Annotated in this window: 41 protein-coding genes (2 of these 41 running past the window's edge); 17 read left to right on the forward strand and 24 right to left on the reverse strand. The window is 72.7% G+C overall.

Going from position 1 to position 57,671, the window contains the following annotated elements:
* From AOM46_RS19375 to AOM46_RS19400, 6 genes are all read left to right on the forward strand, one after another.
* A protein-coding gene (locus AOM46_RS19375) for a type I polyketide synthase (RefSeq protein WP_062213604.1) crosses the window boundary here: on the forward strand, positions 1 to 6,589 show its 3' portion. It extends 515 nt beyond the left edge of the window; only the last 6,589 of its 7,104 coding nucleotides appear in the window; its start codon lies beyond the left edge, outside the window; the stop codon is at positions 6,587 to 6,589.
* A 5-nt stretch (positions 6,590 to 6,594) separates the two neighbouring features.
* Positions 6,595 to 11,088 (forward strand): type I polyketide synthase, encoded by a 4,494-nt coding sequence (locus tag AOM46_RS19380; protein ID WP_107080121.1) that lies wholly within the window; start codon positions 6,595 to 6,597, stop codon positions 11,086 to 11,088.
* On the forward strand, positions 11,085 to 11,438 hold the full coding sequence (locus AOM46_RS19385) for an acyl carrier protein (protein WP_234313860.1): 354 nt from the start codon (positions 11,085 to 11,087) through the stop codon (positions 11,436 to 11,438). Before AOM46_RS19380 ends, AOM46_RS19385 begins: the two co-directional genes overlap by 4 nt.
* Before the next feature lie 3 nt (positions 11,439 to 11,441).
* Complete coding sequence (locus AOM46_RS19390) at positions 11,442 to 12,251, forward strand: alpha/beta fold hydrolase (RefSeq protein ID WP_062213606.1); 810 nt, start codon at positions 11,442 to 11,444, stop codon at positions 12,249 to 12,251.
* On the forward strand, positions 12,248 to 13,432 hold the full coding sequence (locus tag AOM46_RS19395; RefSeq protein ID WP_062213608.1) for a glycosyltransferase: 1,185 nt from the start codon (positions 12,248 to 12,250) through the stop codon (positions 13,430 to 13,432). Before AOM46_RS19390 ends, AOM46_RS19395 begins: the two co-directional genes overlap by 4 nt.
* 91 nt (positions 13,433 to 13,523) lie before the next feature.
* Entirely contained in the window at positions 13,524 to 15,416 is a 1,893-nt protein-coding gene (locus tag AOM46_RS19400; RefSeq protein ID WP_078856977.1) for an ABC transporter ATP-binding protein, read from the forward strand.
* Positions 15,417 to 15,480: 64 nt separating this feature from the next.
* On the opposite strand, the gene AOM46_RS19405 is transcribed toward AOM46_RS19400, so the two are convergent.
* From AOM46_RS19405 to AOM46_RS19460, 12 genes are all read right to left on the reverse strand, one after another.
* Positions 15,481 to 16,281 (reverse strand): SGNH/GDSL hydrolase family protein, encoded by an 801-nt coding sequence (locus tag AOM46_RS19405; RefSeq protein ID WP_067226363.1) that lies wholly within the window; start codon positions 16,279 to 16,281, stop codon positions 15,481 to 15,483.
* Between the two features lie 198 nt (positions 16,282 to 16,479).
* Entirely contained in the window at positions 16,480 to 17,259 is a 780-nt protein-coding gene (locus AOM46_RS19410) for a maleylpyruvate isomerase family mycothiol-dependent enzyme (RefSeq protein ID WP_062213610.1), read from the reverse strand.
* A complete protein-coding gene (locus AOM46_RS19415; RefSeq protein WP_062213612.1) occupies positions 17,256 to 18,119 on the reverse strand; it encodes a fumarylacetoacetate hydrolase family protein in 864 nt (287 codons plus the stop codon). The genes AOM46_RS19410 and AOM46_RS19415 overlap by 4 nt, the downstream gene beginning before the upstream one ends.
* Complete coding sequence (locus tag AOM46_RS19420) at positions 18,116 to 19,183, reverse strand: cupin domain-containing protein (RefSeq protein WP_234313870.1); 1,068 nt, start codon at positions 19,181 to 19,183, stop codon at positions 18,116 to 18,118. Before AOM46_RS19420 ends, AOM46_RS19415 begins: the two co-directional genes overlap by 4 nt.
* A gap of 44 nt (positions 19,184 to 19,227) precedes the next feature.
* Positions 19,228 to 20,079, reverse strand: coding sequence for an ABC transporter ATP-binding protein (locus AOM46_RS19425; RefSeq protein WP_062213616.1), 852 nt, complete (start codon positions 20,077 to 20,079; stop codon positions 19,228 to 19,230).
* Positions 20,076 to 20,948: an ABC transporter permease gene (locus AOM46_RS19430; protein WP_078856978.1), complete on the reverse strand. Its 873-nt coding sequence runs from the start codon at positions 20,946 to 20,948 to the stop codon at positions 20,076 to 20,078. Before AOM46_RS19430 ends, AOM46_RS19425 begins: the two co-directional genes overlap by 4 nt.
* Positions 20,945 to 21,787, reverse strand: a complete 843-nt coding sequence (locus AOM46_RS19435) for an ABC transporter permease (protein ID WP_062213620.1) — start codon at positions 21,785 to 21,787, stop codon at positions 20,945 to 20,947. The genes AOM46_RS19430 and AOM46_RS19435 overlap by 4 nt, the downstream gene beginning before the upstream one ends.
* Positions 21,788 to 21,863: 76 nt before the next feature.
* Positions 21,864 to 22,607 (reverse strand): cysteine hydrolase family protein, encoded by a 744-nt coding sequence (locus AOM46_RS19440; protein WP_062213623.1) that lies wholly within the window; start codon positions 22,605 to 22,607, stop codon positions 21,864 to 21,866.
* 18 nt (positions 22,608 to 22,625) lie between these two features.
* Positions 22,626 to 23,600, reverse strand: a complete 975-nt coding sequence (locus tag AOM46_RS19445; protein ID WP_062213624.1) for an ABC transporter substrate-binding protein — start codon at positions 23,598 to 23,600, stop codon at positions 22,626 to 22,628.
* 72 nt (positions 23,601 to 23,672) lie between these two features.
* On the reverse strand, positions 23,673 to 24,653 hold the full coding sequence (locus tag AOM46_RS19450) for an ABC transporter substrate-binding protein (RefSeq protein ID WP_062213626.1): 981 nt from the start codon (positions 24,651 to 24,653) through the stop codon (positions 23,673 to 23,675).
* A 100-nt stretch (positions 24,654 to 24,753) separates the two neighbouring features.
* Positions 24,754 to 26,130, reverse strand: a complete 1,377-nt coding sequence (locus tag AOM46_RS19455; RefSeq protein ID WP_062213628.1) for an aldehyde dehydrogenase — start codon at positions 26,128 to 26,130, stop codon at positions 24,754 to 24,756.
* A gap of 63 nt (positions 26,131 to 26,193) precedes the next feature.
* A complete protein-coding gene (locus AOM46_RS19460) occupies positions 26,194 to 26,985 on the reverse strand; it encodes an SDR family NAD(P)-dependent oxidoreductase (protein ID WP_234313861.1) in 792 nt (263 codons plus the stop codon).
* 403 nt (positions 26,986 to 27,388) lie between these two features.
* Between AOM46_RS19460 and AOM46_RS19465 the strand changes: the two genes are divergently transcribed.
* Entirely contained in the window at positions 27,389 to 28,627 is a 1,239-nt protein-coding gene (locus AOM46_RS19465) for a flavin-dependent oxidoreductase (RefSeq protein ID WP_062213630.1), read from the forward strand.
* 1 nt (position 28,628) lies between these two features.
* Complete coding sequence (locus tag AOM46_RS19470) at positions 28,629 to 29,468, forward strand: IclR family transcriptional regulator (protein WP_062213632.1); 840 nt, start codon at positions 28,629 to 28,631, stop codon at positions 29,466 to 29,468.
* Here AOM46_RS19470 and AOM46_RS19475 read toward each other — a convergent pair.
* Positions 29,455 to 30,792, reverse strand: a complete 1,338-nt coding sequence (locus AOM46_RS19475; protein WP_062213634.1) for a D-arabinono-1,4-lactone oxidase — start codon at positions 30,790 to 30,792, stop codon at positions 29,455 to 29,457. The genes AOM46_RS19470 and AOM46_RS19475 overlap by 14 nt on opposite strands.
* A gap of 138 nt (positions 30,793 to 30,930) precedes the next feature.
* On the opposite strand from AOM46_RS19475, the gene AOM46_RS19480 reads away from it, so the two are divergent.
* Positions 30,931 to 32,151 (forward strand): amino acid deaminase/aldolase, encoded by a 1,221-nt coding sequence (locus AOM46_RS19480; protein WP_062213636.1) that lies wholly within the window; start codon positions 30,931 to 30,933, stop codon positions 32,149 to 32,151.
* Positions 32,152 to 32,185: 34 nt separating this feature from the next.
* Here AOM46_RS19480 and AOM46_RS19485 read toward each other — a convergent pair whose 3' ends face one another.
* Positions 32,186 to 32,953 (reverse strand): DNA-binding transcriptional regulator, encoded by a 768-nt coding sequence (locus AOM46_RS19485; RefSeq protein WP_062213638.1) that lies wholly within the window; start codon positions 32,951 to 32,953, stop codon positions 32,186 to 32,188.
* Between the two features lie 192 nt (positions 32,954 to 33,145).
* Between AOM46_RS19485 and AOM46_RS34075 the strand changes: the two genes are divergently transcribed.
* The 5 genes from AOM46_RS34075 to AOM46_RS19505 are packed head-to-tail and all read left to right on the forward strand — an operon-like array spanning position 33,146 to position 34,738.
* Positions 33,146 to 33,313 carry a hypothetical protein gene (locus AOM46_RS34075; protein WP_158920489.1) on the forward strand — a complete coding sequence of 56 codons (168 nt, stop codon included), beginning with the start codon at positions 33,146 to 33,148 and terminating at the stop codon, positions 33,311 to 33,313.
* 59 nt (positions 33,314 to 33,372) lie between these two features.
* Complete coding sequence (locus AOM46_RS19490; protein WP_158920491.1) at positions 33,373 to 33,519, forward strand: hypothetical protein; 147 nt, start codon at positions 33,373 to 33,375, stop codon at positions 33,517 to 33,519.
* Entirely contained in the window at positions 33,516 to 33,887 is a 372-nt protein-coding gene (locus tag AOM46_RS19495; protein ID WP_062213642.1) for a hypothetical protein, read from the forward strand. The genes AOM46_RS19490 and AOM46_RS19495 overlap by 4 nt, the downstream gene beginning before the upstream one ends.
* Before the next feature lie 21 nt (positions 33,888 to 33,908).
* Positions 33,909 to 34,346, forward strand: a complete 438-nt coding sequence (locus tag AOM46_RS19500) for a hypothetical protein (RefSeq protein ID WP_158920493.1) — start codon at positions 33,909 to 33,911, stop codon at positions 34,344 to 34,346.
* Between the two features lie 17 nt (positions 34,347 to 34,363).
* On the forward strand, positions 34,364 to 34,738 hold the full coding sequence (locus AOM46_RS19505; RefSeq protein WP_062213646.1) for a hypothetical protein: 375 nt from the start codon (positions 34,364 to 34,366) through the stop codon (positions 34,736 to 34,738).
* 10 nt (positions 34,739 to 34,748) lie between these two features.
* Here the strand turns inward: AOM46_RS19505 and AOM46_RS19510 are convergent, their stop codons facing one another.
* From AOM46_RS19510 to AOM46_RS19550, 10 genes are all read right to left on the reverse strand, one after another.
* On the reverse strand, positions 34,749 to 41,969 hold the full coding sequence (locus tag AOM46_RS19510; protein WP_062213647.1) for a non-ribosomal peptide synthetase: 7,221 nt from the start codon (positions 41,967 to 41,969) through the stop codon (positions 34,749 to 34,751).
* Between the two features lie 8 nt (positions 41,970 to 41,977).
* Positions 41,978 to 45,271 carry a type I polyketide synthase gene (locus tag AOM46_RS19515; RefSeq protein WP_062213649.1) on the reverse strand — a complete coding sequence of 1,098 codons (3,294 nt, stop codon included), beginning with the start codon at positions 45,269 to 45,271 and terminating at the stop codon, positions 41,978 to 41,980.
* Positions 45,271 to 46,521: an MFS transporter gene (locus AOM46_RS19520; protein ID WP_062213651.1), complete on the reverse strand. Its 1,251-nt coding sequence runs from the start codon at positions 46,519 to 46,521 to the stop codon at positions 45,271 to 45,273. Before AOM46_RS19520 ends, AOM46_RS19515 begins: the two co-directional genes overlap by 1 nt.
* 145 nt (positions 46,522 to 46,666) lie before the next feature.
* A complete protein-coding gene (locus AOM46_RS34080) occupies positions 46,667 to 46,813 on the reverse strand; it encodes a hypothetical protein (RefSeq protein ID WP_158920495.1) in 147 nt (48 codons plus the stop codon).
* Positions 46,814 to 46,903: 90 nt separating this feature from the next.
* Positions 46,904 to 48,202: a hypothetical protein gene (locus AOM46_RS19525; protein ID WP_158920497.1), complete on the reverse strand. Its 1,299-nt coding sequence runs from the start codon at positions 48,200 to 48,202 to the stop codon at positions 46,904 to 46,906.
* 131 nt (positions 48,203 to 48,333) lie between these two features.
* Positions 48,334 to 49,707: an adenylosuccinate lyase family protein gene (locus AOM46_RS19530; protein WP_062213655.1), complete on the reverse strand. Its 1,374-nt coding sequence runs from the start codon at positions 49,705 to 49,707 to the stop codon at positions 48,334 to 48,336.
* 55 nt (positions 49,708 to 49,762) lie between these two features.
* A complete protein-coding gene (locus AOM46_RS19535) occupies positions 49,763 to 51,556 on the reverse strand; it encodes an iron ABC transporter permease (RefSeq protein WP_078856980.1) in 1,794 nt (597 codons plus the stop codon).
* Positions 51,553 to 52,614 (reverse strand): ABC transporter ATP-binding protein, encoded by a 1,062-nt coding sequence (locus AOM46_RS19540; RefSeq protein ID WP_062213657.1) that lies wholly within the window; start codon positions 52,612 to 52,614, stop codon positions 51,553 to 51,555. Before AOM46_RS19540 ends, AOM46_RS19535 begins: the two co-directional genes overlap by 4 nt.
* A 154-nt stretch (positions 52,615 to 52,768) precedes the next feature.
* Positions 52,769 to 53,806 carry an extracellular solute-binding protein gene (locus AOM46_RS19545; RefSeq protein WP_067226365.1) on the reverse strand — a complete coding sequence of 346 codons (1,038 nt, stop codon included), beginning with the start codon at positions 53,804 to 53,806 and terminating at the stop codon, positions 52,769 to 52,771.
* A 132-nt stretch (positions 53,807 to 53,938) separates the two neighbouring features.
* Positions 53,939 to 54,952 carry a LacI family DNA-binding transcriptional regulator gene (locus AOM46_RS19550; protein ID WP_158920499.1) on the reverse strand — a complete coding sequence of 338 codons (1,014 nt, stop codon included), beginning with the start codon at positions 54,950 to 54,952 and terminating at the stop codon, positions 53,939 to 53,941.
* Positions 54,953 to 55,154: 202 nt separating this feature from the next.
* Here AOM46_RS19550 and AOM46_RS19555 point away from each other — a divergent pair, with 202 nt between their 5' ends.
* From AOM46_RS19555 to AOM46_RS19565, 3 genes are all read left to right on the forward strand, one after another.
* On the forward strand, positions 55,155 to 55,679 hold the full coding sequence (locus tag AOM46_RS19555; RefSeq protein WP_062213661.1) for a hypothetical protein: 525 nt from the start codon (positions 55,155 to 55,157) through the stop codon (positions 55,677 to 55,679).
* A 314-nt stretch (positions 55,680 to 55,993) separates the two neighbouring features.
* Positions 55,994 to 57,229: a glycine betaine/L-proline ABC transporter ATP-binding protein gene (locus AOM46_RS19560; protein ID WP_062213663.1), complete on the forward strand. Its 1,236-nt coding sequence runs from the start codon at positions 55,994 to 55,996 to the stop codon at positions 57,227 to 57,229.
* Positions 57,229 to 57,671, forward strand: partial view of a proline/glycine betaine ABC transporter permease gene (locus AOM46_RS19565; protein ID WP_062213666.1) — the 5' end (the start) only. The gene runs 484 nt beyond the window's last position; only the first 443 of its 927 coding nucleotides appear in the window; it begins with the start codon at positions 57,229 to 57,231; its stop codon lies off the right edge, out of view. The genes AOM46_RS19560 and AOM46_RS19565 overlap by 1 nt, the downstream gene beginning before the upstream one ends.

Raw genomic sequence — 57,671 nt, forward strand, 5'->3', positions numbered from 1 at the left:
CGCGGCCGCCGCCCTGGTCGGCGGCGCCGCCGGCGTCGTGCTGGACACCCAACTCGCCCTGCTGGCCGAGGCGGAGGTGCCCGCCGACGCCGTCGAGGCGCTGGGCGCCAGCGACGGCACGGAGTCGGTCGCCTGGTTCGGCCAGCGGGTGCTCTCCACCCGGCGCGGCCGCCAGGGCCCCGAGCCCGCCGACGAGGCGGAGCTGGCCGCCCGGCTCGCACCCGGCGGCGATCTGCTGCCGGCCGGTCAGGACGCCTTCCTGGCGGCCGAGTTCGCCCGCCGCTGGCCCACCCTGAGGGCCGTGGTGCGCGGCGTCAGGGCCGCCGTCGCCGACGCCGTGCGCGACGACGCCGCGGCCGACGCGCTGCGCCCCGGCGCGCCGGGCGCCCGTTCCCTGGGCACCGAACTGCCCCTCGTCCAGGGGCCGATGACCCGGGTCAGCGACCGCGCCGAGTTCGCCGCCGAGGTCGCCGACGGCGGCGGCCTGCCGTTCCTCGCGCTGGCCCTGTCCAGCCCCGAGCACACCCGCGAACTGCTGACCAGGACCCGCGACGCCCTGGGCGGGCGGCCCTGGGGCGTGGGCATCCTCGGCTTCGCCGACGAGGCCACCCGCACCGGACAGCTCGCCGTGGTACGGGAGTTGGCGCCCTCCCACGCGATCATCGCCGGCGGCCGCCCGTCCCAGGCCGCGGCGCTGGAAGAGGCCGGCATCGCCGCGTTCCTCCACGTTCCCTCGCCCGGGTTGCTGCGGCAGTTCCTGGCCGCCGGGGCGCGCAGGTTCGTCTTCGAGGGCGCCGAGTGCGGCGGCCATATCGGCCCTCGCCACAGCTTCGCGCTGTGGGAGGCACAGCTCGCCGTCCTGCTGGAACACCTCGCGTCCGCGCCGGGCGACGAGCTGACCGTCCTGCTGGCCGGCGGCATCCACGACGAGCGCTCCGCCGCGATGGCGGCCGCCCTGGCGGCGCCGCTCACCAGGGCCGGCGTCTCCGTCGGCCTGCTGATGGGCACCGCCTACCTGTTCACCGAGGAGGCGGTGACGGCCGGCGCCGTGCAGCCGCTCTTCCAACGGCAGGTCGTCGAGGCCACCGGTACCGACCTGCTGCGCACCGCCCCCGGGCACGCCACCCGCTGCGCCCGCAGCGCGTTCGCCGACGAGTTCGGCCGGCTGCGCGAGCGGCTGCGCGCGGACGGGGTCGAGGAGCGCGAGGTATGGGAGCGGCTGGAGCAGTTCAACGTCGGCCGGCTGCGGCTGGCCAGCAAGGGCGTGGAGCGGGTCGGCCACGAACTGCGCGCGGTGGACGAGGAACGGCAGCTGGCCGAGGGCATGTTCATGGCCGGCGACGTCCTCACGCTGCGACGGGAGGTCACCTCGGTGGCCCGGCTGCACCACGCGGTGAGCGAGGGCGCGGCGCGGCTGGCCGGCCGTCAGGCGGGTCGGCTGCGCGGGAACGAGGAGCTGTTCCCCGCCGCCGCCATCCCGGAGCCACCGGCGCCGCTGCGGGTCGCGGTGGTCGGCATGGCGGGGATGTTCCCCGGCGCGGAGGACCTGACCGCCTTCTGGTCCAACGTCCTGGCAGGCCGCGACAGCGTCACCGAGGTCCCCGTGGAGCGCTGGGACCCGGAGCGCTACTACGCGCCGGACGGCGCCGGCGAGCGCACCCCGTCCAAATGGGGCGGTTTCCTGCCGGACATCCCCTTCGACCCGCTGCGGTACGGCATCCCGCCGGCCTCCCTGGCCAGCGTCGAACCCGTGCAGCTGCTCGCCCTGGAAGCCGCCAGACGGGCCCTGGACGACGCCGGGTACGAGGGGCGCGACCACGACCACGCCCGCACCTCGGTGGTCTTCGGCGCCGAGGCCGGCAGCGACCTGTCCAACGCCGGAGTGCTGCGCGCGGTGCTGCCCGCCTACACCGGCACCGTCCCGCCCGGGCTCGACGAGCAACTGCCCCGGCTGACCGAGGACTCCTTCCCCGGGGTGCTGGCCAATGTCATCGCCGGACGGATAGCCAACCGGTTCGACCTGGGCGGCGCCAACTACACGGTGGACGCTGCCTGCGCCTCCTCGCTGGCCGCCGTCGACGTGGCCTGCAAGGAACTGCGCGCCGGCACCAGCGACCTGGTCCTGTGCGGCGGCGCCGACCTGCACAACGGCATCAACGACTACCTGCTCTTCTCCTCGGTGCACGCGCTCTCCCCCTCAGGACGCTCCGCCACGTTCGACAGCGGAGCCGACGGCATCGCGCTCGGCGAGGGCGTGGCCTGCGTGGTGCTCAAGCGCCTTGAGGACGCCGAGCGGGACGGCGACCGGGTCTACGCCGTCATCGACGGCGTGGGCAGCGCCAGCGACGGCCGTGCCCTGGGCCTGACCGCGCCGCGCCCGGAGGGCCAGCGGGCGGCGCTCACCCGGGCCTACCGCAACGCGCGGGTGTCACCCGCCGAGGTGGGGCTGGTCGAGGCGCATGGCACCGGCACCGAGGTTGGAGACCGCACCGAACTGGCCACCCTCACCTCGCTCTTCGAGGAGGCGGGCGCGCGTCCCGGCGGCTGCGTCGTCGGCTCGGTCAAGTCGCAGATCGGGCACACCAAATGCGCCGCCGGCCTCGCCGGTCTGGTCAAGACGGCCCTCTCGCTCCACCACGGGGTGCGCCCGCCGACGCTGCACGTCAACCGGCCCAACGAGGCATGGGACGCCGAGCGCAGCCCGTTCGCCTTCCACACCCGCCCCCAGCCGTGGGCGGCCGAGCCGGCGCGCCGGGTCGCCGGGGTCAGCGCCTTCGGCTTCGGCGGCACCAACTTCCATGTGGTGCTGCGCGGTTACGACCAGCCGCCCACCGCCCACGGCTTCGACGTGTGGCCGGACGAGCTGTTCGTCTTCCGGGGCGCGACGCCCCGGGCGGCGGTGCGCGCGGTCACCGCGCTCGGCCAGCTCGCCGGGCGTGGCGAGGGCTGGCGGCTGCGCGACCTCGCGCGCCACGCGGGGCGTCGGGCGGACGCGGCGGCCTCGCGTGGCGAGCCCGTCCGGATCGCCCTGGTCGCGGGCGACCTCGACCGGCTCACCGAACTGCTGCGCCGCGCCGCCGAGGGGGAGCACGCCCCGGCCGACGGCCTCTACCAGGCCGGTGAACATGCCGGCGATCAGGTCGGCGAGGCGCGGGATCAGGAGGCGGCCGGCAGCGGCGAGTTGGCGTTCCTCTTCCCCGGGCAGGGCTCCCAGCGCCACGGGATGCTCGCCGAACTGCTGGTCGCCTTCCCCGAGTTCCAGCGCTCCCTGCAACTGGGCTCCCGGTGGGCGGACGCCCTCTACCCGCCGGCCGCCTTCGACGAGGCGACCAGAGAACGTCAACTGGCCGCGATCACCGATACCTCCGTCGCCCAACCAGCCCTGGGCATCGTGGAGTTGGCCGCCGCCGAACTGCTCGACTCACTGGGGGTGACCCCGCGCGCGGCGGCCGGCCACAGCTATGGCGAGCTGGTGGCGCTCGGCGTCGCCGGGGTGTTGAGCCCCGAGGACATGCTGACCGCCAGCGCCGCGCGGGCCGACGCCGTCCTGGGGCAGGTCCAGGACGGCGACCCCGGCACCATGGCGGCCGTCAAGGCGGGCGCCGCCGAGGTCCAGGCGGTGCTGGCGGGGCTCGAAGGGGCCGAAGGCCACGGCGTGACCGTCGCCAACCACAATGGGCCCCGGCAGACGGTGATCTCGGGCCCGACGGACGCCGTGCACCGGGCGGTGGCCGCGCTCCGCGAGGCCGGGCTCAGCTCCAGGTCGCTGACGGTGGCCTGCGCCTTCCACAGCCCGCTGGTCGGTGGGGCCGGCGAGGTGTTCGCCCGCCATCTGTCGCGGGTCCCGGTGGGCCGGGCACGGTTCCCCGTCTGGTCCAACGAGACCGGCCGCCCCTACCCGGAGGACGCCGCCGCCGTGCGCGCCGCGCTCGCCGGCCAACTCGGCGCCCCCGTCCGCTTCGTCGACCAGATCGAGGACATGTACGCCGCCGGCGTGCGGGTCTTCCTCGAAGTCGGCCCCGGCCGGGTGCTCGGCCGGCTGGTGGACGAGATCCTCGGCGACCGCCCGCACCGGACCGTCACCCTCGACGGCGGGCGGCGCGCCGGACTGTCGGGCCTCCTCCACGCGCTGGCCCAACTCGCCGTCGCCGGCGTGGACCTGCGCACCGAACGACTCTTCCGCGGCCGGGACGCCCTCGACCCCGCGACCGCGCCGCGCCCGGTGACGCCCCGCTGGACGGTGAACGGCTGGCTGGTCCGGCACGCCGACGGCAGCCCGCTGCCCGGCGCCCTGCAACCCCCTCGTGCCCTTACGGAGCCTCTTGTGTCCCAGCCCTCACCCCTCGGAGCAGGAGCCGGACCCACCGGCTCGGACGCCCTGATCGCCGAATTCCTGCGCGGCAGCCGGGAGATGGTCAGCGCCCAGCGGGACGTGCTGCTCAGCTACCTCCAGGCCCAGGGCGCCCCCGTGCACGTCGCCCCCCTCGCCGTGGCGCCGGCCGCACCGCAGGTGCCCGTCGCCCTGGCCCCCGCCCCGAGCCCGGTGGTTCGGCCCGCGCCCGCCACCGCGTCCGGAGCGCCTGCCCGGGAGTCGGTGTTGGACGCGGTGTTGGCGGTGGTGTCGGAGCGGACCGGTTATCCGTTGGAGATGATCGAGCCGGGGTTGGATCTGGAGGCGGATCTGTCGATCGATTCGATCAAGCGGGTGGAGATCGCGGGGGAGTTGGCGACTCGGCTGGGTCTGCCGGCGGATGGCGGCGCGGATGTGGACCGGTTGGGTACGGCGCGTACCGCCGCCGCTCTGGCCGAGCTGCTGGCCGGCGCGGTCGCCACCCCGGCCGTCCCGGCCGCCCCCGTGGCTGCGCACTCCCGGGAGTCGGTGTTGGACGCCGTGCTGTCGGTGGTCGCCGAACGCACGGGCTACCCACCGGAGATGATCGAGCCGGGGTTGGATCTGGAGGCGGATCTGTCGATCGATTCGATCAAGCGGGTGGAGATCGCGGGGGAGTTGGCGACTCGGCTGGGTCTGCCGGCGGACGGTGGCGCGGATGTGGACCGGTTGGGTACGGCGCGTACCGCCGCCGCTCTGGCCGAGCTGCTGGCCGGCGCGGTCGCCACCCCGGCCGTCCCGGCCGCCCCCGTCGCGTCCGCCGTGCCCGCCGGGGTGGCGCCCCAGCGGCTGGAGTTCGTCGAACGCGAGCTGTCCACCGAAGGCACCGACGCCCCGCCCGCCGGCGCCCGCGTCCTGCTGGTCGGCGAGGGCCCGTTGGCCGCCGTGCTCACCGACCGGCTCGCCGCCCTCGGCGTCACCGTCGTCAACGATCCGGCGCCGGCCGGCGACACCCCGGTCACCGTTGTCCACCTCGGCCCCTGGGCGGACGCGGAGTTCTCGCTGCCCGACGCCTTCCCCGGCATCAAGGAACTCCTCGCCGCCGGCCCGGCGCGGCTGCTCGCCGTCGAACGGCGGGGCGCCGCCAGCGGCCTGCGCGGGTTCTTCCGCTCGCTGGACCGCGAGTACCCGTCGCTGGGCGCCACCCTGCTCCAGGTGCCGGGCGATGCCCCGGCCGGGCGGGTCGCCGAGCTGGTGACGGCCGAACTCGGCGCCGTCGAACGGGCCCCCGTGGTGCTGGCCGAGCCCGGCGCGCGCCGGGCCCCCGAGCTGGCGCCCGCCGAACTCGGCGCCGTCGCGGCCAGGGGCGCCGGCCCCGCCGGCGACGGCACCGCCGAGGCCGCCGCGCTCGACCTGGACCGCTCCTCGGTGCTGCTGCTGGTCGGCGGGGCGCGCGGCATCACCGCCACCTTCACCCGGGCCGTCGCTGCGGCCGCCGGCTGCCAGCTGGAGATCGTCGGGCGCACCCCGGCGCCCGAGGGCGAGGAGAGCCCCGCCACCGCGGGCGCCGCGACCAGGGCCGAACTGCGGTCCGCGTTCCTCGCCCAGGGGCTGAGGAGCCCGGCCGAGATCGAACGGGCCGTCGGCGCGCTGCTCGCCGAGCGGGAGGTGCGCGCCACCCTCGCCGAGGCCGAGCGGCTGGGCGCCACCGCGCGCTACCGCTCGCTTGACGTCCTGGACGAGGAGGCCGTCCGCGCCGTCGTCAAGGACGTCCAGGCCGAACACGGCCGGCTCGACGGAGTGGTGTACGCGGCGGGCGTCATCGAGGACCGGCTCGTCGCGGAGAAGACGCCCGAGTCGTTCCGCCGGGTGTTCGCCACCAAGGTGGACGGCGCCAGGACCCTGCTCGCCGCGCTGGAGACGCTGCCCGGGCAGCCGCGTTTCCTGGTCCTCTTCGGCAGCATCGCCGGCGCCCTCGGCAACCGGGGCCAGAGCGACTACGCGGCGGCCAACGACGCCCTCCAGGAGCTGGGCCGCGCCTGGTCGGGCGAGGGCCGGCGCGGGCTGACCGTGCACTGGGGCCCCTGGGCGGCCGACGACCTCGGCGGCGGCATGGTGACCCCCGAGCTGGCCCGCTCCTACGCCGAGCGCGGCATCAGCCTGATCGACCCGGAGGAAGGGCCGCTGAGCCTGCTGCGGGAGCTGGCCTGGGGCTCACCCACCCAGCACGCGGTGGTCTACACGGCCTCGGGGTGGTGAGCGCCGTGCCGCACCGCACGCCGGTCGCGATCGTGGGCATGTCCGTGCTGTTCCCCGGCGCCCCCGATCTGGACACCTACTGGCACAACATCAGCAACGGCGTCGACTCCGTCACCGAGATCCCCCCGGGGCGCTGGGACCCGGAGTTCTACGCGCCGGACGCCGCCGGTCGCGCCGACCGGGTCTACTGCCGGCGCGGCGGGTTCGTGGACGACGGGGCGGTCGTCGACGCCGCCGCCCTGGGCGTGATGCCGAACTCGGTGCCGGCCACCGAGCCCGACCAGCTGATCGCGCTCCAGGTGGCGCACCGGTCGATCGAGGATGCCGGCGGCCCCGACACGCTGCCGGGCGACCGCTCCCGGGTGGGCGTGGTCCTGGGCCGGGGCGGCTATCTGACGCCGGGGCTGGCCCGCCTCGACCAGCGGGTCCGAACGGCCGGTCAACTCATCCGCACGCTCAGCGAGTTGATCCCTGAGCTGTCAGGGGAACGGCTGGCCGGGATCCGGGAGGCGTTCGTCGAACGGCTGGGCCCCGAGCGGCCCGAGTCCGCGATCGGCCTGGTGCCCAACCTGGCGGCCTCCCGGGTCGCCAACCGACTCGATCTGCGCGGCCCCGCCTACACCGTGGACGCGGCCTGCGCCTCGTCGCTGATCGCCGTGGACCACGCGGTGCGCGAACTCGACGCCGGCGCCTGCGATCTGATGCTGGCCGGCGGCGTCCACCACTGCCACGACATCACCCTGTGGAGCGTCTTCAGCCAGCTGGGCGCGCTCTCCCGAAGCCAGCGCATCCGCCCCTTCGACCGGGCCGCCGACGGCGTGCTCATCGGCGAGGGCACCGGGGTGGTCGTGCTCAAGCGCCTCGCCGACGCCGAGCGCGACGGCGACCGGGTCTACGCCGTGATCCGTGGCACCGGGGTGGCCAGCGACGGCCGCTCGGCCAGCCTGCTCAACCCCGACCCGGGCGGGCAGGCCCGCGCGGTGCGGCTGGCCTGGCAGGCCGCGGGACTCGACCCCCGGACCCCCGACGCCCTCGGCCTGCTGGAGGCGCACGGCACCGCCACCCCGGCCGGCGACTCCGCCGAACTGGCCACCCTGGCCGAGGTGTTCGGCACCGGCGACGGCCGGGGCGCCAGGGCGGCGATCGGCTCGGTCAAGTCGATGATCGGCCACACCATGCCGGCCGCCGGGATCGCCGGCCTGGTCAAGGCCGCGCTCGCCCTCCACCACCGGACCCTGCCCCCCACCCTGCACTGCGAGGAACCCCACCCCGCGCTGGCCGCAACCCGGTTCCGGCCGCTGGCCGAGGCCGCGCCCTGGGACGAGACGACCACCGGGGCGCCACGCCGCGCCGGGGTGAACGCCTTCGGCTTCGGCGGCATCAACGCGCACGCCGTGCTGGAACAGGCCGCGTCCCGCCCGGCCGTCGCCGGCCCGGCGGGCCCCCGCGCCCGGGTGGTCGCCGAGCCGGAACGGACGCTGTGGCTGGCCGCCGACGGGCCCGAGGCGCTCGGCGACCTGCTGGCCGCCGACGACGCGACCGTGCTCGGCGCGGGGCTCGACCAGCCGGCGGCGGGCGCCGGCCCTGCCCGGGTGGGGATCGTGGCCCCCGACGCGCGCCGGCTGCTGCTGGCCAGAAAGGCCGTCGCCAAGGGCGGCCCCTGGCGCGGACGGGGCGACGTCTGGTTCGCGCCGCGCCCGCTGCTCGGCGCGGCCGGAGGCCGTACGGCCTTTGTCTTCCCCGGGCTCGAAGCCGAGTTCCAGGCCAGGTCCGAGGAGCTGACCGACTGGTTCGGGCTGCCGGCCACCCCCACCGACGTCGAGGTCGGCGACGTCGGCCGGCACGGCGCCGCCGTCTTCCAACTCGGCCGCACCCTCGACACGGTGCTGCGCCGGCTGCGGGTGGTGCCCGACGCCGTGGCCGGGCACAGCCTCGGCGAGTGGACGGCGATGGCCTGCGGCGGCATCCACACCCCGGAGGAGGTCGACGCCTTCCTCGCCTCCTTCGACCCGGACTCGCTCCGCGTCCCGGGACTGGTCTTCGCCGCGCTCGGCCTGTCCGCCGACCGGGTCCAGGAGGAGCTGGCGGGACGCGACGACATCGTCCTCTCCCACGACAACGCGCGCCAGCAGTCCATGGTCTGCGGCCCCGAGCCCGCCGTCACCGAGCTGGTCGAACGGCTGCGCAAACAGGGCGTCATCGGCCGGCTGCTGCCGTTCCGCTCCGGCTTCCACACCCCGATGCTCGCCCCCTACCTGGGCCCGATCCGCCGCGCCGCCGAGCGGTACACCCTGCGACGGCCTTCCGTGCCGGTGTGGTCGGCGACCACCGCCGCCCCCTTCCCCGAGGAGCCGGCGGCGGTCCGCGAGCTGTTCGTGCGGCATCTGCTGGAGCCGGTCAGGTTCCGGAAGTTGGCCACCGAGCTGCACCGTTCGGGCGTGCGGGCCTTCGTCCAGGTCGGCCCCGGACAGCTGGGCTCGCTGATCGACGACACCCTGGCGGACGAGGAACGCGTCGTGGTCTCCGCCCACAACGCCGCCCGCGACTGCCTGGCCCAGGCCCGGCACGTGGCCACCGCGCTCTGGGTCAACGGCGGCCGGCCCGACGTGACCCCGCTGACCGACCGCGCCACCGCCCGAGGAGCGGCCGGAGCGTCCGGCGCGCCCCGTACCACCCGCCCGGCCCCCGTGCGGCTCGAACTCGGCGGCGCCCTGGTCACCCTGGACCAGCGGGCCCGCGGCGCCCTGGCCGACCTCGTCGGACCGTCGGGCGACGGCGCCCTCGGACGGCTGGGCGCGCTGCGCGCCGCACACCCGATCGCCGCCGAACTGAGCGCGCTGCTGACCGAGACGGCCGACAGCGCCGCCGCCCTCATCGGCGCCCGCGCCACGGCCGCCGCCGTCGCGCCGCCCCGTCCCGCGCCGGCGCCACCACCCCCACGACCGCCGTCCACCCCGCCGACGCTGCGGGTCGGGCTGCGCGAGATGCCCTACCTGGCCGACCACACCTTCTTCCGGCAGCGCCCGGGATGGCCCGATATCGGCGACCGTTGGCCCGTCGTCCCGGCCACCACGGTGCTCCACCACATCGGGCTGATCGCCGAAGGCCTGGCGCCCGGCCGCCGGCTGACCGCGCTCTCCCAGGCGCGGATGACCCGCTGGATCGAGGCCGAACCGGCGCGGGAGATCCCCGTCGAGACCGTACGGCTGGCCGACGACCGGTTCGAGGTGCGGCTCACCGGCCACGCCCGGGCGCAGGCACTCGTCGGATCCGCCTACCCGGCGCCGCCGTCCGTGTGGCGCTTCGACCCGGCCGGCGAACGCACGCCCGAGCTGACGGCCGAACAGCTCTACACCGAACGCTGGATGTTCCACGGCCCGCGCTTCCAGGGCGTCACCGCGCTGACCGCCATCGGCGCACGCCATGTGCGCGGCATCATCACCACCCCCGAGGCACCCGGCGCGCTGCTCGACAACGCCGGCCAGATCCTCGGCTACTGGATCATGGCCACCCAGACCGAACGGACCACCGTCCTGCCCGTCGGCATGGCGGAGGTCTCCTTCCACGGCCCCCACCCGGAGGCCGGCGAGCCGGTGGAATGCCTGGTGCGGATCACCGACCTCGACGACACCACCCTCGTCGCCGACGTCCAACTCGTCCGCGCCGGACGGGTCTGGGCCCAGGTCACCGGCTGGGCGGACCGCAGGTTCGACACCGACCCCGGCATCCGCGCGATGGACCGCTGGCCCGGATCCCACACCCTGTCCACCGCCCGACCCGAGGGCTGGACCCTGGTCCACGAGCGGTGGCGCGACCCGGCGACCAGGGAACTGCTGATGCGCAACGTGCTCGGCGGCGCCGAACGGGAGACCTACCGGACGCTTCCGCCGGCCCGCACCCGCCAGTGGCTCCTGGGACGCATCGCGGCCAAGGACGCGGTGCGCGGCCTGCTGTGGGCCGAGGGCGCGGGGGAGATCTACCCGGCCGAGATCGCGCTGGACAACGACCCCGCCGGCCGGCCCGTCGTCCACGGTGTTCACGGCCGCGCCCCGGGGGAGTTGACCGTCTCCCTCGCCCACCGTGCCGAGGCCGGCGTCGCCATCGCCCGACGCGGCCCCTGCGGCATCGACATCGAGGAGATCGCGCCCCGCCCCCGGAGCACCGTGGAGACGGCCTGCGACCCCGAGGAGCTGGCCCTGCTGGACGAGCTGGTCGAGCGGCACCCGGGGGAGGCGGACGAGTGGTTCACCCGCTTCTGGGCCGCCAAGGAAGCCGTCGCCAAGGCGCGCGGCACCGGACTGCGCGGCCGACCGGCCGACTTCCGGGTCGTCGCGGCGGAGCCCGAACTGCTGCGCCTCACCCATCGCGCCACGCCCTACGCGGTACGGGTACGGCGCGTCAGCAACCCGCCGGGACTCCCCGAGCGGCACTACGTCGTGGCCTGGACCGTCGGCGCCGACGAGCCGGCACCCATCGAGATCAGGAGCGCGCCCCAATGACCCTCACCCCGGCCACCCCGGCCACCGAACAGAGCGACGGCCCCGCCACCTCCCCCGAGGGCGTGCTGGCCGAGATCAGCCGGCTGCTGCGCGAACTCCTCGCCGAGTACGCGCTGGAGGACGCCGAGATCACCCGCGACACCAGCTTCCACGACGACCTGGAGCTGGAGAGCGTCGACCTCGTCACCCTCTCCGGCGCGCTGCGCGACACCTACGGCGACCGCGTCAACTTCGCCGAGTTCATCGCCGATCTGGAACTGGACGAGATCATCGCCCTGACCGTCGGCCAACTGGTGGACCACGTGGTCACCTCACTGAACACCGTCCCGGCCGAGACCACGGGGAGCTGAACCATGACCAGGATTCCCACCGGTGAGATCACCACCCACGTCCAGCGGCTGCCCGCCAGCCGCCCCGAGGGCGCGCACGGCGAGTCGCCGCTGGTCGTCTTCGTCCACGGTCTGCTGACCGACTCCCTCGCCAGCTACTACTTCACGCTCGGCCCCGCCTTCGCCAGGGCCGGGATCGACGTCATCATGTACGACCTGCGCGGCCACGGCCGCAGCGAACGCCCCCGCACCGGCTACCGGTTGGAGGACTTCGTCGGCGATCTGGCCGGCCTGCTCGACGCCCTGGGCGAGCGGCGCCCGGCCCATGTGGTCGGCAACTCCTTCGGCGGCACCATCGCCACCGCCTTCGCCGCCTGGCACCCCGAGCGGGTGGCCAGCGCGACCATGATCGAGGCGGAGCCGCCCGTTTCCGAGTGGACCCGGCACATGGCCGAAGGGCTCGCCGACGCCCGCCGCCGGCTCGCCCAGGAGGAGGTCATCGGCTGGATCGCCGCCAACCACGGCGCCCACACCGCCCGGCTCTCCCGGGTGGCCTCCCGCATCCTCGCCACCACCACCCTCGCCGACGACGTGCCCCGCAGCCGGGTCGTCGACGACAGCCTGACCGCCATCGGCTGCCCGCTGCTGGCGATCTTCGGCGACGAATCCGGCCTGGCCGCCCAGGTGCCCACCCTCTCCGCCGCGCTGCCCGGCTGCCGCACCGTGGTCCTCCCCGACCAGGGCCACTCGGTGCTGGTGGAGCGGACCGACGAGACCCGCGCCCTGGTGCTGGACTGGGTCCTGGAACACGCGCTGGCGGGGGTGGGGGCGTGAGCCGTCTCCTGCTGGTGGTCCCGCCACTGGTCGGACACATCAACCCGCTCGTCGGCGTTGCCGCCGAACTGCGCCGGCGCGGCCACCAGGTGGCCTGGGCCGGGCACGCCGAACAGATCCGGGCGCTCAGCGGCTCGGACGACCCGGTGTACGCATGCCCGATGCCCGACGTCTCCCGCCCGCCCGAGCTCACCGGGCCGGCCGCCTTCCGGCTGCTGTGGCGCGACCTGTTCGTGCCGTTGGCCCGCACCATGGCGCCCGGCGTGCGGGCCGCACTGGACGGGTTCCGGCCCGATCTGGTCGTCTCCGACCAGCACGCCCTGGCCGGCGCGCTGGTCGCCGAGGCCGCCGGCGTCCCCTGGGTGACCACCGTCAGCACCTCGGCCGAACTGGTCGACCCGCTGGCCGGGATGCCCAAGGTGGCCGCCTGGCTCCGGGATCTGCTCGGCCGACTGCGGGCCGAGATCGGCGACCCCGGCGCGACCGGTGACCCCCGGTTCTCGCCGCACGGCTCCCTCGCGTTCACCAGCGGCGTGCTGGTCGGCGACCGGCCGCTGCCTGGCCCCGGGATCGAACTGGTCGGGCCGGTCGTGGCCGACCGGCCCGAGGGGGACGACTTCCCCTGGGACCGGCTGGCCACCGACCTGCCCCTGGTCCTGGTGAGCCTCGGCACCGCCAACACCGACGTGGGCGAGCGCTTCCTCCGGGAGGCGCTGACGGCGCTGGGCGCGGCCCGGGGCCGGCTGGCCGGCGTGCTGGCCGACCCCGGCGGCCTGCTGGCCGGAACCGAGCTGCCACCGAACGTGCTGGTCCGCCCCCGGGTGCCGCAACTCGCCCTGCTGAAGAGGGTGTCGGCGGTGGTGAGCCACGGCGGGCACAACACCGTCTGCGAGTCGCTGTGGCACGGCGTCCCGCTGGTGGTGGCGCCGATCAGGGACGACCAGCCGATCGTGGCCGGGCAGGTGGTCGAAGCGGGCGTCGGCGTGCGGGTCCGCTTCGGCCGGGTCACCGCGAGCGGCCTCGGCGCCGCCCTGGAGACCGTGCTCGACCCGGCGGCCGGCCACCGGGCGGCGGCCCGCGAAGCGGCCCGCGCCCTGCGGGCCGCCGGCGGCGCCGCCTCGGCGGCCGACCACCTGGAGCGCGTCGCCGCCGTCCACGCCCCCGCGCCGGCCACGCGCTGACCGCCCCGCACCCCCGCCGACCGGAACCCCCGCCGACCGGACCCCGCCGACCCGAAACACCCCCACCCTCCGAGCAGTCAGGGAACCCCTCATGGCCACGGCCTCCCCGACCGTCGATCCCTCACCCCCGACGCCGCCCCCGGGCACCGACCCGTCGGCCGCCGCGGAGAACACCGCCGACAGCGCCGACACCGCCCCCGACCCGCCCTCCGCCCCGCTGCGGACCCTGCTCGCCTACGCGGCCCCCCACCGGCTGGTGCTCCTGGCCAGCCTGCTGCTGGTGCTGGCGGCCGGTGCCGCCGGACTGGCCCAACCCCTCCTCGCCCGCGCCGTGCTGGAGTCCCTCGGCGGTGACGGCGGCGTGCTGGCGCCGGTCCTGGCCCTCGCCGTCCTGGTGGTCGCCGGCGCCACCCTGACGGGCCTTCAGTCCTGGTGGCAACAGCGCACCGCCCAGCGCGTGGTGCGACAGGTGAGGACCGACCTGGTGCACCGGCTGATCCGGCTCCGCGTCCCCGAACTGGACCGCCACGCCCCCGGCGACCTGGTCGCCCGCGTCACCTCGGACAGCACCCTGGTGCAGAGCGCCGCCACCGACGGCCTGGTCAACGTCGCCAACGGAACGCTGACCGTGGCCGGCGCCCTGGTGCTGATGGGCGTGGTGCACCCGGGCCTGCTGGCCGTCACGGTCGGCGTCCTGGCCACCGTCGCCGTCCTGTTGACGCTGGTGCTGCCCCGCATCCGGCAGGCGGTGGCCCGCGCCCAGGGCGCGGTCGGCGCGGTCGGCGCCGCGCTCGACCGGGTCCTGGGCGCCGCCCGCACGGTGAAGGCCAACGGCGCCGAGGCCCGCGAGACCGCCACCGCCGAGGCCGCCATCGACGAGGCGTACCGCGCCGGGCTCTCCGGCGCCAGGTACGCGGCCTGGGCCAGCGTGTTGACCGGAGTGGCGATCCAGGGCGCGTTCCTGGCGGTGCTGGGCGTCGGCGGCGCCCTGGTCGCCTCGGGCGATCTGGACACCCCCTCGCTGATCGCCTTTCTGCTCTATGTCTTCTACCTGGCCAGCCCGTTGGGCGCGCTGGTGGCCGGGCTCGGCACCCTCCAGCAGGGGCTGGGCGCGGTGGGCCGGATCGAGCAGGTCGCCGCGCTCCCGATCGAGGAGGACGTCGACGACACCGCCGTGGACGCCGCCGCGCCCTCGCCTCCGCCGGCCGCCGCCCTGGCCGTCGAGCTGCGGGAGATCGCCTTCGGCTACCCGGGGCGCGGCACCGGCCTGAACGGGGTGAGCTGGAGCGCGCCGGCCGGCGGCCAAACGGCGCTGGTCGGCCTGTCGGGGGCGGGCAAGACCACCACCTTCGCGCTGCTCCAGCGGTTCTACGAGCCGGACGCCGGCACGATCCTGATCGGCGGCCGGGACATCTCCACCCTCGGCCGCGCCGAACTGCGCCGCCGCATCGCCTATGTGGAGCAGGACTCCCCGGTGCTGGCCGGGACCCTGGAGGCCAACCTGCGGTACGCGGCCCCCGACGCGACCGGGAACGAGGTGGCCGAAGTGCTGCGGGTCACCCGGCTCGACACCCTGCTGGCGCGCCTGCCCGACGGCCTGGCCACCGAGGTCGGCACCCGGGGCGTGGCGCTCTCCGGCGGCGAACGGCAACGGCTGGCGATTGCCAGGGCCCTGCTGCGCCGCCCCCAGGTGCTGCTGCTCGACGAGGCGACCGCGCAGCTGGACGCCAGGAACGAACAGGCGCTGCGCGAGGCGGTCGAGGCGGTCTCCCGCACCTGCACGGTGATCGTCATCGCGCACCGGCTCTCCACGGTCACCGGGGCCGACCGCATCGTGGTGATGGAGCTGGGCCGGGTCAGGGCCGTCGGCACCCATGCCGAACTGGTCGCCGGCGACGGGCTCTACCGCGAGTTGGCCGCCTCCCAGCTGCTCACCGGCCAGACGCCCGAGGACGCGTCCCGGGCCCTGCCCGGCCCCCGTTGACCCGGGCACGGAACGGCGTCCGGCACGCGGGGTGCCGGACGCCGTCGCGCGGTGCTCGGTGGGGTCAGCCGGTGATGGCGGTCAGCGCGGCGGCGTAGCCGTCCCGGTGGCCGGTCGCGTTCGGGTGGTAGGACTCCCGGATGTTGGACCACACCAGGCTGGTGAGCCACTCGGGCCCGTCCGAGCAGATGGTGTGCGGGTCGAACACCGGCCTGGCGTCGAGGAAGGTGAAGCCGGCCTCGGCCGCCCGGCCCGACATGATCTCGGCCAACGTGTCGGCCGCGTTGTTGAGGGCGGTGCGTTCACGGTCGCTCAGCCCGAAGATGCCGCAGCTGCCCTGGATCGTGTAGAGCCGGGGGTAGCCGACGACGATCACCTGGGCCGAGGGCGCCGCCGCCCGCACGGCCGCGTAGGCGTCGGCGAGCGCGGGGGAGAGGTAGGCGTGGGCCGCCTGCTCGGCCAGCGCGGCGCCGTCGATGCAGTCCTGGTCGTCGATGGTGAGGATGCAGTTGGTGAGGACATCGACGAACCCGACGTCGTTGCCGCCGATCTGGAGGGTCACCAGCGTGGTGTCCGGGGTGAGGAGGGGGACCTGGTTGGCGACCAGTTCGGCGGTGGTGTCGCCGGAGCAGGCCGCTTCCACGAACTCGAACTCCGGGTGGGCGGCGGCCCATACCCGGGTGTAGGAGAGCGGGCCTCGACGGCACTCGTGGTCCGGGTCGTCATAGGTCTCGGTGCCGACGGCGACGGTGTAGGAGTCGCCGAGCGCGACATACTTCCCGTCGGCCGCCTGGGCCGACGGGGCGAATGTCAGCGCGGTGATCGCGGCCAGGACCAGGGTGAGCAGAAGTCGTAAGGGACGCACGCGAACCTCTCTATGTCGTGTGCATGACAGTCTGGGGCACTGTCATCGTTACCCACCGGCCGGTCCCGCACTGTGACGGGCGGGTAAACAATTCGGGCGTCTACGCGCGGCCACCTCGTGTGGAGCGGACGCCCGGCCGGGCCGGCCCGGCCCACCGCCGGCACCCACCGCGCCGGCGGCGGACCCGCGGCTCCCCGGCTACAGCCAGCGGGGCAACTCCGGCAGCGGGCCGTCCGTTTCGAGCCGGTGGGCGCCCCGGCCGGTCAGCCAGCGGACCAGATCGCTCATCCGGCCGCTGACCGCGGGCCCCGCCCCCGCGCCGACCTCGGGACGGGTGTCCCGGTCGGTCGGCAGCAGGGTCGGCGGCGGCGCCTCGCCCCGGCGCCGCCAGGCGGCCAGCACATCGTCCGCCAGCCGGTCCAGCAGCGCCGGCGGCAGCTCGGCGAACCGGGCGCCGACGCCCAGGTCGACGGCGTGCACCCACACCTCACGGGTCCGCATCCACGCCGTCTCCCGCGCCGGCACGGTACGGCCCTGCGCCGTCACCACCGGCGCGTCCCAGGCCGCCTCGGGCAGATCCCGCCACTCCACGTCGAGATGCACCCCCGAGTGGGCGAACAGGGAGCGCAGCGCCCGGGCCGGAAGCGAGGCGCCCAGCGCGATCTCCCCGGCCCGCTGGTCGGCCGAGGCGTACATCGGCCGCTCGACGCCCGTCCTGCTCCACTCGCAGAGCCGCGTCAGGGCGCGCGCGTTGTAGCCGACATGGGCCACCAGCGCGGCGCGGCTCCAGCCGGGCAGCAGGCTGGGGCCCGCCAACTCCCGGTCGGGCAGCGCGCCGAGGGCGCGGGCGAAGAACGCCGTGCCGGCCCTGGCCCAGGCCAGCTCGGCATGCGGCGCGTTCGGCGCGTCGTATCTGGCGCCCGAGCCCTGGCGGTCCCGCAGCGCGGCCCGCGCCCCCGCCAGATCGCCGCCCGTCATGTCCGGGACACCTCGGGTTCGGCCGGGGTGTCCAGGGGCAGGGCCTCGGCCACCACCCGGTTGGCGAGGGTGCCGATCCCCTCCACGGTGGTGGTGAGCATCTGGCCGGGCGTCAGATAGCGGGCCGGCTGCCGGGCGTGGCCGACGCCGCCGGGGGTGCCGGTGGCGATCACGTCGCCGGGGCGCAGCGTCATCACGGTGGAGAGATAGGAGATCAACTCGGCCGGGTCGAAGACCAGATCGTCCGTGGTGGTGCGCTGCACCTCCACCCCGTCCACGGCCGTGACCAGCGCCCCGCCGAGGGTGAACTCGTCGGGGGTGACCAGCACCGGGCCGAACGGGGTGGTCGACTCGAAGGACTTGCCCGGCAGCCACTGCAGGGTGCGGTACTGCCAGTCCCGCATGGTCACGTCGTTGAGCACCGAGTACCCGGCGATGGCCGCCTCGGCCGCCGCCCGGTCGGCGCGCCGCACCGTGGTGCCGACCACCACCGCCAACTCGCCCTCCCAGTCGACCTGCTGGGACTCCGGCGGGATGACGACCGGGTCGCGCGGGCCGACCAGCGCCTCCGGGTACTTGCTGAAGACGGTGGGCGCCGACGGCAGTTCGCGGCCCATCTCCAGTATGTGGGTGCGGTAGTTGAGCCCGACGCACAGGATCTTCCCCGGCCGGGGCACCACCGGCGCCAACGGGACATCGGCCAGCGCGTGGACCGGCCCCTCGGCGGTGCGGGCGTCCGCGAGGCCGTCGGCGGTCAGCAGGGCGCCGACGTCCGCGTACCCCAGTTCCGTCGCGGTGTCCCCGGTCACACGGGCGGCGGCGGTGCCGCCCTGCGGCAGTCGGATGGTGGCCAGCCTCATCGGGCGTCTCCCTCGATATGGGTGCGGGCGAAGTGCAGACGCTCCATGATCGGAGCGTCGGAGAAACGGAACAGGTCGAAGCCGGTCTCGGCCTCGATGGAGAACGGCACCCAGGACGGCACCACGAACAGGTCGCCGGTGCCCAGCTCGTGCGGGGTGCCGTCGAGCAGCACCCGGCCCCGGCCGTCGAACGCCTGGAAGACGCTGGAGCCGACCTCCCGGCGGGTCGCGGTCGCGACGCCGGGGCGCAGCCGGTGGAACTCGGCCCTGATGGTGGGCATCACATCGCCGCCCGTGGTCGGGTTCACATAGCGGATCGCGGCGTGCCCCTGCTCGACGGTGGCCGGCTGCCCCTCCTCCTCCAGCAGCAGCTGCTCGGTCAGGGCGCGGTCGGTGTGCTCCCAGCGGTAGGCGCCGATGGGGGACGAGACGGTGTCGGCGAGCCCGGAGAGCGGCCGCAACCCCGGGTGGCACCAGAGCCGTTCGCCGCGCGAGTAGGTGGGCGTGGCGTAGTCGGTGACCCGGTCGGAGCCGAACTCGAAGAAGCCGACGTCGGTGTAGTGCGAGAACGGGATGTCCAGGCCGTCCAGCCAGGCCATCGGCCGGTCGGTCTCGTTGTGGTGGCCGTGGAAGTGCCAGCCGGGGGTGAGCAGGAAGTCGCCTCGGCTCATCCGCACCGGGTCCCCGTTGACGACCGTCCACACGCCCTCGCCCTCCACCACGAAGCGGAACGCGTTCTGCGCGTGCCGGTGTTCGGGCGCGGTCTCGCGCGGGCCGAGGTACTGGATGGCGGCCCAGAGGGTGGGTGTCGCGTAGGCGTTGCCGGCGAGCCCCGGGTTGGCCAGCGCGATGGCGCGGCGTTCCCCGCCCCGGCCGACCGGCACCAGATCGCCGGCCCGCCGGGCCAGCGGGTACAGGGCGTTCCAGCGCCACACATGGGGCCTGGCAGCCGGCGCCGGATGCATCGGCATCAGATCGCCGAGCTGGGTCCACAGCGGAACCAGGTTCTCCGCCGCGAAGTCCCGGTAGAGCTGGTCGAGTTCGGGACTGTCGCCCGCCGTCATGGCGTTGGCGACCGAACCGTGTCCCGGGGGCTGTTCGTCGACGGTCATCGGGACGCTCCCTTCGTCAGGTCGTTCGGCTCGTCGGGGCGGTGGCCCCGCTTGGCCTTCTGCACCAGTTCATGGACGTGGGTGCGCAGTTCGGCGAACCGCGGCAGATTGCGGGTGCCCAACTGCTCGCGCTCGTCCGGCAGATCGACGGCGACGTCCTCCATGATCACGGTGGGCCGTCCGGAGAGGACCAGCACCCGCTGGCCCAGATAGATGGCCTCGTCGATGTCATGGGTGACGAACAGCAGCGTGATCCCCAGCCGGTGCCACAGCTGCCGGACCAGATCCTCCAGATCGGCCCTGGTCTGGGCGTCGACGGCGGCGAACGGCTCGTCCATCAGCAGGATGTCCGGCTCGTAGGCCACCGCGCGGGCGATGGCGACGCGCTGCTGCATGCCGCCGGACAGCTGCCACGGGTAGGAGCCCGGCACATCGGCCAGGCCGACGGCCTCCAACGACTCGTCGACCAGCCGGCGCCGCTCCGCCTTGCCCAACCCCTTCTCCCGCAGCGGCAGATCGACGTTCTGCGCCACCGTCAGCCAGGGGAAGAGGCTGCGGGCGTAGTCCTGGAAGACGACGGCCATGCCCTCCGGGGGCCCTGAGATCGCCTTGTCCTCCAGCACGACCTCGCCCCCCGTCGGGGGCAGCAGGCCCGCGATACAGCGCAGCAGGGTGGTCTTGCCCGCCCCCGAGGGGCCGACGATGCACACCATCTCCCCGTCCGCGACGGAGAAGGTGAGATCGCGGATCGCCTCGGTCGAGCCGGTGGAGGACTCGTACACCTTGTGCAGCCCGGTCACCCGCAGCAGGTCGGTGCGGACGGTGGGACGGTCGGTGGTGGTGGTCATCGGGAACCTCCTCGTTGCGACTGGCGCTGTCCCCGGTACCAGGCCAGCACGACGTGTTCGACGGAGCGGAAGAGCAGGGACAGCAGGACGCCGACCAGTCCGAGCAGCAGGATCCCGGTCCACATCTGCGGCAGGGCGAAGCTGCGCTGGAACTGGATGATGGTGAAGCCGAGCCCGTTGTTGGCGGCGAACATCTCGGAGATCACCATCAGGATCAGCGCGATGGACAGCGCCTGACGGGCCCCGGTGAAGATCTGCGGGCTGGCGCCGCGCAGGATCACGGTGCGCAGCCGGGTCAGCGGACGCAGCCGGTAGGTGCGCGCGGTGTCCCGCAGCAGCGGGTCGATGCCGCGCACGCCCTCCACCGTGTTGAGCAGGATCGGCCACAGCGCCCCGGTGGCGATCACCACGATCTTCATCGAGGTGCCGATGCCGAAGAACAGCATCAGGACCGGCACCAGCACCGGCGGCGGAATGGCGCGGAAGAACTCCAACACCGGTTCGACAAACGCCCGGAGCCGGGCCGAGGAGCCGATCGGGACGCCGATGGCGATGCCGAGCAGCACGGCCAGCGCGTAGCCGGCGGACAGCCGGCCGAGCGAGGGCAGCAGCTCGCTGGTGATCCGGCCCTCGAACCAGGTGGGGCGGAACACCTCCAGGATCTCGCGCAGTGGCGGGAAGTAGAAGCTGTTGAAGTCCTCGGACACCACCCACCAGACGGCGACCAGCACCGCCGGCAGCCCGAGCGCCACCAGCAGCGAACGGCCCACGGCCAGCACCCCCCGGCCCCGGCGCGCGGCCGGGGACGTACCGGAGGAACCAGGAGAACGGGGGGAACGGGGGGAACGGGAGGAAAAGGCGGCGGTCATGAGGCGGACTCCTGTCGCACGGAGGGGTGCCAGCGCAGCAGACGGCGTTCCACCAGCCGCGCCAGGAGGTTCACGGCGACGCCCAACAGGCCGGTGACGATGATCAGGGCGTACATGGAGGCCACCGCGCCCGAGGTCTGGGCCACGGCGATCAGCCGGCCGATGCCGTCCGTGCCGATGATCAACTCGCCGGTCACGGTGAGGATCAGCGCCACGCTGGCGGCCAGCCGGAAGCCGACCACCGCGTACGGCAGCGTGGTGGGCCAGGCCAGCCGCGTGGCCGTGGTGAGCCGCCGGAACCGGTACGACCTGGCGGTGTCCCTGGCGACCGGGTCGATGTCCCGCACGCCGGCCAGCACCTGCAGCAGCACCTGCCAGAAGCTGGCGTAGATCACCAGCAGCAGCGTCGCCTCACGGCCCGTGCCGTACAGCAGCACGGCCAGCGGGATCAGCGCGACCGAGGGGATCGGCCGCAGGAACTCGATCAGTGAGGCGGTGGCCTCCCGCAGCCAGCCGACCGAGCCGATGACCATGCCGAGCAGGGTGCCCGCCAGCACGGCGATCGCAAGACCGATGCCCCAGGTGGTCACGGTGTCCCCGAGGGCCCGCCAGAAGTCGCCGGTGCGCACCCGGTCGGACAGCGCGGACATCATCTCGGAGAACGGCGGCATGAACCGGGAGTCGACCAGGCCCAGGCGTGGCAGCAGTTCGACGACGGCGGCCAGGGTGGCCACCCCGCCGAGGCCCAGCAGCCCTCGGTGCGGTGGACGCGCCGGGCGCCCGCGCCGGACGGCACCCCTCGGGCGGGCCGGCGCCGGATCAGCGACGGTGGTGGTCATGGGCGGCGCTCGCTTGTCTCGACGTGGTTCGGATGGTGGGTGGTAAAGGGCCCGTGGGTGGTACAGGGCTCAGCCATCACGTTTCACCCCTTCTCTCCTTGTCCCTTGTCTTCGGCGCCCGGCCGTGGTCCACGGGTGTCCGCCACCGGCCGACCAACGCGTCGGTGGTGAAGGACCGTCCGAAGCTCCGTCCGATGACCGCGACGGCGGCGTCGTGTTCCGCCTCGGTGTAGGCGGCGCACGCGTCCTCGACGACCGTCGCCAGATAGTCGTGGTCGACCGCCGAGCGCAGCGAACTCTCCACACAGACATCGGTGGTGACGCCGCAGAACAGCAGCGACCGCCGCCCGTACCCGGCCAACCGCTCGGCGAAGCCGGGACCGGTGAACGCGCTGTAGCGGTGTTTGACCGCGACCCATTCGCCGGGTCGTGGCGTCACCCGGTAGAACCCGGCACCCCAGCCGCCGCGCCGGCAGTTCGGCGCGGCCGGCTCGGACCCGGGGCCGATCCCCGGGGCGAGCCGGTGCCGCCAGGCGGCCGAGTCCAGCTCGGGCCCGTGCTCGGTGCGGACGAAGACCACCGGGACGCCGGCCGTGCGGGCGGCGTCGACCAGCACCTCGATCCGGTCGACGGCCCGGTGCACGGCGGTCAGTTCGCGGCCCGCGGCGGCCATGGTGCCGGCCGGGTGGCAGAAGTCGTTCTGCACGTCGACCACCACCAGCAGCGCGTCCCCGGGCGCCTCGCGCACCACGGCCGTCTCAGCCGGCACAGCCGTCTCGGTCAGCGCGGTCATCTGGGTCAGCGCGGTCATCTGGGTCATGACGAAGCCCGTGCCGGTTCAGCGGCCGAGGAGGGCGTCGAGGTCGATCTCGCCGTCGACGAAACCGCTGCGCACCATCCGGTCCGCCAGGAACTCCAGGGACGCCTCGTCGACCTCGCTGTGGAACCCGGGCAGCACCATGGTGTCGGCGATGGCCGGATCCAGCTCCTCGATCTCGGGCAGCGCCCGCCGGAACGCGTCCGGGTCCTCGGTGACCAGCCGCGCCGTGTCGGCGATCGCCGCCTGGAAGGCCGCCACCGCCTCCGGATCGCGCTCGGCGAACTCCTGGGTGGTGAGGTAGGAGCCGATCTGCAGGCCCTCCTTGGACTCCACATAGGGCCACAGCACCGGGGTGAGTCCGTCGTCGAGGCCCATCGTCAGGAACGGCTCGATGACCCAGGCCGCGTCGATCTGCCCGTTGGCCAGCGCCGGCAGCATGTCGGGGAAGCCGAGTTCGACGAACTCGACGCCCGAGGTGTCGACGCCGCGTTCCTCCAGCGCCGCCTCGATGGTGATGTCGCCGATGTTCTCCAGCGTGTTCACCGCGATCGAGGCGCCGGCCAGATCCTCGGCCGACTCGATGCCGGAGCCCTCGGCGGCCAGTACCGCCGAGAAGTCGGACGTGGGGTCGTCGGTGGCGAAGGTGCCGGGCGCGATCATCCGCAGCGGCAGGCCCCGCTCGGCGGCCAGCAGGCCGCTGACCACGTTGGAGCCGGCGATGTCCAGATTGCCGCCGACCAGCGCGGGTATCGCGGCAGCGCCGCCCGCCGAGGCGTCGATCTCCAGCTCGATGCCGTGCTCCTCGAAGACGCCCTGCTGGACGCCGAACCGGAGGAACGCCGACGGCACCCCGTCCGTCTCACCGATCCGGATGACGCCGTCCGAGCCCTCGCCGTCGCCTCCCGAGGCCTCCGGCCCCGTCGAGGCTCCGCAGGCGCTGACGCAGAGCAGAACGCCGGCGGCCACCGCCGTCCTCAGAATGTGCTGTCTCATTGTTCTCTCCTTCCTTCCGGGCCGTCCCGAGCCCTGGCGCGGCGGTGTCCGTGGACGGGGCCGCGCGGCGCCTCATGGCAGGAGCGTGTCCAGGTCGATTCCGTCTTGGTCGAACAGGCCCCACTTGTCGCCGAGTTCGGCGAGGTACTCCACCGACGCCCGGTTGATCTCGGTGGGGAAGGCCGGCAGCGTCAGCTCGTCGTAGAGCGCCGGGTCGATCTCGGTGTACTCGGACAGCACCGCGCGGGTCGCGTCCGGGTTCTCGGTGGCGTGGGCGAACGATTCGGCCGCCGCCGCGGCGAACGCCTCGACCAGCTCCGGATCGTTCTCCACCACGCTTGCCGAGGCGAAGTACGTCGCCACGGTCAGGTCGTCGGTGGCCTCCGCGTACAGCGACCAGAGGTCGACCGCGCCGCCCTGACGGGCGATGGTGAGGAACGGCTCGACCTCCCAGGCCACGTCGACCTGCCCGGTCTCCAGGGCGGCCACCATGTCGGAGTGCGCCAGCTCGACGAACTCGATCCGCGAGGAGTCGCCGCCGGCCTGGTCCACCGCCTCGCGGATCAGCGTGTCGTTGATGTTGTTGAGCGTGTTGATGGCCACCGTCCGGCCCGGCAGGTCGGCGACGGAGGTGATGTCGCTGCCCTCCGGCACCACGATCGAGCCGAAGTCGTCGGCGGGGTCGCCGGTCGACGACGCTCCGGCGCTCACCACCCGCAGGTCGAGGCCCTGCTCCTGGGCCAGCATCAGGGAGGTGACATTGGAGTAGCCGAAGTCGTACTCGCCGCTGACCACGCCGGGCACGATCGCGGCGCCGCCCTGAGCGGACTTGAAGTCGAGGGTCAGCCCGTGCTCGGCGAAGACTCCCTCCGCCTCGCCCAGGTACAGCGGGGCCACGTCGAGGATCGGGATCACTCCCACGGTGACCTCGCGCAGCCCGTCACCGTTGGTGTCGCCCCCGGAACCAGCGGAGCCCGAGGAGCCCGACGAGCCGCACGCGGTCAGTCCAACGGCGAGGCCGGTGGCGAGCACAAGAAGAGGAACACGTCGCATGAGAACTCCATCGTTGAGTGCGGCGTCCGGTTGGGAAGACGGTTGCGGGGGTGTCGCCTCGGCTGTGGCGGGGAGGGCGGCGCCCGGGCGCCGCCGGTGGTCAGTCGATGCCCCAGTTGACGTGCTTGAGCTCGGTGAACTCGTGGACACCCTCGAAGCCCCGGGTGCGGCCCATCCCCGAGTGCTTGGCGCCGCCGGACGGCACCTCGGCGAACGTCCGGTTGTAGCGGTTGACCCAGACCGTGCCGAACTCCAGCTCCCGCGCCGCCCGCCAGGCCCGGTCGTGGCGCCCGGTCCACACGGCGGCGGCCAGCCCGTACTCCGTCTCGTTGGCCAGTGCCACGCCGTCCTCGTCCCGGTCGAACGCCTCGACGGTCACCACCGGGCCGAAGATCTCCTCCCGCCGGAGCCGGGGGTGCACCCGCTCGCCCGCGATCACCGCCGGCCTGAGGAACGCGCCGGCCAGCCCGTCGCAGCGCACCCGACCGCCGCCCAGCCGCAGGCTGCCGTCGGATGCGGCCAGTTCGAGATAGCCCGACACCCGCTCGGCCTGCTCGGCCGAGATCAGCGCGCCCAGATCGGTGCCCGGCGCGTCGGGATGGCCCACCCGCAGCGCCTCGACCCGCTCGCACACCGCGTCCAACACCCGCTGGTACAGGGGGCGTTGCACCAGGATCCGGGAGTTGGCCATACACATCTGGCCGGCGGTGACAAACGCGTTCGCCACACAGGCGGAGACCGCGGCCGGCACATCGGCGTCGTCCAGGACGACGCTGGCGCCCTTGCCGCCCAGCTCCAGCACCGGCTTGGCGAACCGGGCGACCGCGCTGGTGGCGACCTGGCGGCCGACCGCCGTCGAACCGGTGAACGCGACCACCCTGATCCGGGGGTCCTCGCTCAGCGCCCGCCCCACCTCGGCGCCGCCCACCACCATCCGCACCACGTCCTCCGGCGCCTCGGCGGGGAGCAGTTCCAGCGCCCGCGCGGTGGCCAGCGGGGTCAGCGGCGCCGGCTTCAGCACGGCGGTGACCCCGGCGGCCAGCGCCGGCGCCAGATCGCGGAACAGCAGGAACAGCGGCCAGTTCCACGGCACGACAAACGCCGCGGGTCCGGCCGGCTCGCGGATCAGATGGCCGGCGGAGCCGTCGGACAGCTCATGGCTCGACCCGCTCACCAGGCGCGCCATCCCGGCGTTGAACCGGAGCGCGTCCACCGTGAAGTCCAGCTCGCGCTCGCATTCGGCGCGGACCTTGCCCGTCTCCCGCAGCAGCAGTCCGACCAGCTCGTCGGTGTGCCGGGCCAGGGCGTCAGCCCAGGCCGCCAGCACCGACTGCCGCAGCCGGGCGTCCCGCCGCCAGGGTCCCCGGCGGAAGGCCTCCGCCACGGCGCCGACGGCGTCGGCCGTGGTCGTCGGATCGTCCTCCCGGACGGAGCCAAGCTCCTCGTGGGTGCTCTTGTCGAAGACGGTCAGTGTCATGGCTCGCGCTCCTCACCTGCGTGTGCCGGCGCTCCGGTCGGTGGTGTGGTGGTCGGGCGGTGGTCAGCTGAAGACCACGCCACCGTCGACGACGAGCGTCTGACCGGTGATGAAGTCGGATCCCCCGGAGGCCAGGAAGAGCACGGTCCCCACCAGGTCGTCCGGGTTCATGTCGCGGGGGATGGCGCGTCGGGCGGCCGCCGCCGGCACGTACTCGGCGCCGCTCAGCTCCAGCGAGGACTCGTTCGCCACCAGCCCGGGGGCGATGGCGTTCACGGTGATGCCGTCCCGCCCGACCTCGTTGGCCAGGCTCCTGGTCAGGGCGATGACCGCGCCCTTGGACGCCACATAGTGCGCGAAGCCCGGCACCCCCATGTGCACCGTGGAGGAGGCGATGTTGATCACCCGGCCGCCGCCGCTCTCACGCAGCAGCGTCACCAGGCCCCGGGTCACCAGCCACACGCCGGTGACGTTCACCCGCAGCACCCGCTCCCATTCGGCGGGAGTGATCTCGGTGAACGGGCGCTTGGCGCCAAGGCCCCGGTAGATGCTCGCGTTGTTGACCAGCACGTCCAGCCGGCCGAACCGGTCCCGGCACAGCGCGGCCAGTGCCTCGACGGAGGACTCGTCGGCCACGTCCGTCGGGTGGAACACCACCTCGTGTCCGGCGGCGGTCAGCTCCTTCGCCAGCAGCTGCCCCTCGTCGGCCACATCGGCTATCACCACCCGGGTGGACTGCTCGGCGAGGGCGCGCACCAGGGTGCTGCCGATCCCTCGGCCGCCTCCGGTCACCACCGCGACCCGCCGCCGGGCGGAATCCGGGCCGGTACGGGCCACGACCGCTGTGTCGTTCACCGTTGAGCACCTCCATCGTCACGCACCGCAATGGATTGGTGCGAGGTGCAAGCAACATAAGTGAGCCACGACATGCTGGGCGTTTCTGCCATCAGGATTCTTCTATGACGAATCTGGCTTTCCGCTAGCCGGACGCCGGGGTTCGGGGCCGTACTGTCAGAAGCCGATCTACTGCTGCAACAGCTGAGATCCCGGGCCGGACGGGGCCAACCCGCCCGTTCCGCAAGGCAGAATCAGGATCAGCAGACCAGCCTGGCAGGCCACTTCCCGCCGCGAGCGGGCGGGTGGCGACGCCAACCGGCCACGCACCCCCACCCGGGGACAAGGCCACCACCCGGTGGCCCCCGACAGCGCGCGGCACGGAGGACCGTCACCGTGGTCGCGACCAAGAAAGGCACCACCCATGAACGTTCTCGTGGTCGGCGCGGGCATCGGGGGACTCACCCTCGCCCTCGAACTCCACCAGGCCGGCATCCCCTGCCGCGTCCTGGAAGCGGTACCGCGCATCCAGCCGATCGGCGCCGGGATCAACCTGCTGCCGCACGCGGTGCGCGGCCTCGCCCGGCTCGACGTCGCCGACGGCCTGGAGGCCGCCGGCGTCGAGACCCGCGAATCGGTCTTCTTCAACCGCTTCGGCCAACTCGTCTACCGCGAACCGGTCGGCCGCCACGCCGGCTACACCCAGCCCCAGATATCCATCCACCGGGGCGACGCCCAACTCGGCCTGCTGGCCGCCGTCCGCGAACGCCTCGGCGATGGCGCCGTCGAACTGGGCCGCCGCGTCACCGCCGTCGCCGACCGCGAGGACCATGTCCAGGTCACCGTGACGGACGCCGCAACCGGCGCCACCAGCACCGAACGCGCCGATGTCGTCGTCGCCTGCGACGGCATCCACTCGGCCGTCCGCGCGCAGTTCTACCCCGACGAGGGCGAACCCCGTTACTCCGGCATCACCATGTGGCGGGGCGTCACCCCCTGGCCCTCGTTCCTCACCGGCGCCAGCATGGTGCGCGCCGGCTGGCTCGCCTCCGGGAAGATGGTCGTCTACCCGGTCCGCGACGCCGACGAGTCGGGCAACCAACTGGTCAACTGGGTCGCCGAGGTGGAACGCCCGCAGCGGGTCAGCCGCGACTGGACCCGCTCCGGACGCCTCGACGACTTCATCGACGTCTTCGCCGACTGGCGCTTCGACTGGCTCGACGTCCCGGGCCTGATCCAGGGCGCCGACACCATCCTGGAATACCCGATGGTCGACCAGGACCCCCTGCCCCGCTGGACGTTCGGCGCCGTCACCCTCCTCGGCGACGCCGCCCACCCCATGGTGCCCCGCGGCTCCAACGGCGCCGGGCAGGCCGTACTCGACGCCCACGCCCTCCGCCGGGCCCTCACGAACAACCCCGGCGACCCGCGCGCCGCGCTGCGCCACTACGAGGCCGAACGCCTCCCGGCCACCACCTCGGTGGTCACCACCAACCGGGTCAGGCCGCCGGATACGATCCTCAAGGAGGTGTACGAGCGCACCGGCGACCGTCCCTTCGACCGCATCGAGGACGTCATCAGCACCGAGGAGATGGCGGCGATCTCGGACGGCTACAAGAAGGTCGCCGCCTATGACAAGGACCTCGTCAACCGACAGGAGTGACGTGTCAGCGACGCCTGGCCGCCAGCCCTCCGCCAAGGGGCCGCCCCCCTCGCCCGACGCGGGGGACGGCACCGCCGCGGAGCCCCCACCGCCCTACAGCCTCACCTCCGTGGACAACGCCCTGCGGCTGATCCACGCCCTGGGGGAGCAGGGCGAACTCCGCGTCTACGAGGCCGCCGAGCTGCTGGGCGTCGCCCGATCGACCGCCCACCGGCTGCTGTCCACGCTCACCTTCCGTGGCTTCGCCATCCGCGCCGGCGGCCATGTCTACCGCCCGGGGCCCGCGCTGGCCGACGCCGGACTGCGCGCCCTGGGCCGCCTCGACCTGCGGCAGGTCGCCAAACCCCACCTCAGGGCACTCTCCGAGGACACCGGGGAGACCGTCCACCTGGTGGTGCTCGAAGGAAACGGCGCCCGGTTCGTCGACGGCGTCGAGAGCGCCCAGCCGCTGCGGGTCGGGCTCCGGATCGGCATGGTCCTGCCGGCGCACTCCACCTCCGCCGGCAAGGCGATCCTCGCCGCCCTGCCGCCGGAACAGGTCCGCTCCCTCTATCCACGCGGGGTGCAGACCCTCACCGGCCGCACCCTGGCCAGCCTGGAGGACATCGAACGCCATCTCGCCACCGTCGCCCGCGTCGGCTACGCCACCAACCACGGCGAGAGCGCCGAGGACGTGTCGGCCGTCGGCGTGGTGATCCGCGACCACGCCCGCACCCCGATCGCCGCCATCGCCGTCGCCGCCCCCTCCGAGCGGCTGCTGCAACCCCGTATCCCGCTGATCGCCATCCGGATGCACCGCGCCGGCCTCGCCATCAGCGGCGACTACGTCAGCCCCCGCTGACGCCCCGCGTCCCGACCGGTCCCAGAACCCGGTCGAGATAGGGGTTGGCGAAGACACCGGCCGGGTCGACCCGGTCGCGAACGGCACGGAAGTCGTCAAAACGCGGATAGCGGCCGCGCAGGGCCTCGGCGTCCAGCCAGTGCAGCTTGCCCCAGTGCGGCCGGCCGCCCACCGCGTCGGCGATCGCCGCGACCGCGCGGAAGTACCGCTCGTACGGCAGCCGGTGGTACTGGTGCACCGCCACATAGGCGGTGTCCCGCCGGTGGGCCGTCGAGAGCCAGATATCGTCGGCCGGCGCGAAGCGCACCTCCACCGGGAAGACGATCCGCTCCCCGCTGTCCGCCACCCAGTCGTGGATCGCCCGCACCACCTCCGTCACCGCCTCCCTGGGCACCGCGTACTCCATCTCGCGGAACACGACGCGGCGCGGCGAGACAAACACCCGGTGCGACTCCTGGCTGTAGGAGCGGGCGGACAGCGCCCGGCCGCTGAGCGCATTGAGCCGGGGTATCACCGCCGGCACCGCCGAGCCCAGCCGACAGACCGCCTCGAACAGCGTGTTGGACAGCAACTCGTCGTCGAACCAGGCCCTGGCCCGGCCCAGCGGCCGGGGCCGCTCGCCCGCCGGCAGCCGGTTGTTGCGCTTGGTGAGCGCGAGATCGGTGTGCGGAAACCAGTAGAACTCGAAGTGCTCGTTGTCCGCCAGGAGTTCGTCCAGACCGCCCAGCACGTCCGGCAGCCGCATCGGCCCCTCGGCGGCGTGCAGGACAAACGCCGGCTCGCACTGGAGAGTGACGCTCGCGATGACCCCCAGCGCGCCGAGCCCGACCCGGGCGGCGGCGAACAGCTCCGGCCGCTCCTCCGCCGAGCACCGCACCACCGAACCGTCGGCCAGCACCAGTTCCAGCGCCCGCACCTGCGCCGCCAGCGCGCCCGAACGCGCCCCCGTGCCATGAGTGCCGGTGGAGATCGCCCCCGACACCGTCTGCCGGTCGATATCGCCCAGGTTCGTCATGGCCAGACCGTGCGCGGCCAGCACGGAGTTCAGCCGGTGCAGCGGCATCCCCGCCTCGACGGTGACCAGCCCCGATCGTCCGTCGATCCGCACCGGCGCGTCCAGCGCGTCCATCCGCAGCAGCACCCCGTCGGTCACCGCCACCCCCGTGAACGAGTGCCCGCTGCCCGCCGCCTTGACCCGCAGCCCCGCACCGACGGCCCGCCGCACCGCGTCGGACAACTCCTCGACCGAGCCGGGACGTTCCACCCGCGCCGGGCGCGCGCTCACCGTCCCCGACCAGTTCCGCCACGCGATCGCAGCCGCCATCTCCCGCTCCCTCTCGAATGTCCCGCGCCGCACCGGGGGTTCCACCCGGCCCCGACACCGTTACGGTGGTCGGCACCCGGCCGGACCGCTGTCGATGGCCGGAGACGATCGGAGGCCCAGGTGAGCGCACCCGTCAATATGCCGCAGGGGACCGTCGCTGACGAGACCCGGGAACGGCTGGAACGCGCCACGGCCGCCCTCGAACCGCCGTTCGCCGTCGTCGATCTGGCCGCCTACGACGCCAACGCCGCCGACCTCGCCCACCGCGCGCTCGGCAAACCGATCCGGCTGGCCAGCAAATCGCTGCGCTGCCGCGCCCTGACCGAACGCGTCCTGAACCGACGCGGCTTCCGGGGTGTCCTCGCCTTCACCCTGCCCGAGGCCAACTGGCTCGCCGCCGACCCCGAGACCGGCATCGACGACGTGGTCGTCGGCTACCCCACGGCCGACCGCGCCGCCCTGCGTCGCCTCGCCGACGACGAACTGCTGGCCCGCCGGATCACGCTGATGGTCGACTCCGTCGAACACCTGGCCTTCCTCCGCGAGGCCGCCCACCCCTCCGCCACCCGTCCGCTGCGGCTCTGCCTCGAACTCGACGCCGCACTGCGCCTGTTCGGCGACCGCGTCCATATCGGCGCCCGCCGTTCCCCCGTCCGCACCCCCGCCGCCGCCCTCTCCCTGGCCCGCGCGATCGCCGACACCCCCGAGTTCCGGCTCGTCGGCCTGATGGCCTACGAATCCCAGACGGCCGGCGTCGGCAACGCCCCACCCGGCGCCCCCCTGCGCGGCCTCGCCGTCCGCGCGATGCAGCACGCCTCGGGGGCGGAACTCCGCGAACGCCGAGCCGAAGTGGTCGCCGCCGTCCGCGCGGTCGCCGACCTCGAATTCGTCAACGGCGGCGGCACCGGCAGCGTCGAACGAACGGCCGCCGAGCCGGCCGTGACGGAGATCGCCGCCGGCTCCGGCCTCTACGGCCCCGCCCTCTTCGACGCCTACCGCGCGTTCCGGCCGCGCCCCGCCGCCTACTTCGCACTGCCCGTGGTGCGCCGCCCCGCGCCCGAGGTCGCCACCGTCCTCGGCGGCGGCTGGACCGCGTCGGGCCCTCCCGGCCCCGACCGCCTCCCCCTCCCCGTCTTCCCCGCCGGCCTCCGCTTCCGCGCCACGGAGGGCGCCGGCGAGGTCCAAACCCCCCTGCTCGGCGACGCCGCCCGCCGACTGCGCATCGGCGACCGCGTCTGGTTCCGCCACGCCAAGGCGGGCGAACTGGCCGACCACGTCCGGACCTTCCACCTGGTGGACGGCGACCACGTCGTCGCCGAGGCCCCCACCTACCGGGGCGAGGGCCACGCCTTCCTCTGACCCCCGCCCGATGCTCCGAAATGGGGCAATGTTCTTACTGGTCCGAAGACGGCTCGGGTGGCGGCTGGTTGAAGGACCGCATGGTGGCGCGCGATGTGGAGGCATCCTGGAAAATCAGATCCCAGGGGCCGGTGTTCACATCGAATTCCTTACCGAATCCGATCCACTTTCCGGACATCCTGCGCCCCGTCGGATCGACCAGAAGCTGTATGGCGCCGTGGTATCGGGCGCCGGAGTAGTAGCTTTCCGTGGACGTCTGTTCCGACCAGGTGCCGGTGACCACCCCGCCGTCCACCTTGAGGTCGATCGACAACGTGGAGTCCGAAGAGTCCGGAAGGCTCCGGACCGTCAACGCGTCGCCATGCTGGAGCACGACAACGTAGTGCTGCCCGACGTACCGCCTGTCGCGGCCCGAGCTGAAGTACTCGTAACGGGACAGCCAGATCCCGGAGAAGTTCCCGCGCACCTGTGCCGTGGAGGACTGAGGAGCCGACCTCGGCAGGATGGCCTGGGGCTGCGCCTCGGGACTCTCCACATCGTGACCGCCTCGCCCGTCGTCGCTGATCCGCGCGAGCGGCACGGGTGTTGCGAACCCCAGGGCCTCGATGGGCGCGCCCGTTACCTTCTCCAGCGCCCGGGCGTGCAGCGGGCGGGGTGTCCGAATGTCGCCCGCCTCCCAGCGCTGAACCAGCCGCTTGGAAGCCCCCGGCGCCCCCGCGTCCCGCAGAGCCCGCGCCAGGTCGTCCTGACTCATCAGAAGGCCCATCCGGACCGCCTTCAGCGCTGCGTTCGGTGTGCTCATACGAGAACGATAGCCACAACGGGCGTCCAATGACACCTAAATGACGTCTTTGATGACGTCGAAATGACGTCCTACAAGACGCCGCGGGGACCGCATCCGCGCAGCCACTCTGTGTAGTGCCTCGCCATCGGTGGAGGCGACCAACCAGCCAGCAGACCGATCAGCACAGAGAAACGAGTTGGTGAGACGCGCATGACGCTCCCTCAAGAAGCCGATCCGCCACCCGGTGACCAGCCGGATGTTGACGACGAGCAGTTGGAGTCGGTGGCTGATCCGCATGCCGTGCTGTTGGCTCGGCTGCGGGCGCGGAACGCGGCCAGTGAGGTCAACTACAGGGTGAAGAGTGGTGAGTTGCCGTGATGGTTGGGGAGCTCGCCGTGGATGTGGACGCGGGCGCTTCGTTTGTTATGGAGTGTTCCGTGTGTGGGGGGTTCGGGCCGAGGGGGGAGGACGCGGAGGACGGTGCGGAGTGGGCCGTCTCGCACCTCGGCCTGCACCCCGGGCACCGGGTCTATCGGGAGCATGTCACGCGGGTCTACCGGTTCGAGGCCGGTGAGGCGGCGTGAGCGGCGACGCGATCATCCGGAGTGCCGACTGGGTGCTCACCGACGAGCACGGGGCCGGCGCGCCCGAGGGGATCTTCGGCGTGGAGTGCCTGACCTGCGAGGCCCGCTCCCCGCTCTTCGACAACGATCAACAGCCCGTTGCCGTGTGGGCGATCCACCATGTCCAGGAACAGCCCGAGCACGACCTGTTCCTCGCCCGGGCGGAGAAGCACTGGCGGGCGGTGCGACGGCGGCATGAGGACGAGGACCCGCCGCACCCGCCCGCCGGGACGGCCGCCGGCTTTCTGGACCGCGCGTTCGGGCCCACCTTCGTCGGGCTGATGTGCCTGATCACGGCACTCTCCGGCTACCTCATGGCCCCCAACTAGACCGCTGGGACAGGTCACTTCATGAGCACAACTCTGCCCATTTCCTTCAGCGTGCTGTCGACCACCCTGGACGGGCACCTCCTGATGGTGCAGGGCCGGGACGGCTGGGTCCTACCCTCCGGCACGGTGCCGCCGGGGCGCTGCATCGTCCTCACCGCACGCGAGACCTTCCGTGAGGCCACCGGCTACGACCGCCCCGTCAGCGAGGCGTATGCCGTCACCGTCGTCACCGACCACACCGGCACCCCCACCTCCCTCGCCTACGTCCTGGACGGCGGCCAACTGCCCAACCTGCCACGCGACGCCAACAAATACCTCCCACCCGGCGCCGGTTGGCTCCCCCTCGCCGAACTCCACGAACCCACCCCCGTCATCCACCACGCCCTGGTCGCCGCCACCCGACGACACAGACTCCCCATCCTCATCAACGGCTCCCGACCCGACGCCGCCTACATCTGACAAAGAGAGACAACCCCATGACGAACACCCAGGTCCTCGTGCTGGCCACCACCCGCAACGGCTACGTCCTCCTCGCCGACGACCGACTCCCCGGCGCCCCCGTCCCCCACCACGGCGACCTCGCCCTCACCGGACGACTGGCCCTGGCCGGCCAGACCGGACTCCTCGCCGACATCACCCACGCCTGGACCGTGCGTCCCACCGGCACCGACAACACCGGCGAACTGTGGATCCTCGACGGCGGAACCTACAACACCGTCCCCGACACCACCGAGGACACCAACCCCAACGCCCGCTGGGCCCCCCTCACCACCTTCGCCCAGGACCCGGCCATCCGGGAGGCGCTGGACGCCAGGGACGCGGGGACCAGCATTCGGGTCCCCGCGTCCTGATCGGCGGCTGTCAGTGGGGGGCGTCCTCGGCGAGTGCTGCTTCGAGTTCGGCTCGGAGCAGTGCCACGTACTCGGCGGCCCAGGACTCGATCGTCTCGCGGTTCCAGAGGTCGGCCGAGTACTCCACGGCTCCCTTCAGGATGTCGTCGATCGGGCTCAGGATCAGGATGAACTCCGCCCGGGAGGCGGCCGGGGCGATGTCGTCCACGGTCGTGGTCACCCCTGGCAGGTCGATCCCGGTGTCGAGTGAACTCTCGTAGGCGAGGCCGATCGGCAGGGTCTCCGGCATGGTCACGCCCCGGCGTTCCCGCAGGGCGGGGGCCACTCGGCGGGGTTGCATGGCGTGTTCCATGCTCAGGATGGCGGCGCGGCCGACGCGGTCGGTCAACGCGGTGAACGAGCCCTCTCGGGCGTCGCGCACCCGCAGGGCGAAGGCGCTGGCTGTGCAGCCCACCAGTGATTCGAACGTGTGGTTGACCCGGCCGGCGTAGGAGACGTTCAGCAGCACGTCCGACTGCTTGGCCTTCTCGGTCAGCAGTCGGCCGAGCGCGGCCGCCGTCACCACGAAGGGGGTGGTGGCCCGCCGGGCGGCCAGCCGTTCCACCTGCGCGCGGACCTCGGCGGGGACTATGAACTCGACGATGCCGCCCCGGCCGCTGAGGGCCTTCGGCCTGGGCCGGTCCAGCGGCAGGTCCGGAACAAAGGGGGCGTCGGCCAACTCCTCCAGCCAGTACTCGGTGCGGCGTGGACTCGTCGCCCGGATGTGTTCGGCCTGCCAGCGTGCGTACTCCACCGGTTGCGCAAGCTGGGGCGGCAGTCCGTGGTCCTTCGTGCCGGCGGCGGCCGCGCGGTAGAGCGTGGCGAGGTCCTTCAGCAGCACGCTCACTCCCCACCCGTCGCAGGTGCAGTGGTGCAGCACCAGCAGCAGGACCCACCTGGCGGGGCCGAGGCGCAGCAGCTGGGGGGCGATGACCCGCCCTTCGAGCGGGTCGAGCGGGGTGTCGGCGGCCGTCAGGGCGAGGCGCCGCACCTCGGCCGCCTGCTCCGCCGCCGGCAGCGAGGCGAGGTCGAGGAGGGGCACCTCCAGGGGTTCCGGTTCCAGCACCTCCTGCCGCCAGGAGCCGGCGTCGGTGTCGTCCCGCACCAGCCGGGTGCGCAGCGCCTCATGACGGACCGTCAGTTCGCTGAGCGCGGTGCGCAGCGCCTCGGGGTCCAACTCGCCGTCCAGGGTGAGCTGTAGCGCCACATTGAGGACCTGGGGCTTGCCGTGCCGGGAGTGGAGGGTGGCGAACCTGCCCTGCTGTTCGCTGACCGGCCCCTCCCGTTCCACCCGCCTGGAACGTGCGGGCCCGGTGTCGGTCAGGAACTCCGTCACCGCCCGCAGCGTGGGTTCCTGGTAGAGGTGGGAGAGCGGATACTCGACGCCGAACTCCTCCCGGAAGCGGTTGACCAGGCGCATCGCCGTGATCGAGTGCCCGCCCAGATCGAAGAGCGAGACGTCGGGGTCGATCGCCGAGGGGTCGAGATCGAACTCGGCCGCCCACAACTCCCGCAGCCGGGCGTGGTGTTGCCGCGCCGGGGCGGCCGGCTGGTCCAGGGAGACGCGGAGAGTGGCCGGCGGGAGCTGTGCCCGGTCCAGCTTGCCGTTGGCCGTCAGCGGGAGTTCGTCGAGGACGGCCCAGGCGCGCGGCACCAGGTACTCGGGTAGCCGGTCGGCCAGCTGGCGTGCCAACTGGCCGGCCCAGGCCCGCCGTTCGCCGTCGTCGACGGGGGCGACGGGGGCGACGGGGGCGATGGGGACGGCATAGGCGTCCAGAACGGTCTCGCCGCTCTCCCTCTGCCGGCCCACCACGGCGGCCCGGCGCACCCCGTCCAGGCGGCCGATGACCTGGGCCACCTCCTCCGGCTCGACCCGGAAGCCACGGATCTTCACCTGATCGTCGGTTCGGCCGACAAAGACGAGTCGGCCGTCCGTGGTCCAGCGCACCAGATCGCCGGTCCGGTAGTAACGGGATCCGGTTTCGGTCGTGAAGCGTTCCGCCGTGAGATCGGGCCTGTGCAGATAGCCCGCCGCCAACCCGGGCCCTGAGACCAGCAGTTCGCCGACGGCGCCGACGCGGACCGGCTTGTTCGACTCGTCCACCACGCGCACCCGGGCGTTGTCCGCCGGTCGTCCGAGCGCGATCGGCTCCTCGGCGGCGTCGTCCCGGTGCGGCGTCACCGCCCCGCCGAGGCAGAGCACCGTCACCTCGGTCGGGCCATAGACGTTGACCGTCTCGTAGCCGGCCTCGGGCCTGGGCCGTACCCGCATCGCCTCGCCGCCCAACAGCAGGTGGCGCAGTGGGGGTTGGTCCGCCACCGGCAGTCGGAGCAGCTGCTCGCCGAGTGCCGTCGGCAGGATGCTGAACGCGATCTTCCGCTCCGTGTACCAGCGGGCCAGCGCGAGCGGATCCCTGCGGACGGTCTCCCCGGCGAGGACCAGCGTTCCGCCGGCCGTCAGCGCGGGCCAGATCTCCAGCAGGGAGGCGTCGAAGCTCTGGCCGCAGACCACGGCGCTCCGGTCGTCGGCGGTGAACGCGAAACGCCGGTGGTGCCAGGCGCAGAGGTCGACGAGGCCCCGGTGGGTGAGCACCACGCCCTTGGGCACCCCGGTGCTGCCCGAGGTGTAGATGACGGAGGCCGGGGAGTCGCCGTCCGTTCCGTCGGCCGGCGGCCGGGCGCCTGCGGCGGGGGCGGGTGCGTCGGGTGCCAGCACGGGCACCGAGGCGGGCAGCCGCAGCGCGGCGGCGCCGGCCGGGTCGCTGATCACCGCACGTGCCTGGCTCTCCGCGATCACCTGGGCCGCGCGGGCGGTGCCGAGCGACGGGTCGAGCGGCACATAGGCGGCGCCGGCCTTCAGCACCGCGAGGAGCGCCACGACCAGATCGGCCGAGCGGGGCAGCCAGATCGCCACCACTCCGCCTGATCCCTGCCGGCCGAGCGCGGCGGCCAGCCGTTCCGCCCGTGCCTCCAACTCCCCGTAGCTCAGGGTGGCTTCCTCCGACAGCAGCGCCGGATGCCCGGGACGTTCCGCCGCCTGTCGGGCGACCCAGGCGTGGACGGTGGTGTCGGGGACGGGGCGCACCGGGCCCCGCTCCCAGCTCTCCGGTACCTCGTCGCCCTCCGCCACGGTCGCCGTCGCCGGCGATGGGGGCACGGGGTGGGAGAGGCCGGAGAGAGGGGCGTCGGGGGCGGCCGTCGCGGCGGCGAGCAGATCCCGGAAGACGGCGAAGAAATCGTCGACGGTGCCGGCGTCGAACAGGTCCGCGTTGTACTCCAGATGGCAGCGGACGCCGTCGGGACCGTCCGTGAAATAGACCGTCAGATCGGTCAGCGCCTTGTCGGGGCCGGCGTCCAGAGGGACGGCCTCGACGCCGGGGAGGTCGAAGCGGAACGGTTCCGCCGACTGGAACTCCGCGAGGGTCTGGAAGATCGGCGTCCGGTCCGTCCCGCGCGGCGGCGCCAGCTCGCGCACCACCCGCTCGAACGGGGTCCCCGCGTGGTCATAGGCGTCCAGGGCGATCCCGCGCACCCGCTCCAGCAGCGTCGCGAACCCGGGATCGCCGGAGAGATCGACCCGCAGCGCGAGGGTGTTGACAAAGAAGCCGACCAGATCGGCGGCCTCCCTCGGCCGGTCCGATACGGGCACCCCGACGATCACATCCTCCTGGCCGGTGACCCGGTGCAGCATCGCCGCCCAGCCGGCCACCAGCGCCATAAACGGGGTGGCCCGCTGGCGCCGCGCCAACTCCCGTACGGCAGAGGAGACTTCGGAGTCGAGATGGTGGAAGACGGCGCGTCCCTCGGAGGACATCCGGGCGGGCCTGGGCCGGTCGGTCGGCAGTTCGAGGACGGGCAGCTCGCCGCCGAGCGTGCGCAGCCAGTGCGCCAGATCCCGCGCGCCCTCGCCCTCGCCCCCGCCGTCGTCGGCCGCCTGTCGCTGCCGCGCGTAGTCGGCGTAACTCCAGGTGAGGGCGGGCAGTCCGGCCGGTGTGCCGTCGCGCTCGGCCCGGTAGAACGCGGAGAGGTCCCGGCTCAGCACGGTGGCGGACGCGGCGTCCACCACGATGTGGTGGAAGGACATGACCAGCACCTGCTCGTCGGCGCCGGTGCGCACCAGGCGGCTGACGAACAGTGGTCCCGCCTCCAGGTCGAAGCGGCGGGCGCTCTCCGTCGCCAGCGTCTCCCGGACGGCGGCCTCGGGGCGTCCGCCGCCGTCCACCACGGCGAAGTCGGGATCCACCGCGTCCAGCACGCGTTGGACGGCGGACTCGCCCGCCGGGCGGAAGACGGTGCGCAGCCCTTCGTGACGTTCGACCAGTCGGCGCAGTGCCGCGTGCAGCGCCCCGGTGTCCAGGGGGCCGCGCAGTCGGATCGCCGTCACCTCGTTGTAGGCGGTGCGGCCGGGGAGCAGCCGCTCCAGGAACCAGATCCGTTCCTGTCCCGGGGAGAGCGGTGCCTCGGCCACGGGCGGCCTCCGGTCCAGGTGGCGGCGGCGGAGTTCGTCCAACCGGGGGAGCCCGGCGCGGAGTTGGTCCGGGGTCACGCCGAAGTCGACCAGCGCCACGATCTCGTCGGCGCCCGCGTCGGCCACCGCCTGGGCCACCGGCAGTGCCGATTCCACATCGCCGATCAGCGCGCGTTGGTCGCAGTAGCGGCCATAGGCCCGCTGGAACACGACCTCCAGATCGTCCTCGCTGAGGGACCGCAGATCGGTGGTGACGCCCAGGCTGTTGGTGACGCCGCTGAACAGGGCGAGGGAGGCCCGCATATAGCGGGCCATCGGCCGGTACGCCTCGGCACGGGCCGTGTCGTGGTCCGCGCCCAGATAGGTGTGCAGCAGGACGGCCACCCGCCCGGCGGCCGGATCCAGCCCGTGCCGGGCCCTGGCGGCCCGGTAGCGCGCGATGTTCTCCCGCAGCTGGTCGACGGTCTGCGTCATCAGATTGGTGACGATGCCCAGATCGTGCTCGGCGGCACGCTCATAGGACTCCGGGTTGCCGACGACCGCCGTGTAGCAGGGCGGCGCCGGCTGGACCGGGCGCGGGAAGAGCCGGATCTCGCGCTCGCCGTCCCCGGTCCTGCGGCGCAGCGCCTCGCCCCGCCACAGGGCCCGGACCTGCGCCAGCTGCTCGTACAGCTCCTCCTTGTGCCGGCCGTAGCGGTCGGGGAAGAAGACGAAGTCGTCGGCGTTCCAGCCGCTGGCCACCCCGAGGCCGATCCGTCCGCCGGAGAGGTTGTCCACCATGGACCACTCCTCCGCCACCCGGATCGGGTCGTGCAGCGGCAGGACGACCGAGCCGGCGTTGAGCCTGATCCGCTCGGTCTCGCGGGACAGGGCGGCGGCGAGCACGGCGGGGTTGGGGAAGAGGCCGCCGAAGGAGTTGAAATGGCGTTCGGGCATCCACAGCGAACGGAATCCGTTCCGGTCGCCGAACCGGGCCGCCTCCATCAGGAGTTCGTAGCGGCCGTCCTTCGGGGCGGCGTCCTCGTACTCGGCATCGCTCCCGGCATCGCTCCCGGCATCGTTCCCGGTGTCGTTCTCCGGGTAGTCGCCGAAGAAGTAGAGCCCGAAGTCGGCGCTGCGGGGCTCGGCGGCCGTGGTGGCGACCTCAGCGGTCGCGGCCGGCTTCGGGGCAACCGGCCTGGAAGTGGCCGGGGCGGCGCGGTCGGTGGGGAAGAAGCCGGCCGCCCTGAGTTCCCGCAGCGAATCCCGCACCGCTTCGGCCACCTGCTCGATATCGCCGTCGGAGTGCGCGGTGGAAAGGAAGAAGTTGCGCCACTCCCAGACATGCACCCCGCGCAACATCAGGTGGTAGTAGAGGAGTTCCATGTCTGCGTGGTGCTCGAACCGGAACTGGGAGCCGAACCAGCGCATCCGCAGCGGGAACTCCTCGGCCTCGAAGAAGCCGTTGAGCGCGGTGCCAAGCTCCGTCGTCCTGGCGTTCAGCCGCTCCTGAAGCCCCGGGCCGCGCTCCTTGAGATGGGTGAGCACGGCGCGGGCCGCCGTCATCGACACCGGGTGCTGGAGATAGGTGCCGCCGAAGAAGGTGGTGTCGGCGGGCGGGGCGCTGTCGTCGCCATAGGTCCAGTACCCGCCGTCGACGCCGTCCAGGATGTCGGTGCGGCCCGCTATCGCGCCGATGGGGAAGCCGCCGCCGAGCAGCTTGCCATAGGTGGCGAGGTCGGGGGTGACGCCGTACAGCTCCTGCGCGCCCCGGAGCGCCGGGCGGAAACCGGTCAGCATCTCGTCGAAGAGCAGCACGATGCCGTGCCGGCTGGTCAGTTCGCGCAGTCGGCGCACGAACTCCACCGGTTGGAGCGCGGGGTTGCGGCTCTGCACCGGTTCGACGACGACCGCCGCGATCCGGTGCGCGTCCCGTTCGATCGCGTGCAGCGACTCCTCGCTGCCATAGGTGAGCACGGTCAGTTCGGCGACGGCGCTCTCCGGGATGCCACGGGAGACGGGTACGGTCCGCTGCTCGGTGCCCCGGCCGGCGACCCGGCCCAACACCTGGTCGGCGTGGCCGTGATAGGCGCCCTGGAAGGTGACGATCCGGTCCCGGCCGGTGGCGGCGCGGGCCAGCCGGATCGCGGCCGCGTTGGCCTCGGTGCCCGAGTTGGCGAAGGCCACCCGCTCCAACCCGGTGAGTTCGGCGAGCAGTTCGGCGGTCTCGCCGGTCTCGACGCTGCGCGGGCCGAGCCGGATGCCATGGGAGAGGTGTTCGTTCACGGCCTCCCGCACGAAGTCCGGGTCATGGCCGAAGAGGAGCACCCCGAAGCCCATGGTGATATCGGTGTAGGCATTGCCGTCGATGTCCTCGATCCGGGCCCCGGCGGCCCGTCGGGCCGCCACCGGGTAGAGCATCTCCTTGGTCGATCCTCGGAAGCCGACCACGGCCCTGCTGTCGGCGAGTCGACGCCGGTGGCGCTGGGCGAGCCGTTTGGAGGCGGCGGTCCTGGCGGTGTAGCGGCGCACCAGATCGTCGAGATGCTGCTGCTGGGTGCGGGGCGAGGCGGCCCGCACCATCCCGCTGTCGGGGGTGATCTCCACGCGTGGACCGTGGGCGCGCGGCGGGTGCGCCGGTTCGGCCGTTCCGGTGTCCAGCTGTTCGGCGATGGTTCGGGCGAGTCCCGCCATGGCCGCCAGATCCCGGTCCAGGGCGGCGGTCAGGCTCTCCGGTTCGGTCATCCGGCCGCTCACCTGGCCACCCCGTCGTCCGCCCTGGCAGCCGTGCTGCTGTTCTGCAGCGCGAGTAACTGGCTGAGCTGGGTCATCATCTGAACCTGTATCTGCGACATCTGCTGGACTCGGAGCGCCAGCTCCCGCAGCTCCTGTCGGGTGGCCAACGCGGCGTCGTCGGCGTCGTCGGCGTCATGGACGGTCCTGGCGGGTTCGGCGATCGGCTCGACCGGGGACGGTGCCGGTATGGGTGGTGCGGCCGAGACCGGTGCCGGTATGGGTGGTGCGACCGGGGCCGGTGCCGGTATCGGCGGTTCGACCGGGGCCTGGGCCTGGGCCGTCGGCAGTCGGGTGGCGATCAGGTCGGCGAGCCGCCGGGAGGTGCCCGTTTCCTCGAACAGCTCCCGCATGGTGACCTTGACCCGGTGCTCCTGCTCGATCTCCCGCAGTACATTGATCATCAGCAGGGAGTCCGCGCCCAGTTCGAAGAAGGTGCTGTCGGCCGGCACCGACCCAGGGGCCTCGCCCAGGCTCCGGGCCAGCACATCCAGGATGCCGTCCAGGATCTTGAGTGCGGTTCTGTCGCGGTCCTCTGTCATGGTGCGTTCCTCTCTCGCCGTCGAACGGGATGCCCGGGGACTGGCCGGTGCCGGGGGAGTGGCCGGTTTCGGGGGCCTGGGTGGGGCCCCGATCCAGTGGGATCGGTGCTGGAAGCGGTAGCCGGGCAGCGGGACGCGCCGCCCCCCGGTACCGGCCAGAAACGGCTCCCAGCGGACGTCGACCCCCGCGCGGTGCAGGGCCGCCGCCGCGCCGAAGAGGGTGGTCAGCCCCGCGCCCCGACGCAGCGAGGGGACGGCCGGCAGGCCCCTGGCCAGACCGGTGAGCGTGCCACCGGGACCGATCTCCAGCAGCACGGCCGGCCGTTGGTCGCGGACGGCCCGCAACGCCTCGTCATAGCGCACCGGTTGGCGGGCATGACGCAACAGATGGTCCCGGTCCGGGCGCCAGCCGGCCGGCAGGGTCCGGCCGTCGACGGCGCTGATGAACGGGACGCCGACCGGCGCGAACGGCGTCCGCTCCAGCACCGCGCCGAACGCGTCCAGCATCGGCTCCACCAGGGCGGTGTGGAACGCCCGGTCGACGGCGAGCCGCCGGTGCGGCACGTCGCGTTCGTCGAGCCGGGCGCAGAGCCGGTCCACCTCGGCCACCGGCCCGGCCAGCACCTGGGAGCCGGCGCCGTTGGTCGCGGCCAGCTCCAGCGGCGGCGCCGCCCACGCGAGGGCCGCCTCCCGGTCCAGCGCGACGGCCACCATCGCGCCGGGCGGACAGTGCTGACGCGTCAACCGGCCCCGGGCCGTGACGAGTTCGAGGCCGTCGGCGAGCGAGAGCGCCCCGGCCGCATGGAGCGCGGCATAGGCCCCGACGCTGTGCCCGGTCACGGCCCCCGGGGTGACGCCGGCCTCCGCCCAGAGCCGGACCAGGGCGCACTGCAGCGCGAAGAGCGCCGGCTGCCCCGTCTCCGTCGGCCACACCGCCGACGGATCGGCGCCGGCCAACAGCCCGGTCAGCAGCGGTTCCCCGGTGATCCGGCGGTGCCGCTCGTCGCAGGCGTCCAGCACCTCCCGCACCACGGCGAACCGCTCGTACAACTCGGCCGCCGCGCCCGGGCGGAGGGCGCCCTGCCCGGTGAACTGGAAGACGACGCGGGCCGGTTCGTCCCCCGGCGCGGGCGCCGAACGGGGGCCGGCGAGCCAGGCGTCGACGGCGTCCGCCAGCGCCGCCGGGGTGTCGCCGCGCAGCGCGATCCGGTGGCGGCCGTGGGAGCGGCCCAGGGCCGTGGTCGTGACGAGGTCGGCCAGCGGCAGATCGGCCCTGGTGCGTAACGCGTCCCGCAGCGAACGGGCGTTGTCGGCCAGCGCCTCCGGGTGGCTCGCCGAGACCAGCAGCACATCGGGCGGCGCCACCGAGGCGACCCGTGGCACGGGGGCGGGCGCCTGCTCCAGGACCAGGTGCACATTGGTGCCGCCGACCCCGAGCGAGGTGACCCCCGCCCGCCGGGGCGTCCCGGTCTCCGGCCAGGGGAGCGGGGAGCGCGGCACATAGAACGGGCTGGCGTCCAGCTCCAACAGCGGATTGGGCTCCTCGAAGCCGGCGATCGGCGGGAGCACGCCGTGCTGGAGCACCAACAGCGCCTTGACCAGGCCGGCGAGGCCCGAGGCCACGTCCAGGTGCCCGATATTGGCCTTGACGGCGCCCAGCGCGCAGTAGCCGGTGCGGTCGGTGTCCTCCCGGTACGCGGCGGTGGCGCCCGCCAGCTCGATGGGGTCGCCCTTGAGGGTGCCGGTGCCGTGGGTCTCCAGATAGCCGATGGTGTCGGCCCCGACCCCCGCCTGGTCCAACGCCCGGCGGATCGCGGTCTGTTGACCCCGTGCGCTGGGCGCGGCATACGCCCTCTTGTCGGCCCCGTCGTTGCCGATGCCCCAGCCCCTGATGACGCCGTGCACGGTGTCGCCGTCGGCCAGGGCGCGGTCCAGACGTTTCAGCACCACGGCGATCACCCCGGTGCCGCCGACGGTTCCGTTCGCTGCCGCGTCGAACGCGCGGAGCCGGCCCGTTCTGGAGAGGATCGAGCCCTTCACATGGTGGTAGCCGAGGACCTGCGGCACATGGACGGCGGTCGCGCCGGCGAGGGCGATATCGCAGTCGCCCGTCAGCAGGGACTGGGCGGCCAGCTGCACCCCCACCAGCGAACTGGAACACGCCGTCTGCACATTGACGGCCGGACCGGTCAGATCGAGACGGTAGGCGACCCGGGTCGCGTTGAAGTCGGTGAGGTTCCCCACCAGCACCTGGAGGCCGGCCAGCCAGTCGCCGATGTTCTCGTTGGGCAGCACGTTGTTCCGCAGATACGTCTGCAGCTGGTAGAGGTGGTAGCCGGCGCTGGCGAAGACCCCGATCCGGCTGCCGTCCCGCTCGTCGGGGTGCCCGGCGTTCTCCAGGGCGTGTTGCGCGCACTCGAGGAACAGGCGCTGCTGGGGATCCGTCAGCGCAGCCTCGCGGGCCGTCATCCCGAAGTGCCGGGCATCGAAACCGTCGATGCCGTCCAGAACGGCGGAGATGCCCACGAAGTCGTCGCGTTGATATAACTCCTCGGGCACGCCCGCCGCGCGTAACTCGGCGTCCGTGAACCGGGTGAAGCGGTTCTCGCCGGCCAGGACCAGCCGCCACAGCGCCTCCGGTGTGTCGGCGCCCGGCAGCCGAAAGGCCGTTCCGATCACCGCGATCCGTGTGTCGAGCCCGTTGTCACCCATCAGCTGCTCCCCTCCCGAACCGAACCGCCGCCCCGCCCGGGTCTCTCCTCCTCGGGCGGCGGTGGGCGGCGCACCACCAGCACGATCAGCAGGGCGGAACACAGCACGATGGCCAGTCCGTGCAGGGCGGCGACCACCGTCAGCGGCGAGAACGCCTCCAACAGCGAGCCGCTGACCAGCATTCCCAGCCCGAACCCGGCGTTCTCGGCGGAGGCGGAGAGCCCGAAGAGCCGCCCGCGCCGCTCGTCGGGGACGGCCTGCAGCCGGGACACGTAGATGACCTCGGTGACCCCGTCCGCCGCGCCGGCGACCAGCGCGACGGCGAGCGTGGGCACGGTCGGCAGTCCGCTGAACACCAGGATGAACGCCGCCGACATCACGATCGAGCCGACCGCGAACGCCCGCTCGCCCGGGGTGCGTCCGCTCCGCGAGGTGACGCGGACGAGCACCTGCTGGGCGATGATGACCCCCACCGCCCAGGTCGCCCAGAACTGGCTGATGAACGTGGCCGGATGGTCCGGGTCCAGCGCACTGGAGTAGACCGGCAGCGCGACATTGTGCGACGAGGACCCGAGACCGTCCACCGCCCGCAGCGCGATCATCGCCATCAGCACCGGCGCGGTCGCCAGCAGCAGCCGGACGGACCAGCGCGCGCCGTCCGCCTCCTCGTCCCCGCCCTTCTTCTCCTCGGCCAGGGCCCTGGTGCGGATCGGCAGCGCCAGCAGGACCGACGCCGACACCACGAACGTGCTCACGTTCAGGACGAACGCCGCCGAGTAGCCCAGCTGCGCGACCACCACACCCGCCGAGGAGAAGCCCGCGATCATGGCGAACGAACGGCCCGTCACCAGCCAGCTGTTGGCCCGCGTCCGATGCTCGGCCCCCACGATCACCGGGATGCTGCTGCGCAGGGCCACCTGGGAGAGCGTCGAACAACTCCCGGTGATCACGGCGAGCCCGTACAGCAGGACCACCCGGCTCGCGTCCGGCGCCAGCAGCAGCGCCAGCAGCGCCGTGGCCTGACAGAGATCGGCGCCGACGATCAGCCGTTTGCGGTCATAGGCCGAGACCAGACGCCCGGCGACAAAGCCGGCGCCGACGCTGGTGCCCAGCCGCACCGCCATGAAGAGCCCGGCGGCCAGCGCGCTTCCCGTGACGTCGTAGACAAAGACGTTGAGCGCCACCATGTTGAGGTAACTGCCGTACGCGGATATGCCGTTGCCGAGCACGAGCAGCCGGAAGTGCCTCATCCACACCCTTTCCCGTACCACGGGAGAGGGCGCACGGAGCACCGCCCCTGCCCCCCGACCCCCACCTGTACCTGTCAGCTCGGACAAGCCTTCCCCACCCGCCGAGTGATTCACACCAGCCGGGGACGGGGGTCGGGGGGCCGGCTCAGTCGGACATCGCCGCCGGCGCCCGGCTCAGTGCCTCCACCGCGCTTTCCTCCGTCATCGCGACGAGATTCTGGTCGTCAGGGACGTGTCCGCCGATCTCGCCATGGACCATGTCAGGACCGACGCTGTAGTGAGCCTCTAGCAAGCGGAACTTCCCGTCCCGGTCGAACCGGGTGGCCGTTCCCCCCGAACTCCCTGGTGAACTCGTCGCCCCCGACCGGCAACGTGACCGGCATCAGCCCTCCAGCGCGCCCAACACCAGCCCCAGGGTCTCGACCATCTCCGATTCGCGGACGATGGTGTAGTCCCGGTCGTCGTGGTGTGCCTTGATCTCGATGGTCACCACATCGTCGCCGGCGAAGTAGCGGGCCTGGACCATGGACTCCCCGGTGTAGCCGTTCTCGCGGGTGATCAGATAGCCGGGTGATTCGACGGGCGGTGCCCAGAGCGTGGTGCCGAACCAGTCCAACTCGTCCGCCAGCCTGGCGTTCAGCCAGATCTCCCGAGGCTGCCTTCTCGGGTTCAGCAGATACGGGGCGACGTTGACGTGCACCCGCAGGATCTCCTCGGTGCTGCTCGCCTCGTGGACTCTCGAAGGGGGGTCGTACCAGCACGAGAACCCAATGGTGTCGTCGGGGTCGACCGGGCCGTTCCCGCCTCCCCACTCCAACGGGCGTTCGGCTTCCAGCACCTCCGTCAGCGCGTCGCACCGGTTCTCGTCCTCCAGGGCGAGGGTCGGGTTGTCGAACTGCCCGAGACCCGGGTACTCCTCGCCAGCGAAGGGGCTGACCAGCGGAGGGCGTGGGGTTTCGCCGCCGCCGAGCGCGGTCACGATATCGGCGGCCTCCGCCAGCCCGTCCGATTCGAAGAGCCCGCCGGACGGCTCGCCGTTGAGGTACTGCCAGCCGCTGATGGTCAGTTGGTAGGTGGTGTCCTCCGATCGGAAGGAGGCGTGGACCTCGCCCCCCGGACGGTACTCGGGCTCCACATGGCTGGCCCATCCGGCCTCGCCGGCCGGGAACGCGAGCAGCGGACCGAAGGCGACCGGTGAGCCCAGCTCGTGCTGCTGATCGACGTTCCGCAGCAGCGCCTCGTAGCGGTCGCGGGCCGTGTCGCCCCGGACGGCGAACAGGGAGGCGTGCACGTCGTTGGAGCCGCTTTCCTCCAGGCTGGATACCGGAGTGATGTAGGCGCAGCTGATGCCGTCCCCGCTCTCCTCGGCCTCCAGGAAGAGGTAGTTGCGCGCTGTCATCACCTCGGTGACGGCGGCGCAGAACGCTTCCGGACCGTCGGCGTAGCCCAGTGCGTCGGCGTCGGGGAAGGGCAGCTCGTCCAGCTCCCGTGCCGGGTCGAGGACGACATCCGGCTCCGCGCTCTCGTCCCCGGTGAGCAACCAGGTGCCACCGGAGCCGGCCAGAAAGGCCAGCAGCAGGCCGATGACGAGCGGCGCCCGCCGCCTGGCCGGGCGGTCCGACACCGGTGCCTCCGCCGGACTCTCGTCCCTCGCCGGCTCGCCGACAGCTTCGTCTGTCACTCTTGTCCCCCCGAACAGCCCTACCCCGCACGCCACTTCGCGTGCGGGACCGACGGCCGGTGAGACGGCCCGGGCGGCCCGACGGTTCCGGCCCGGGCGGGGACGGCAGCTTCCTGCCGTCCCGGTGACGTTTACACCCCCGGCCCCGCCAGGCGGGCCCGCGTCCCGGACGCGGTCCGGCGGGCGGCCGCGGCGGCGGCGCGGGCCGTCGCGGCCGACGCCCCGGTGTGGCGGTCGGGGCGCAGCAGCGCGTCGATGGTGTCCGCGTCGAGCCGGGCCACGATCCGGGGATCGGCCGCCAGCAGCTCGGGGAAGGACCGGCCCTCGGAGGCCGCCGACTGCGCCGCCTCGTAGACCACATGATGCGCCTCCTGGCGCCCCATCAGCCGGCCCAGCTCCAGCATCAGCGCCTCAGCCGTGATCATGCCGTCGGACAGATCGATATTGGCGCGCATGCGGCCGGGGTTCAGCCGCAGCCCCGAGACGATCACCTCGACGCGCGTCAGGCTGTCGCCGGTCAGGACACAGGCCCGCGCCAGCGTCTCGAACAGGGCGCTGGGGAGATGGTCGGCCTCGTGCTCGTTGTGCATCGACTCCAGCGCCAGCGGCACCAGGGCCCGGATCTCGGCGGTGATGCCCAGCACGTCCTGGGACAGCTGCGGATTGCGCTTCTGCGGCATGGTGGAACTGCCGACCGTTCCGCTGGGAACGGGCTCCTCCACCTCGCCCAGCTCGGTCGACATCAGTGCGTAGACCTCCCTGGCGATCCGTCCACAGCTCCCGGCGAGCAGCCCGAGCACACAGACGAACTCCGCGAGATGGTCCGTCACCGCGCGGGACGGGACGGCCATCGGCGTCAACCCCAGCCGGTCGGCCACCGCCGCCTGGAGCTCGGGCCCCCGGTCGCCGAAGGACGCGAACGTGCCCGCCGCGCCGCCCAGGATCGCCATGGTCAGCCGGGGACGCAGCTGCCACAGCCGCTCGACATGCCGATCGATCTCGTCGATCCAACTCGCCACCTTCAGACCGAAGGTGATCGGCACCGCGTGCTGGCCGTGGGTGCGGCCCGCCATCGGAAGGTCGGCGCCCCGTTCGGCGAGATCCGCCAGCGAACCCAGGATCCGCGCGAGGGTGTCGAGCAGCAGATCGTGCGCGTCGCGCAACACCAGCACATCCCCGGTCTGGGTGATGTTCTGGGTGGTGGCACCCCAGTGCACCCAGCCGCCGTGCGGATCGCCCACGACCCTGCTCAGCTCCGTGATCAGCGGCATCAACGGATGACTCATCCGCACCACGTCCGCGCGGACCCGGTCCAGATCCAGCCGTTCGACCCGGCAGGCGTCGACGATGGCGGTCGCGGCCTCCGCCGGGATCAGCCCCGCCGTGGCCTGGCAGTGTGCCAGCGCCGCCTCCACCTCCAGCCACCGCCGCCATCGCGGCACCGTCCCGAACAGCTCGGTCAGCCCGGTAGCCGGTACTCGTCCTGCCGTGAAACGGCACGTCATGCGTCTTCCGCCTTCGTCAACTTCATGGTCGATGTGGTGTCCCCCGGACCGGTCCTCACCCGGTGGGAGCCGCCGTCAGGGAGGCGGTGGTGGCCCCGGATCCGCGCCTGCCGCGCCGACCGGACTCGATCAGGTTCGAGATCGCCAGCACCAGGAAGATGAGGACGATCTGGAACGTGCCGTAGGCCGCGGCCGTGCCGAACTCCGAGGAGTAGATGCGGTTGTAGATCTCCACGGAGATCGGCGCGTAGCCCGCCGGGTAGATCACCACGGAGGCCACGTACTCGCCGACGCCGTCCACGAACGCCAGCAGCGCGCCGGCGATGACGCCCTTCGCGACCAGCGGGAAGGTCACCGTCCGCAGTACCCGCAGCGGCGAGGCACCCAGGTTCCTGGCCGCCTCCTCCAGGGAGGGGTCGATCTGGTCCAGGGACGCCGAGGTGGAACGGAACACCAGCGGCACATACCGCACGAAATAGGCCACCGGAAGGATCAACAGGGTGCCGACCAGCGGCAGTCCGAGGTTGGTGACGGAGGGCTCGTTGAAGCCCTGCACCAGGTTGACACCGATCACCGTGCCGGGCAGCGCCCACGGCAACATGATCATGATGTCCAGCACGGTCCTGCCCCGCGTCGGCCACCGGGCGATCACCCAGGCCGCGGCCGCACCGATCAGAATCGCACCACAGGTGGCCAACAGGCTCATCTGCACACTGACCGAGATCGGCAGCAGACTGTCGTGTTCGGAGAAGATCTTCCGGAAGTTCTCAAAGGTGTAGTCGGGCGGCAGCACCTGGGTGGTCCAGGCACCGTCGACGGAGAACGACACCAGGACGATCACCAGCACCGGCGCCATCAGCACCAGGCTCAACACCGCGCTGCCCAACAGCGCGGCATAACGCGCTGGCCCCCGACTCACCGCCCGGTCCCGCTGCACCCCACGCGACATGCTGTGATGACTCCGCCGCCCCTGGTACCAGCGCATCGCGACCAGGAACATGATCGACACCACGGAGAGCACCGTGACCTGCGTCGCGGCCAGTTCGCTGTTGCCCGACGTCCGGGTGGAGACGATCCGCATGGTCAACGTCTGCACGTCGTACAGCTGGGGAGCGGTGAACGACGCCATCGACATCATGAACGTCAACAACGCGCCCGAGACCAGCGCCGGCGTCAGCATCGGCAGGATCACCGTGCCCCACACCCGCGCCCGGCCAGCCCCGAGATTGGCCGCCGCCGCCTCCAACGAGGAGTCGAGCCCCGCCAGACCGGCCCGCACCGTCAGAAAGAAGAACGGATACATCGTGAAGGTGTGGACGACCAGCACCCCGGCCACGCCACTGACCGCCACCGAGGCCGGCGCGATACCGAACCACGACGCCAGGGTGCGCGGCACGATCCCGGTCTCGCTGTACAGCAGCACGAACGAGACCGCCCCGATCAGCGGCGGCAGTGCCATCGGCAGAATCGCGAAGATCTCCAGCGGCCGACGCCCGGGAAAGTCGAACCTGGACAACAGCACCGCCAGCAGCGTGCCGACGATCCCACAGGTCAGGACCGAGCCGACCGAGATCCCGACCGACATCAGCAGCGCGTCCCGCGAGGCGCCGGACAGGAAGGAGCTGTAGTTCTCACCCGGCCCGTCACCGCTGACGCTGGTCACCGCCGTGGCGGCCATCGGCACCACCACGAACAGCAGCAGAACGAACACCACCGGCGCGGCCAGCACATAGACGAACCGGTCGTTGGCGACCGAGATCCGCCGGGACCGCCGCCGGCCCGAACCGGACGCGCGAGGCGACGAAGGGGGCGAAGAGGGCGAGGTGGGGGAGGAGTCGACGATCGTCATGCCGTCACCAGCCAGGCCCTGGGCGCCTCACAGGCGAGCGATACCTCGTCGCCGGGACGAGGACCCGCGGACTGGTCGGGGGTGGTGACATGGACGGTGTGCCCGCCCACGGTCACATCATAGGAGCTGGTGGCCCCGTTGAACTCCAGACGCGCCACCGTGCCGCGCAGCACCCCCTCGTCCTCGGGGACAAAACGCAGGGTCTCCGGACGCAGCGAGACGGAGCTGCGGTCGCCGACGGCCAGCTCCAGATCCGCACGCCGGGACACCGTCACTTTCGCACCACCCGGCAACGCGACGGTGACCTCCCGTTCGGCCACCTCCGCCACCTCGACAGGGAGCACATTGCTGCGTCCGATGAAACGGGCCACAAAGGCGGTCGACGGACGGTGGTAGATCTCCCGAGGGGTGTCCACCTGATGCACCCGGCCCGCGTCCAGCACCGCGATCCGGTCGCTCATCGCCATCGCCTCGGCCTGGTCATGGGTCACATACACGCCGGTGATGCCCGCGTCGCCCTGCACCCGGCGGATCTGGGCGCGGGTCTCCTCCCGCAGCTTGGCGTCGAGGTTGGACAGCGGCTCGTCCAGCAGCAGGACGGAAGGGGACACGACGACCGCCCTGGCCAGCGCGACCCGCTGCTGCTGGCCACCGGACAGCTCGTTGATCCTGCGGTCCTGATACCCCGTCAGCCCCACATCGGCCAGGGCCCGCGTCACCCGGTCCGCCTTCTCCTGCTTGCCCACCTTGCGAACGGTCAGCCCGTAGGCGACGTTCTGCGCCACCGAAAGATGTGGGAAGAGCGCGTAGTTCTGGAACACCATGCTGGTGTCCCGCTTGTTGGGGGGAATCCGGGTCAGATCGCGATCGCCGAACAGCACCCGCCCGCTGGTGGGTTGGACGAAGCCGGCGATGATCCGCAGCATGGTCGACTTGCCGCACCCTGACGGGCCGAGCAGCGTGAAGAACTCGCCGGCGGCGATGGTCAGATCCATCGAGATCGGTGGGGAACCCTCCCCGTACACCTTGGTGACATGGTCGAGTCGGACGGGAATCATGCGTGCTCCGGAGTGGGTGTGACGACGTCTGCGCGTCGGTGAACCGTGGTCTGTGCGGAGGCCGTTGCCGGTGCCGGCCCCGAGCGGACGGGAACGGGGAACGGCGGCCGCGAGCGGACGGGCGCCGGGGGCCCGTGGTGCGGGGCGGGACTCATCAGCCCCGGCCCTGGATGTTCTCGGCCCAGTACTCGAACCACTCGTCCTGATGCCGGTTGACCTCGTCCCAGTCCACCGGCATCTCCGTCACTTCGAGATCGGCCAGCCACTGCGGCGTGCGCTCAAGCGGAATCGTGGGGTACTGGAAGAAGTCGTCGGCCAGGCCCTGCTGTACATCGCTGCTGAGCAGAAAGCGAAGAAACTCGTCAGCGCCCTTGCTGTTGGGGCCACCGCGGACCTTGCCCACGCCGTCCATCAGCATCGGGGCACCCGAGGAGGGGATCACCGGCTCCATCGCCATGCCGAGATCGCGCTGGACCAGCGTGTCCTGGAGGTTCCAGACGCTGATCGCCGCCTCCTGACGGTTCACCCGCAGATAGAGGTCGGTCGGATTGGCCGTGTACGCCTTGGTGTTGGCGTCCAGCTGGCGCAACCACTCGTAGCCGGGGCCCGGATCGCCGTCGGGCTGGCCCTCGCGCCAGATCATCGCGCAGAAGATGCCGCGCATCGTGCCCGAGGACGCCACATCGCGGATCAGGATGTTGCCCCGGTGCTCGGGACGGATCAGATCGTCCCAGTCCCGCGGCGCCTGGTCGGGGGTGAGCATCTCGGGGTTGTAGAAGATCATCTGGACCACCCGCATCTCGCCGAGCCACAGGTTGTCCTCGCCACGGAACTCCGCCGGGATCGCCTCGACCACATCGCGGGCGGCCGGCGTCAACAACTCGTCGGCCACGGCCTGTTCGAACTGCTGCGGAGTGCCGCCCCACCAGATGTCGGCCTGCGGCCTGGCCTTCTCGGCGCCGATCCGGGCGAGCACGTCCTGAGCGCCCATGGTGAGCACGCGCACCTTGCCCCGCCAGTGCGGATGGCTCTCCTCGAACGCCGCGATGACCCCCTCCGTGATGGCCTCGGGCCTGGCGCCGTAGATGGTCAGGTTGTCCCCGGACGAGGCCATGAGATCGAGGCCGCATCCGGCGAGCGGCAGACTCACCAGACCGCCCGAGGCGAGCCTCAGCCATGTACGACGCTTCATTGCTGCTCCTTCGCAGACCCTCGGATCGCAAGACCTTCGACGCGATGTGCTAGATCGATCTAGCAGTAACCGTCTGTGCTGCTAGATCGATCTAGCAAGTCGACAGCATAAAATACTTCACCCTCGGTGATGTCAAGGGGTGCGGCAGCCGCAGGATTCGCGGATGGCCAGCTCCGGCTCGGAACGGTGCACGACGGGGGCGGCGTAGGGGTCCGTCATCCGGTCGAGCAGCAGCCGGGCCGCGCGTTGTCCGAGGCGTCGGCCGTGCACGGCGATGCTGGTCAGGGGCGGCTCCCAGAGGGCGGCCCCGGGGATGTCGTCGTAACCGATCACCCGCACCCCCTCGCCGCCGACGCCGCGTTCGCGCAGCGCCCGGTAGAGGCCGAAGGCGACGCTGTCGCTGTGGCAGACGACGCCGTCGGGCAACTCCCCGCGGTCCAGCAGTTCGCGGCCGGCCGCGAGACCGCCGCCGCCGCTGGTCTCGCTCGGCAGATCGATCAACTCCTCGACCTGACCGCCCGAGGACTCAGCGGCCCGGCGCACCCCGGACAGCCGCTCGTGCCGTGACAGCATCCACGCCGGCCCGCCCAGATAGGCCAGCCTTCGGCAGCCGTGCTCGACGAGGTGCTGACCGGCGAGTTCGCCGCCGCGGATGTCGTCGGTGCCGACGAAGCTGGTCCGGGCGCCCTCGACATAGCGGGTGACAAAGACATGGCCGAGGCCGCTCGCCGTCAACCGCTCGGTGAGCGCCGGGTCGGTGCCGCTGGCCGGGACCATCGCCAGCCCGGCGATCTTGTGCTCCTGGAGAGCGGCCACGGCCTCGTCCTGTTGTGCGGCGTCATCGCGGGTGACCGTCAACAGCGGGAGATAGCCGGCCTGCCGGAACTCGGCCTCAAGGCCCAGGATGACCTCGGCGAGGTTGGGGTTGCCGATGTTGGTCACCACCACACCGACCACCCGGGCGTGCCGGGTGCGCAGCGAGGCGGCCACCTGGTCGTAGATATAGCCGAGTTCGGCCATGGACGCGAGAACGCGCTCCCGGGTCCGGGGCGCCACCCGCCCGGTGCCCCGGAGCACCAAAGACGCCGTCGCCCGCGACACACCCGCGTGTGCGGCGACATCCCGCAGCGTAACCTTCTCGCTCACCCGCCAGATACTACTGCCGGGCGCTCCCGCCGTGACGACACTCAGTGACGTCCTGGCCGCCGCTCGGTGGCCGGGGGTGTCGCCTCTGTTCCGGTTTGTGGGGCGAGGGCCTGCTTTGGGGTCGGATGGGGCGGTCACGGCCCCGACACAATGCCTGGACGTCTATTAACGCGGCGCCCACTGGGTTCCTAGAGTCACTTTCATGTCCACACGCGGCCGTGGTGCCAACCGCTCGTCGAACCCCTACCGCTTCAGCTTCGACTTCATCCGGCGGTGGGAGAAGCGACTGACGGTGGTGATCCTCGTCGGCTTCGGGGTGGGCGCGGTGCTGGTGTTGGCGGGGTTGGGACTGGGTGGGCTCTTCGACGGCGACGTTCCGGACGACGACCCGCGCTGGAACCTGGTGTGGGGGCTGCTGATCGCCGGGGTGGCGGTGGCCGGTCTCGCCATCCTCGTTCCGCTGCTGATCGGTTGCCTGATGGGCGGGCTGTCGATCCACCGGTTCGGCTGGATCCCGGGGCTGCTCACCTTTGTCGGCATCCTGGGCACGGCGACCGGACTGGCGCTGGACGACGGCCGGTTGCCCGACCGGCTGTCCGGCTGGCTCACCCCGGCCGGCATCACGACCCTGGTCGCCGGGGTGCTGGGCTTCTTCCTGGTCGGCTACCTGGCCAGGGTCCCCATCCACGGCCCGGCCGAGGAGCCGGCGTGGCTGCGCAAACGGTAGGCGCCGCGACCCCGGCCCGGGCCGGGTAAGTGTCATGGACCTGTCGGTAACGAGGGGTGGACGTCGGAGTACCCTGGCCAGCCCAGGGCCGTCGGCCGCGTTCGCCGCCGGTCCGGTTCCGCGTGCCCGCCTCGCCGCGCGGGGGGTCGATCGTTACGGCCTCGAAACCCCACAATGTGCAACTCATGCATGGCTCATGTAAGGGTAGACGGCGTCGCCGCGCCCGCCGGTCACCGGTTTGAGTGCCCGCGACATCGCCGCCCGGCGTGTGATACGCGAGGTGTGGCTGTCCATGACCCCGACCCGGGAGCATCGTGCCCGTCATAGAAGCGACTGGCCTGACCAAGATTTTCGGCCGCAAACCACGCCGTGGCGTGCGCATGCTGGCCGAGGGCGCCGACCGCGCTCAACTTCGCCGTGAGGGGCTGACGGCAGCGGTCATCGACGCCACGTTCGACGTCCGAGCCGGCGAGATCTTCGTCGTCATGGGCCTGTCCGGCTCCGGCAAATCGACCCTGATCCGCATGATCAACGGTCTACTCGAGCCGACGGACGGCACCCTGCGGATCGACGGCGAGGACGTCACCCACCTGTCCCCGGCCGGGCTGCGGGAGGTGAGACGTAACAAGGTGAGCATGGTGTTCCAGCACTTCGCGCTGCTGCCGCACCGCACCGTCGGCGAGAACGCCGCCTACGCCCTCCAGCTGCGCGGAGTGAACAAGGCCGACCGGGAGAAGACCGCCGACGAGGCCCTGGCCATGGTCGGGCTCAAGGGCTGGGGCGGCTATATGCCGGACGAGCTGTCCGGCGGTATGCGCCAGCGGGTCGGCCTGGCCCGCGCCCTGGCCGCCGGCACCGACATCATGCTGATGGACGAGGCGTTCAGCGCCCTCGACCCGCTGATCCGCAAGGAGATGCAGGACCAGCTGCTCGAACTGCAGTCCGAGCTGGGCAAGACGATCCTCTTCATCACCCACGACCTCAACGAGGCCATGCGCCTGGGCGAGCGGATCGCCATGATGCGCGACGGGCGGATCGTCCAGGTCGGCAGCGCCGAGGAGATCCTCAACGAGCCGGCCAACGACTACGTCTCCCAGTTCGTGGCCGATGTGGACCGCACCCGGGTGCTCACCGCCGGCGTGGTGATGGAACGCCCCGTCGCGGTGGCCGGCCCCAACACCGGCCCCAAGGCCGCGCACCGGCTGATGCGCGAGCACCAGACCCAGGCCCTGCTCGTGGTCGGCAACGACCGCCGGGTGCGGGGCGTGGTCTGGGAGGAGGACGTCGCCGACGCCGTGCGCGCTGGCAGCGAGACGCTGCCGCTGCGGAGCGAGGGCGTCGCCCAGGTCAGCCCCGACGACTTCCTGGCCGACCTGTTCCAGCACGCCGCCGCGACCCGCGCGCCGCTGGCCGTGGTGAACGAGGCCGAGGCGTTGGTCGGCATCATCCCCCGGGTGACGCTGCTCAGCGCCTTGACTCCGCCCAGCTCGGAGGAGCCCGGCGACAACGACGCCGACGCCGCCCTTGAGACCACCGCCGGAGGCAACTGATGATGGACTCGCTGCCGCATCTGCCCCTCGGGGACCGCGTGGACACCGGTATCCGGTGGATCAAGGACAACCTGTCCGTGGTGCTGGACAGCATCAAGGACTCCCTGGAGTTCCTGGTCGAGGGCCTGAGCGACTGGCTGTTGACGCTGCCGTCGCTGATCGTCGTCATTCTCTTCGCGGTCCTGGCGGCGGGCATCCGCTCGCTCAGGTTCGCCGTGTTCGCGCTGCTGGGCATGGGCCTCATCGTCAGCATGGAGCTCTGGGAGCCGGCCATGCAGACCCTCGCGATGGTGATCATCGCGACCCTGATCGCGGTGATCATCGCCATCCCCATCGGTGTCCTCGCCGCCCGCAACAACACGGTGAGCGCCGTCGTCCGGCCGGTGCTGGACTTCATGCAGACCATGCCGGCGCTGGTGTACCTGGTGCCCGTGGTGATCTT

Source organism: Streptomyces sp. NBRC 109706 (assembly GCF_000974485.1).
GTDB lineage: Bacteria > Actinomycetota > Actinomycetes > Streptomycetales > Streptomycetaceae > Streptomyces.

Coding starts and splice junctions, on each gene's coding strand:
- AOM46_RS19430 (WP_078856978.1), bottom strand. CDS start 20,948: ATGACCGCCGCCTTTTCCTCCCGTTCCCCCCGTTCCCCCCGTTCTCCT.
- AOM46_RS19400 (WP_078856977.1), top strand. CDS start 13,524: ATGGCCACGGCCTCCCCGACCGTCGATCCCTCACCCCCGACGCCGCCC.
- AOM46_RS19450 (WP_062213626.1), bottom strand. CDS start 24,653: ATGCGACGTGTTCCTCTTCTTGTGCTCGCCACCGGCCTCGCCGTTGGA.
- AOM46_RS19415 (WP_062213612.1), bottom strand. CDS start 18,119: ATGAGGCTGGCCACCATCCGACTGCCGCAGGGCGGCACCGCCGCCGCC.
- AOM46_RS19505 (WP_062213646.1), top strand. CDS start 34,364: ATGACGAACACCCAGGTCCTCGTGCTGGCCACCACCCGCAACGGCTAC.
- AOM46_RS19485 (WP_062213638.1), bottom strand. CDS start 32,953: ATGAGCACACCGAACGCAGCGCTGAAGGCGGTCCGGATGGGCCTTCTG.
- AOM46_RS19445 (WP_062213624.1), bottom strand. CDS start 23,600: ATGAGACAGCACATTCTGAGGACGGCGGTGGCCGCCGGCGTTCTGCTC.
- AOM46_RS19435 (WP_062213620.1), bottom strand. CDS start 21,787: ATGACCACCACCGTCGCTGATCCGGCGCCGGCCCGCCCGAGGGGTGCC.
- AOM46_RS19440 (WP_062213623.1), bottom strand. CDS start 22,607: ATGACCCAGATGACCGCGCTGACCCAGATGACCGCGCTGACCGAGACG.
- AOM46_RS19425 (WP_062213616.1), bottom strand. CDS start 20,079: ATGACCACCACCACCGACCGTCCCACCGTCCGCACCGACCTGCTGCGG.
- AOM46_RS19545 (WP_067226365.1), bottom strand. CDS start 53,806: ATGAAGCGTCGTACATGGCTGAGGCTCGCCTCGGGCGGTCTGGTGAGT.
- AOM46_RS19510 (WP_062213647.1), bottom strand. CDS start 41,969: ATGACCGAACCGGAGAGCCTGACCGCCGCCCTGGACCGGGATCTGGCG.
- AOM46_RS19475 (WP_062213634.1), bottom strand. CDS start 30,792: ATGGCGGCTGCGATCGCGTGGCGGAACTGGTCGGGGACGGTGAGCGCG.
- AOM46_RS34075 (WP_158920489.1), top strand. CDS start 33,146: ATGACGCTCCCTCAAGAAGCCGATCCGCCACCCGGTGACCAGCCGGAT.
- AOM46_RS19535 (WP_078856980.1), bottom strand. CDS start 51,556: ATGACGATCGTCGACTCCTCCCCCACCTCGCCCTCTTCGCCCCCTTCG.
- AOM46_RS19455 (WP_062213628.1), bottom strand. CDS start 26,130: ATGACACTGACCGTCTTCGACAAGAGCACCCACGAGGAGCTTGGCTCC.
- AOM46_RS19555 (WP_062213661.1), top strand. CDS start 55,155: ATGTCCACACGCGGCCGTGGTGCCAACCGCTCGTCGAACCCCTACCGC.
- AOM46_RS19530 (WP_062213655.1), bottom strand. CDS start 49,707: ATGACGTGCCGTTTCACGGCAGGACGAGTACCGGCTACCGGGCTGACC.
- AOM46_RS19540 (WP_062213657.1), bottom strand. CDS start 52,614: ATGATTCCCGTCCGACTCGACCATGTCACCAAGGTGTACGGGGAGGGT.
- AOM46_RS19385 (WP_234313860.1), top strand. CDS start 11,085: ATGACCCTCACCCCGGCCACCCCGGCCACCGAACAGAGCGACGGCCCC.
- AOM46_RS19410 (WP_062213610.1), bottom strand. CDS start 17,259: ATGACGGGCGGCGATCTGGCGGGGGCGCGGGCCGCGCTGCGGGACCGC.
- AOM46_RS19515 (WP_062213649.1), bottom strand. CDS start 45,271: ATGGGTGACAACGGGCTCGACACACGGATCGCGGTGATCGGAACGGCC.
- AOM46_RS19520 (WP_062213651.1), bottom strand. CDS start 46,521: ATGAGGCACTTCCGGCTGCTCGTGCTCGGCAACGGCATATCCGCGTAC.
- AOM46_RS19500 (WP_158920493.1), top strand. CDS start 33,909: ATGAGCACAACTCTGCCCATTTCCTTCAGCGTGCTGTCGACCACCCTG.
- AOM46_RS19420 (WP_234313870.1), bottom strand. CDS start 19,183: ATGACGGCGGGCGACAGTCCCGAACTCGACCAGCTCTACCGGGACTTC.
- AOM46_RS19390 (WP_062213606.1), top strand. CDS start 11,442: ATGACCAGGATTCCCACCGGTGAGATCACCACCCACGTCCAGCGGCTG.
- AOM46_RS19465 (WP_062213630.1), top strand. CDS start 27,389: ATGAACGTTCTCGTGGTCGGCGCGGGCATCGGGGGACTCACCCTCGCC.
- AOM46_RS19480 (WP_062213636.1), top strand. CDS start 30,931: ATGCCGCAGGGGACCGTCGCTGACGAGACCCGGGAACGGCTGGAACGC.